This is a genomic window from Anaerolineae bacterium (assembly GCA_013178015.1).
Taxonomy (GTDB): domain Bacteria; phylum Chloroflexota; class Anaerolineae; order DRVO01; family DRVO01; genus Ch71.
In genome coordinates, this window is the sequence record JABLXR010000033.1 from 1 (window position 1) to 47,448 (window position 47,448).

Annotated in this window: 40 protein-coding genes and 1 tRNA gene; 6 read left to right on the top strand and 35 right to left on the bottom strand. The window is 65.5% G+C overall.

What is annotated here, in order from left to right; all coding sequences use genetic code 11:
• Positions 1-216: 216 nt before the first annotated feature.
• Entirely contained in the window at positions 217-1,299 is a 1,083-nt protein-coding gene (locus tag HPY83_13330) for a M24 family metallopeptidase (protein ID NPV08930.1), read from the bottom strand.
• 162 nt (positions 1,300-1,461) lie between these two features.
• Here HPY83_13330 and HPY83_13335 point away from each other — a divergent pair, with 162 nt between their 5' ends.
• Complete coding sequence (locus HPY83_13335; protein NPV08931.1) at positions 1,462-2,640, top strand: 8-amino-7-oxononanoate synthase; 1,179 nt, start codon at positions 1,462-1,464, stop codon at positions 2,638-2,640.
• A gap of 179 nt (positions 2,641-2,819) precedes the next feature.
• On the opposite strand, the gene HPY83_13340 is transcribed toward HPY83_13335, so the two are convergent.
• From HPY83_13340 to HPY83_13425, 18 genes are all read right to left on the bottom strand, one after another.
• Positions 2,820-2,906, bottom strand: a tRNA-Ser gene (locus HPY83_13340).
• Between the two features lie 5 nt (positions 2,907-2,911).
• Positions 2,912-3,385 carry a nucleoside deaminase gene (locus tag HPY83_13345; GenBank protein NPV08932.1) on the bottom strand — a complete coding sequence of 158 codons (474 nt, stop codon included), beginning with the start codon at positions 3,383-3,385 and terminating at the stop codon, positions 2,912-2,914.
• A gap of 1,250 nt (positions 3,386-4,635) precedes the next feature.
• Complete coding sequence (locus HPY83_13350; protein NPV08933.1) at positions 4,636-5,838, bottom strand: hypothetical protein; 1,203 nt, start codon at positions 5,836-5,838, stop codon at positions 4,636-4,638.
• A gap of 28 nt (positions 5,839-5,866) precedes the next feature.
• On the bottom strand, positions 5,867-6,712 hold the full coding sequence (locus tag HPY83_13355; GenBank protein NPV08934.1) for a sugar phosphate isomerase/epimerase: 846 nt from the start codon (positions 6,710-6,712) through the stop codon (positions 5,867-5,869).
• Positions 6,713-6,997: 285 nt separating this feature from the next.
• Positions 6,998-8,116 carry a Gfo/Idh/MocA family oxidoreductase gene (locus HPY83_13360; protein NPV08935.1) on the bottom strand — a complete coding sequence of 373 codons (1,119 nt, stop codon included), beginning with the start codon at positions 8,114-8,116 and terminating at the stop codon, positions 6,998-7,000.
• Between the two features lie 88 nt (positions 8,117-8,204).
• Positions 8,205-9,032 carry a sugar phosphate isomerase/epimerase gene (locus HPY83_13365; GenBank protein ID NPV08936.1) on the bottom strand — a complete coding sequence of 276 codons (828 nt, stop codon included), beginning with the start codon at positions 9,030-9,032 and terminating at the stop codon, positions 8,205-8,207.
• Between the two features lie 61 nt (positions 9,033-9,093).
• Positions 9,094-10,068 (bottom strand): amidohydrolase, encoded by a 975-nt coding sequence (locus tag HPY83_13370; GenBank protein NPV08937.1) that lies wholly within the window; start codon positions 10,066-10,068, stop codon positions 9,094-9,096.
• Positions 10,069-10,090: 22 nt separating this feature from the next.
• On the bottom strand, positions 10,091-10,882 hold the full coding sequence (locus tag HPY83_13375; GenBank protein NPV08938.1) for a sugar phosphate isomerase/epimerase: 792 nt from the start codon (positions 10,880-10,882) through the stop codon (positions 10,091-10,093).
• Complete coding sequence (locus tag HPY83_13380; GenBank protein NPV08939.1) at positions 10,875-11,873, bottom strand: Gfo/Idh/MocA family oxidoreductase; 999 nt, start codon at positions 11,871-11,873, stop codon at positions 10,875-10,877. Before HPY83_13380 ends, HPY83_13375 begins: the two co-directional genes overlap by 8 nt.
• 30 nt (positions 11,874-11,903) lie before the next feature.
• Positions 11,904-12,983 (bottom strand): hypothetical protein, encoded by a 1,080-nt coding sequence (locus tag HPY83_13385; protein ID NPV08940.1) that lies wholly within the window; start codon positions 12,981-12,983, stop codon positions 11,904-11,906.
• A gap of 30 nt (positions 12,984-13,013) precedes the next feature.
• Positions 13,014-14,114, bottom strand: a complete 1,101-nt coding sequence (locus HPY83_13390) for a hypothetical protein (protein ID NPV08941.1) — start codon at positions 14,112-14,114, stop codon at positions 13,014-13,016.
• A 115-nt stretch (positions 14,115-14,229) separates the two neighbouring features.
• Entirely contained in the window at positions 14,230-14,988 is a 759-nt protein-coding gene (locus HPY83_13395; protein NPV08942.1) for an SGNH/GDSL hydrolase family protein, read from the bottom strand.
• Positions 14,989-15,136: 148 nt separating this feature from the next.
• Positions 15,137-16,204 carry a hypothetical protein gene (locus HPY83_13400; GenBank protein NPV08943.1) on the bottom strand — a complete coding sequence of 356 codons (1,068 nt, stop codon included), beginning with the start codon at positions 16,202-16,204 and terminating at the stop codon, positions 15,137-15,139.
• Entirely contained in the window at positions 16,201-17,337 is a 1,137-nt protein-coding gene (locus HPY83_13405) for an exo-alpha-sialidase (protein NPV08944.1), read from the bottom strand. Before HPY83_13405 ends, HPY83_13400 begins: the two co-directional genes overlap by 4 nt.
• A 99-nt stretch (positions 17,338-17,436) precedes the next feature.
• Positions 17,437-17,799 (bottom strand): cupin domain-containing protein, encoded by a 363-nt coding sequence (locus tag HPY83_13410; GenBank protein ID NPV08945.1) that lies wholly within the window; start codon positions 17,797-17,799, stop codon positions 17,437-17,439.
• A 4-nt stretch (positions 17,800-17,803) separates the two neighbouring features.
• Entirely contained in the window at positions 17,804-18,631 is an 828-nt protein-coding gene (locus HPY83_13415) for a carbohydrate ABC transporter permease (protein NPV08946.1), read from the bottom strand.
• Positions 18,632-18,718: 87 nt separating this feature from the next.
• A complete protein-coding gene (locus tag HPY83_13420; GenBank protein NPV08947.1) occupies positions 18,719-19,660 on the bottom strand; it encodes a sugar ABC transporter permease in 942 nt (313 codons plus the stop codon).
• Between the two features lie 312 nt (positions 19,661-19,972).
• The gene (locus HPY83_13425) at positions 19,973-21,454 is read right to left on the bottom strand and encodes an extracellular solute-binding protein (GenBank protein NPV08948.1); all 1,482 of its coding nucleotides are present in this window, start codon (positions 21,452-21,454) and stop codon (positions 19,973-19,975) included.
• Positions 21,455-21,852: 398 nt separating this feature from the next.
• On the opposite strand from HPY83_13425, the gene HPY83_13430 reads away from it, so the two are divergent.
• Entirely contained in the window at positions 21,853-23,043 is a 1,191-nt protein-coding gene (locus HPY83_13430; GenBank protein ID NPV08949.1) for a response regulator, read from the top strand.
• On the opposite strand, the gene HPY83_13435 is transcribed toward HPY83_13430, so the two are convergent.
• On the bottom strand, positions 23,034-25,175 hold the full coding sequence (locus tag HPY83_13435; protein ID NPV08950.1) for a response regulator: 2,142 nt from the start codon (positions 25,173-25,175) through the stop codon (positions 23,034-23,036). The genes HPY83_13430 and HPY83_13435 overlap by 10 nt on opposite strands.
• Positions 25,176-25,442: 267 nt before the next feature.
• Here HPY83_13435 and melA point away from each other — a divergent pair, with 267 nt between their 5' ends.
• Positions 25,443-26,768, top strand: coding sequence for an alpha-galactosidase (gene melA / locus HPY83_13440; GenBank protein ID NPV08951.1), 1,326 nt, complete (start codon positions 25,443-25,445; stop codon positions 26,766-26,768).
• 50 nt (positions 26,769-26,818) lie between these two features.
• Here the strand turns inward: melA and HPY83_13445 are convergent, their stop codons facing one another.
• The 11 genes from HPY83_13445 to HPY83_13495 all read right to left on the bottom strand — a co-directional run bounded on the left by HPY83_13445 (position 26,819) and on the right by HPY83_13495 (position 39,353).
• Positions 26,819-28,345: an L-lactate permease gene (locus HPY83_13445; GenBank protein NPV08952.1), complete on the bottom strand. Its 1,527-nt coding sequence runs from the start codon at positions 28,343-28,345 to the stop codon at positions 26,819-26,821.
• A gap of 66 nt (positions 28,346-28,411) precedes the next feature.
• On the bottom strand, positions 28,412-29,827 hold the full coding sequence (locus HPY83_13450; protein NPV08953.1) for an alpha-glucosidase/alpha-galactosidase: 1,416 nt from the start codon (positions 29,825-29,827) through the stop codon (positions 28,412-28,414).
• A 100-nt stretch (positions 29,828-29,927) separates the two neighbouring features.
• Positions 29,928-30,740: a tryptophan synthase subunit alpha gene (locus HPY83_13455; GenBank protein ID NPV08954.1), complete on the bottom strand. Its 813-nt coding sequence runs from the start codon at positions 30,738-30,740 to the stop codon at positions 29,928-29,930.
• Positions 30,730-31,986, bottom strand: coding sequence for a tryptophan synthase subunit beta (trpB, locus tag HPY83_13460; GenBank protein ID NPV08955.1), 1,257 nt, complete (start codon positions 31,984-31,986; stop codon positions 30,730-30,732). Before trpB ends, HPY83_13455 begins: the two co-directional genes overlap by 11 nt.
• Positions 31,970-32,629: a phosphoribosylanthranilate isomerase gene (locus HPY83_13465; GenBank protein ID NPV08956.1), complete on the bottom strand. Its 660-nt coding sequence runs from the start codon at positions 32,627-32,629 to the stop codon at positions 31,970-31,972. The genes trpB and HPY83_13465 overlap by 17 nt, the downstream gene beginning before the upstream one ends.
• A gap of 2 nt (positions 32,630-32,631) precedes the next feature.
• On the bottom strand, positions 32,632-33,423 hold the full coding sequence (gene trpC, locus HPY83_13470) for an indole-3-glycerol phosphate synthase TrpC (GenBank protein ID NPV08957.1): 792 nt from the start codon (positions 33,421-33,423) through the stop codon (positions 32,632-32,634).
• Positions 33,420-34,454 carry an anthranilate phosphoribosyltransferase gene (gene trpD / locus HPY83_13475; GenBank protein NPV08958.1) on the bottom strand — a complete coding sequence of 345 codons (1,035 nt, stop codon included), beginning with the start codon at positions 34,452-34,454 and terminating at the stop codon, positions 33,420-33,422. Before trpD ends, trpC begins: the two co-directional genes overlap by 4 nt.
• Positions 34,455-35,111, bottom strand: a complete 657-nt coding sequence (locus tag HPY83_13480) for an aminodeoxychorismate/anthranilate synthase component II (GenBank protein ID NPV08959.1) — start codon at positions 35,109-35,111, stop codon at positions 34,455-34,457.
• A gap of 10 nt (positions 35,112-35,121) precedes the next feature.
• The gene (gene trpE, locus HPY83_13485) at positions 35,122-36,558 is read right to left on the bottom strand and encodes an anthranilate synthase component I (protein ID NPV08960.1); all 1,437 of its coding nucleotides are present in this window, start codon (positions 36,556-36,558) and stop codon (positions 35,122-35,124) included.
• Positions 36,559-37,210: 652 nt separating this feature from the next.
• Complete coding sequence (locus HPY83_13490) at positions 37,211-38,362, bottom strand: ABC transporter permease (protein NPV08961.1); 1,152 nt, start codon at positions 38,360-38,362, stop codon at positions 37,211-37,213.
• Positions 38,363-38,366: 4 nt separating this feature from the next.
• The gene (locus tag HPY83_13495) at positions 38,367-39,353 is read right to left on the bottom strand and encodes an ABC transporter permease (GenBank protein ID NPV08962.1); all 987 of its coding nucleotides are present in this window, start codon (positions 39,351-39,353) and stop codon (positions 38,367-38,369) included.
• Positions 39,354-39,720: 367 nt separating this feature from the next.
• Between HPY83_13495 and HPY83_13500 the strand changes: the two genes are divergently transcribed.
• The 3 genes from HPY83_13500 to zwf all read left to right on the top strand — a co-directional run bounded on the left by HPY83_13500 (position 39,721) and on the right by zwf (position 43,445).
• Positions 39,721-40,776 (top strand): tyrosine-type recombinase/integrase, encoded by a 1,056-nt coding sequence (locus tag HPY83_13500; GenBank protein NPV08963.1) that lies wholly within the window; start codon positions 39,721-39,723, stop codon positions 40,774-40,776.
• A gap of 136 nt (positions 40,777-40,912) precedes the next feature.
• On the top strand, positions 40,913-41,827 hold the full coding sequence (gene gnd / locus HPY83_13505) for a decarboxylating 6-phosphogluconate dehydrogenase (protein NPV08964.1): 915 nt from the start codon (positions 40,913-40,915) through the stop codon (positions 41,825-41,827).
• 118 nt (positions 41,828-41,945) lie between these two features.
• Positions 41,946-43,445, top strand: coding sequence for a glucose-6-phosphate dehydrogenase (zwf, locus tag HPY83_13510; GenBank protein NPV08965.1), 1,500 nt, complete (start codon positions 41,946-41,948; stop codon positions 43,443-43,445).
• 77 nt (positions 43,446-43,522) lie between these two features.
• Here the strand turns inward: zwf and bcp are convergent, their stop codons facing one another.
• The 4 genes from bcp to HPY83_13530 form a co-directional block, all read right to left on the bottom strand.
• On the bottom strand, positions 43,523-43,981 hold the full coding sequence (bcp, locus tag HPY83_13515; GenBank protein NPV08966.1) for a thioredoxin-dependent thiol peroxidase: 459 nt from the start codon (positions 43,979-43,981) through the stop codon (positions 43,523-43,525).
• 88 nt (positions 43,982-44,069) lie between these two features.
• Positions 44,070-44,894 carry a hypothetical protein gene (locus HPY83_13520; protein ID NPV08967.1) on the bottom strand — a complete coding sequence of 275 codons (825 nt, stop codon included), beginning with the start codon at positions 44,892-44,894 and terminating at the stop codon, positions 44,070-44,072.
• Complete coding sequence (locus HPY83_13525) at positions 44,845-46,353, bottom strand: 4Fe-4S binding protein (GenBank protein NPV08968.1); 1,509 nt, start codon at positions 46,351-46,353, stop codon at positions 44,845-44,847. The genes HPY83_13520 and HPY83_13525 overlap by 50 nt, the downstream gene beginning before the upstream one ends.
• Entirely contained in the window at positions 46,350-47,372 is a 1,023-nt protein-coding gene (locus HPY83_13530; GenBank protein NPV08969.1) for a hypothetical protein, read from the bottom strand. The genes HPY83_13525 and HPY83_13530 overlap by 4 nt, the downstream gene beginning before the upstream one ends.
• Between the last annotated feature and the right edge of the window lie 76 nt (positions 47,373-47,448).

Genomic DNA, 47,448 nt, shown 5'->3' on the forward strand with positions numbered 1-47,448 from the left:
ACTGGCCACAGCCACCAGCCCAGCACCGGCAGACCCACCAGTAGTCCAGCGATGAATCCTGCGATCAGGAACACCATCGCCGGATTGCCAGAGGTGGAGCTAAGGCCACCCGCCCGTGGCCTCCGGGTCGGTCGCAGGGGGCGAGGTCCGGCACCTGCCCCGACCGCGTGAGTGCTGCTCCAAGTGGCCGAACTGCTCATGTGCTGTCCTCCCAGCCTATATGGCTAGCCAAGGTTCTTTGGAGGCACGGGTCAGAACGCGCGCTCTCCCTGCTTCGATCACTACCACGTCCTCAATTCGTATTCCGCCCCAGTCGGGCAGGTATACTCCCGGCTCCACGGTGCAGACGTTTCCCTTCTCCAGAACGGCATCGGACCGTTGGGACACTCTGGGGGCCTCATGGACGGCCAGCCCGACTCCGTGCCCCAACCCATGCCCGAATTGGTCGCCGTAGCCGGAAGCCTGGATCACAGAACGGGCCAAGGCGTCGGCGTCTTTGGCTGCCATACCGGCCTTCATGCCGTTCTCGGCCGCCAGCTGCGCCTCGAGCACCAGATTGTAGAGAGACTGAAATCGGTCACTGGGGGGGCCCATCCAGAGCGTACGGGTGAGGTCGGCGCAGTAACCATCCACCCTGGCTCCGATGTCCACGACGATGGGCTCCTCTGCGGAGATGGCGCGATCGGTAGGACGAGCGTGGGCCATAGCACCGTTGGTGCCCGCCGCCACGATGGGATCGAAAGCCATCGCCTCGCCGCCATGGGTGCGCACGTAGGATTCCACGAACCAGGCAGCATCGCGCTCGCTCACCCCTGGGCGCAACCAGCCGCGCAGGGCCATGAGGGTCTCGTCGGTGAGGCGAACCGCTCGCTCGATGACGGCGATCTCCTCCGACGTCTTCACCGCCCGAAAGGCCTCGACCACGTCCGACAGAGGCCGCAGCACCACCCCCTCGGGCAGAGCGTGCACCCAGCGGTGATGCTGTGAGACGCTGACGTGGTCGGCCTCGATGCCGACGACCTGAAGCCCCTGCTGCCCCACCATCTCGGCAAGGGCCTCTTGCCACTCGCCTCGCACCTCCCGTAAGGCGAGGCCGTTCACCTCGCGGCGCGCCTGCTCCGTGTATCGGGGGTCCACTGCCAGTTCAGCACCGTCCTCCCAGATCAGGAGCAGACCTACATCTCCGGTGAACCCCACCAAGTACCGCATGTTGAGTGGGTGTGTGACCAGGAACCCGTCCACCTCAAGGGAGCCAAAGCGTTCCCGCACGCACTCCACACCGGCCGGCGCAACCGCCACCCCATCTTCCTCCCTGTAAGGCTCTGCCTCCAGTTGTGCAAGTTATATGCCATGCTGAGTCGCGGCTCAAACGGCAGGACCGGCGTTTGTGGCAGGCCCGGCAAACGGGTATCATGTGGCCCGAATCCGCAACTCGAAGACAATCCCCGAGCGGAGGTGCCCATGGACGTCCTCGCCAAGTGCTATGACTTCACCATAGCCCGAGAGGCCATGGCCGGCGGCTACTATCCCTATTTTATCCCCCTGGAGGACACCGAGGGGACGGAGGTGGTGATAGATGGCCGCCGTCTGATCATGATAGGGTCCAACAACTACCTGGGCCTGACGACGGACTCTCGTGTCCGACGGGCGGCCATGGAGGCAGTAGAGAGGTACGGCCCCTCCTGTACTGGTTCCCGCTTCCTGAACGGGACCCTCAATCTGCACGTGGATCTGGAGCGGCGGTTGGCGGAGTTCGTGGGTAAGGAGGCAGCCCTCGTCTTCTCCACGGGGTACCAGGTCAACCTGGGCACGATCTCCGCCCTGGTCGGTCGGGGCGACGTGGTCATCACGGATAGAGATGATCACGCCAGCATCATAGATGGCTGTCTTCTGTCGCGCGGGGAGATGAAGCGCTTCCTGCACAACGACCTGGACAGCCTGGAGAAGGTCCTTGCCTCCTGCGGGGACTCAGTGGGAAAGCTGGTAGTAGTCGACGGGGTCTATAGCATGGGCGGGGACATCGCCCCGCTGCCCGAGATCATCGCGCTCTGCAAGCGTTACGGAGCCCGGCTCATGGTGGACGACGCTCACAGCATCGGAGTGCTGGGAGAGGGCAGGGGTACCGCAGCGCACTTCGGCGTGACGGACGATGTTGACTTGATCATGGGCACTTTCTCCAAGTCCTTCGCTTCTCTGGGGGGCTTCATCGCCGGGGACGATCAGGTGATCCACTACATCCAGCACTTCGCCCGAAGCCTGATCTTCAGCGCCAGTGCCCCGGCATCGAACGTGGCGGCGGCGGCCATGGCTCTCACCATCATGATCGAGGAACCCCAGAGGCGCCAGAGGCTGCTCGCCCTGGCCGAGCACATGCGCAGCGAGTATGTGCGCATGGGCTACAACATCGGGAACAGCCAGACTCCGGTCATTCCCATCTACATCGGGGACGACGAGGCCACGCTGGCCATGTGGAAGGCGCTTTTCGAGGCCGGCGTCTACACCAACTGCGTCATCCCGCCGGGGGTGCCGCCGGGCAAGTCGCTCTTGCGGACGTCGTACATGGCCACGCACACGGACGAGCAGATGGAGCGGGTGCTGGAGACGTTCTACGGGGTGGGGAAGGCGGTGGGGCTGATCTAGAGGACCAGCCGGGGGTCTGCCGGTCGGTACTACCGCCAGGCCGGGCATGAGCTGGCACGAATCGCCGTTGCCAGGCTACGGGGGGATACCGGCGGCTCGCGAAGCCGATTGCCGCCAGCCCTTGAAGACGTCGGGCCGCTCCTAGGAAGATGGCGCGACGTCTTCAAGGGATAGAGAGGCGGGAAGGGTGGGATTCGAACCCACGGTGGAGTCACCCCCACAACGCTTTTCGAGAGCGCCCCGATCAACCGCTCCGGCACCTTCCCATATGTCATTCTTCCGACGTTGCCGACCTGAGCCCGGAGAAGAACTCCTTCAGCACTGCGGCTACTTCGGCCGCCAGGACTCCCCGCACCACCTCCACCCTGTGGTTCAGGAACGGGGCCCTTAGCACATCCAGCAGGCTTCCAGCGGCCCCTGCCTTTGGGTCATCCACGGCGTACACCAGCCGCCCTAGCCTCGCCTGAAGCATGGCTCCGGCGCACATCAGGCAGGGCTCCATGGTGCAGTACAGAGTGGCCCCCGAGAGCCTCCAGGTGCCCAGCCGTCCAGCTGCCTGCCGCAGAGCCAGGATCTCAGCGTGGGCGGTCGGGTCCGGCCTGCACTCCTTCTCGTTGTGGCCCCGGCCGATCACCTGACCGTCCAGCACTACCACGGCCCCGACGGGCACGTCGCCGTGAGGAGGAGCTAACAGCGCCTCCCTCAAGGCCTCGGCCATGAACTGCCTGTCAGCCTCTGATACCATCTTACTACGAGACAAACCCTCCGGCAATACGCCGGCGACGGCCAAGAATGCGGGCGAAGGGCCCCGACGCCCGGTACCCCTCCGGGCTGGACCCGGAGCTACGACCGAGCGAACCCGAGCTGCACCGGCTGAGTAACCTCCCGGGCGGCCGACGATCGGCCCTTCGTGCGGCGCCGCGGCCATCCCGCCACTGGCGGATCGCCCGACCCAATGCTCGTTCGGACGCTACACGCAGCCACAAGCGCCAGAGCACCGAGAAGCACTATACCCCCGCGCGGAGTAGGGGGCCAACGACGACGGCCACCGCGGATTGGCCTGCTCCTGCTCCGGTTGCCGCCTTGCCAAGATCCTGGCTTGCCGAAGCTGTTGCTCTACGTCTGCAAGTACAGGGCCGTAAAATAGTAATCACTTAGCTCTTTGACTATAATACTTCGCGTGACAAACAATGCCTGGGTGACCATGGGCAGAACTCATGACATGTCCCCAGCACTGGACATAAGCGCATAGATGAGTGGCCCGTACCGATGAGATGGGGCGGTAGCAGACCCTTGCCACTCTGCGATGCGGTGCTGCTCATGCGGTCGACGGCCGGCGATCGCGCCCAGGGCCGGGTCTGCGCCCAGTGGCGTCGGCCGCAGGCCGGGCGAGAGCGTCGCCTCTCCTTGGGCGCCGGGGCGGACGCCGCGACTGGCGCGCCCGCCGCCTTGACGCCCGTCCCGGTGGAACGCGCCGGGCTTAGGCCCGTGTAGGCGTTAGTGTACAGCTCCACGCTTACCGCCATGCAGCCTAACATGCCTGGCGGCTGCCGAACGCGCCTGGCGGTGGCGTGCGAGCCCGGCCGGTGGGATTGACCGCCGCTGCACCGCCCAGGCGTCGGCCTCAGCCACATCGGCAGGTATGCAAGATAATACACATTAGCTTAAATACGCCCCCGACGTTTCGCCGGCGCCTTCTACCCTCCTCTGCCCGGCCAGCGCTCGCCTCGGGCAGTTCCCATGGCGGCACGGTCCACCCCCCGAGTGCGACAGCCCGGCGCCGGCTCAGGCGGGATGATGCCGGGCTCTCCGATCGAGATCCGCACCCGGCGTGCCGGCTGCTAGCATTTCGCGTAGCGCCAGAGGCTGCACCCGAAGCGGGTGGCCCCAAGCGCTCCCCCAGCAATGCCGCGACTGGCCTCCTGACCGTGTGAGCATAACGACCCACCCTGGGCGGGATAGTGCCCGACTCCCGGACCGGGCTCCAGCTAAGCCTCAGGGCCGCCGCGTGCTTTCCCGCGATGGCGCCGCCGCGGCAAGGCCCGCACCGCCCCCCTTGCTGCCGAACACCTCGGCCTCCACCTCTCTCACCAGCTGAACGAAGTAGCGGAAGTTCTCGTACGGCACGTCCGTGGGCACACCGTGGTCCACGTTGGGGATGTAGCCGCCGCTCCTCAGAAGCTGCGGCACCTTCGCCAGCACTTCGCGTTCCACCGCTGCCTTGTCCCGGGCCAGTTCCCGCTTGTCTATCCCCCCGATGAGGCCCAGCCTCTGCCCGTACCGCTCCCGCAGGGCCACGGGGTCCATCCCCGCAGCGATCTCCAGAGGGAAGACACTGTCTATCCCCGCCTCCAGCCAGATAGGGATCAGCTCGTTGATATTGCCGTCGCTGTCCATGCTGACTACGGGCACGCCCGCGTCCCTGATGAAGGAGACGATCCTCCGGTAGCCAGGGAGCATGAACCGGCGCACCATGGCCGGAGAGATCATGGAGGCGGTCTTGTAGGCCATGTCCTCATGGAGCATCACCCAATCCACCTCCACGTCCGCCAGGGCCCGTCGCGTGGCCTCGATGACGAAGTCGGCCACGAACTCCATCATCTCGTGCATGAGCCCCGGATCGTCGTACATGCACACCGACATCGCCTCCAGGCCCATCCAGTCCCGCACCTTGGAGAACATGGAGGGTATCACCAACCGCACCGGGTAGTCCCGATCCTTGATGCTGGCGGCGTACTGGGACCAATCGGAGGGATACCGTTCGGGGTGGCCGGCGTCGTGTCTCTCGATGATACGCAGGTAGTCGTGCCGCGTCTTGACCGGGAACTCGATCCAGGTGCGGGTCTGGAAGCCCGGCTCCGGCTGCTCGCGGAAGTCCAGGCGCTTGGCCCCCAGCTCGTCTATCCAGATCTGATACCGCTCGTCCTGCTCCAGGATTCGCTCCTCGAATCGCGGCAAGGGGCCATAGTCCACCGGCAGGTCTTCGCTGCGGTCGAAGCCGAGGTAGTCGCGCACCTTCCGCCAGGATTCCCGCCACGCCTCCTTCGAGTCGCTGCTGCCCAGCTCGGCCGGCAGGCCCTCCTGGAACCAGCGGTGTAGAGTGGCCTGGCGGAGGGCGCCGGAACGGCACCAGAAGAAGACCCCCTGCGGATCGCCGAAGGTCATAGTCTGGCGGAATCGCTGTCGGGCGTTGAGCATCTGGTCGAACCTCCCCAGCTCTACAGGGTTACGTGATGTCGAATATGGCCGATATGGCGGCGCTGGTCTCGAAGATCAGCCTCTCTCCATGGTACCGGTAGGCCGGTAACACCTCGGACGTGATGTACCCGTCGTATCCTATGCCCCGCAGGGCCGCCGCTACTCTGGGCCAGTTCACGGCTCCCTGAAGGAGCCCGGCAAAGCCGTCCAGACCACCCAACTCTGGGCGGTAGTCCTTGACGTGTACCCGCTTGATGCGCGGGCCCAGGATTTCGATCCAGTGCTCCGGGTAGCCCACCAACATGGCGTTAGCTACGTCCAGATACACGCCCGCGTGCGGGCTGTTCAGCTCGTCCACGAAGCGGGCCATCTCCAAAGGGCTAAGCAGGAACTTGTTGGGGACGTTCTCCAGGGCGAGCACCGTGTCCGCCTCCTCCGCCAGAGGAAGCAGACCGCTCAGCGCCGCCTGGACCCGCTCGTAGACCACGTCGCACCGGACGATCTCCGGCTCTTTGCCGAACAGCGAGTCGTCAACGGCGCCAGGGATCACCAGTACCGCCCCGATGCCCAGCAGGCCGGCGACCTCGATCAGACGCCCGACCACGGCGACGGCCTGGGCTCGGCGAGCTGCATCCGCGGTGCTGAGGCAGTACTCCCACTGCTGGCGGGAGTAGATGGAGCTGATCTCCAGGCCCAGGTCGCGCACCATCCGGCCAAAGGCGAGCAGCTCCCGGTCTGAGCTGGTGGGGTTGAGGTCGAGACCCGGCTCCAGGTTGAGCTCCACGGCGTCGTATCCGGCCCGACGGGCCAGGCTGCAGCGTTCCCGGCTGCTCATGCTCTCGGGGAAGGCACGCAGGGTGATGGACTTCTTCATGGGGTCGTGGTTCTCCTTGCGGGCGATGCGGGGGCGATGCCCTGCCCGAGGGCGAACACGAGTCTGAGGGCGAACACGAGGTTCGCCCCTACGACAGGCACGATGGCCAACCAGGGGTGCGCTGCGTGCGCCGGTGCCGGCCCGAGGGCGAACACGAGGTTCGCCCCTACGACAGGGGCGTTGTCTCGTACGGGCAGAGTCCGTGGCTGTCCAGGGCGCAGGCAGAGTTCGCTCGTGCAACAGCGGCCGCGAGATCGCCGCTTGCGGCCCCATGGCTTCCCCCATTCAGCGGGCACCGCTCTCACCACCGATGTGCAGCCGCTCCAGGGGATGCTCGCGCGAAGCCAGAGGGAGAGCCACTCGCCTGCCATGGATGGCCGAGGCGTAAGCGGCCAGAATCATCTCCAGGGCCACCCGTCCGTCGGCGCCGCTCGACACCGGTTCCCTCCCTTCCTCGACGGCCCGGACCAGGTCCCAGGCCAGCCATCGATTGGTCTGCACCAGCCTCTGCTCCACTGGCAGGGCTTCCCAGCTTGGGACCTCCACTGCCTCCCAGCGGCTCTGGTCGCCTGGAGCCCATAGCCCCGAGCGGAGCCAGTACACCTCCCGCCGGTTGCTTCCTCGGATAGACAGGATCCCTTCCGAGCCGTACAGATCCACCCCCATACGCCGGGCCCCGCCGGGCAGGCCCCGGAAGGAGCGAAACTGCCCCCTGACGCCGCCGTCGAACCCGTAGACCGCCAGCACCTGATCCCCGGCCATGGGCCCTATGCCCTCCGGGCCGAGCCGAACGTCTTTCGGAGCGAGAGGGCGGCCGCCCACGGTCACGTCCGCCATGCACCAGGAGGGACGCCCGGCGAAGAAGCACATTAGGTCGAGGAAATGGGTGCCCAGCACCATCAGGTCTTCGCCCCCGCCCCTCACATCTTCCTTGCCCGCCGCCTGCATGGTGAGGAGGCGCCCGATGGCCCCGTCCTGCACCATCTGCCGAGCCGCCAGCACCGGTGGCGTCACCCGCGCCTGATGCGCAATGGCGATTCTGGTTCCCGCCTGGAGGCAAGCCTCTAGCATGGCATCGGCCTCGGCCGGGCTGCGGGCCAGCGGCTTCTCGCACAGCACCCCACGGACACCGGCCTCGGCACAGGCGATCGCCATGTCGGCGTGGCAGTCCAGCCAGCGTGGGGCTACCGCCACCAGATCGGGCCGCTCCGCTGCCAGCATCTGCCGGTAGTCAGCATACGCGGCCCGGGCGCCTGTGCGCTCGGCAGCACTCGCCCGCCCGGCCTCGTCCTCGTCGGCGATGGCGACGTAGTCCACATCCGGGAGCCCGACCCAGCTCATTTCCAGACTGTGACCGTAGTCGCCTCGCCCCGTGCGGCCTATAGTCGCAGCGCGGTAGCCCATCTCTCGCTCTCCCCTAGGACCGACCGTTGGTGCGTGCCACGCGACCGTTCCTATAGCGCCCTGTAAGTTACGACATACTTAGTTCTAATCACCCTATCGTCCCCGCACCGAAGTACCGCCGCAGCTGTGCCACGCTCTCCCGGGCGATGGTCTCCGGGTCCGGGCTGAAGTCGAACACCTCGACCGACAGGTAGCGCGAGTAGCCCACCTCTCGGAGGGCAGAGGCGATGGCCGCGTAGTCAGCTCCCCCCATGCCCGGTCCCCGCCCGTTGTCGTCGTTGGCGTGGAAGTGGGCCAGGTGCCGGCCGGAGCGGCGGATGAGGTCTGGAATGGGCGCCTCGTCGTGGCTGGCGCTGCGTACGTCCAGCATCATCTGCAGGTTGGGGTGGCTAACCTCCTCCACCATCTGCAGGGCTTCGGCGGCGCGGGTGAGGAAGTCGGTGAGCGTGTGGCTGAGGGGTTCCAGGCAAAAGGTGACGCCTCTCTCTGCGGCCCGATCCAGCGCCCCCGCCAGCGTATCCACCGCATAGCCCCACGCCTCCACCGGGCTCAGCCCGGGAAGGACGTTGCGGTGCTTGGCCGAGCCCAGGACAATGATGGAGCCACCCACATCGCCGCAAAAGTCGGCCAGCGACCGCAGATAGGCGCTGGTGCGGGCCCTGATGGAGGGATCGGAGTGGTTGAGGTAGATGCCCTCCGGCCCCCGGGTGACGGTGTGCAGGCCGACGACTTCCAGCCCCGTTCCCTCGGCGATGGACCGGATCCGCCGGCGCTGCCCGCTGGTTATGTCACATACGGAGTCGGCGAAGGTCCAGGGGGCTATCTCCACCCCGTCGTAGCCCACCTCGGCCACGAGCCAGCACACTCGCTCAAAGTCCCAGTCCTGGAAGGTATCGTTACAGATGGCTGTCTTCATCGGCCTCCCCAGTTCCCGTCAATGACCGCCGTCAGGCGCGTGCCCTTCGAGCCGAAACCTCTCACCTGATGCGGAAGAGCTGGCGGGCATTGCCGCCCAGGATCCGCTCCTTGTCCGCCGCCGGAACGTCCATACCCTCGATCAGTCGGAGGAACAACCCGATGTCCACCCAGGGGTGGTCGCTGCCGAAGACGAGGCGGTCGGCGCCGGCGAAGTCGTAGGCGAAGCGGATGGCCTCGGGGGCGGGCGACACGGTGTCCAAGTAGACGCGCCGGTAATAGTGGCGCGCCGGCTGGGTGATGTTCTCCCTGCCCCGGCCCATGACTTCGGTCTGGTTCTCAATCCTCCCCCACAGGTAGGGCAGGATGCCGCCACAGTGAGGCTGGACCACCTTCAGCCGCCGGTGGCGCTCCAACACTCCCCCCAGGATGAGCCGCAGAGTGGCGAAGCTCTGCTCCACCATCAGGCCCACCATGGGGATCATGGAGTAGTCCTTGATGGCCGCCCCCCACGAGGGCACGATGGGGTGGATGACCACCGGTACGTCCAGCTCCGCCGCGCGGGCGTAGAGGGCGTCGTAGGTGCGGGCGTCCACCGGGTCGTTGCCGATGCGGGAGTAGAGCATGAGCCCCCGCAGGTCCAACTCACGCACCGCCCGATCCATCTCCGCCAGCGCCGCCGGCACGTCCTGCCAGGGCAAGCAGGCCAGCCCGGCCAACCGGTCGGGGTGATCGCCCACCACGGCGGCCAGGTAGTCGTTGGCCACTCGGGCCGCCTCCAGCGCCACCGATGGGTGGAGCGCCTCGGGACCCGGCATGTTGACGCTGATTACGCTCACGTCTATGCCGCTGGCGTCCATGTCGCGCAGCTTGCGCTCGATGCTGTAGACCTCCGGATCGAGGCTGAAGCTCTGCACGTCGCCGTAGGTGACCAGGTAGCGATCGCCTTGGCGAACGGCGCGAGGCTGGCCGGGGTTACGAGCTAACACCTCGGCATACTCGCGGGGGAACACGTGGGTCTGGCAGTCTATGCGCATGACGCGTCCTCTCGATGAGTCATCACAGCCGTGCCAGCAGAGCGCCCAACTGGCGCAGGGCACTCATGGTGTTGTCCGCCCCCCGCCAGTGCTCCACCGTGAGCGGCCCTTGGTAGCCGTCGGCCAGTAGGGCTCGGATAGCCGTCTCGTAGGTCTCACCGGCCCCGGCCAGGGGAAGCTCGGGGTTAGGCTTCACGTGCACGTCACGAGTGATGCCGCGGGCGTACCCGTAGCCCTGCCTAGGCGGCTCACCGGCACGCCAGGCGACGTCGATCTCCCAGACGATGCCGGCCGCAGGGGAGTCGCCCAGCGCCTGGAGCACGTGCCGTAGCTCCTGGGCCGTCCGGGCCAGAGTGGAGCCCACCGCCTCAAGGCAGAGGACCACGCCCTCGGCCTCCGCCCGACGTACCAGTGGGGCACAGCGATCCACCACTAGATCCAGGTGCTCATCCAGCCGAGAGGGCTCGTACTCGACCACGCCCTTACGCTGGAAGGGGAAGACGCGGATGAGATCGGTGCCGAAGGTGTGAGCCAGTTCGATCATCCGAGGCAGCGAGGCGACGTTGCGCGCCACCTCCTGCGGGTCCTCCACGCTGCACTTGCCGACGGCAGAGTACACGGCGCTCACGCTCGCCCCGTGCTGGGCGAGGATCGCCTTCATGCGGTCCACATCCGCCGCCGACAGGTCCTCCAGGTTCTTGCCCCAGAGGCGCGAGCGCAAGGCCACTGACCGCGCCCCGGCCTCGACCCCCAAGCGCACCGACTCCTCGAAGTCGTCCGCCATCTCGGGGGCGATGTACGCCAGCTCAGTCACGTTCCACCTCCTTGTCCAGCCGAATCTCACGCCCTGTGGTAGAGGATTGCTCCACCGCCTTCAGCACCTGCACCGTGTGCCGGGCTTCCGTGCCGGGCACCGGGCAGGGGCCGCTCCCCTCCAGGTAGGTCAGGAACTCGGCCCACTCGCGCACCTTGTCGTCCTCAGTTTCCACCGGCCTCTCGGTCCATTGCTCGTCCAGCCCCACCCAGAGCCGCTTGCGCTCGCAGCGGAGCATGCCCCCGGTGCAGGTAAGCTCCACCATGTCCTTGGGGGCTCCGCGCCGGTAGCCGGTGACCAGAGACACCGTGTGGGCGCCGTTGGCGTGCTGCAGCAACGCCATCGAGGCGTCGTCGGCGTCCATCTGCTCCGGGGTGTGGAAGCGGAGGGCGCTAGACCCCTTGACCGCCACCACCGGGCTCCCGGCGAACCACATTAGGGTGTTGACGCTGTGGATGCCGTTGGCCTGCCACATTCCCCCTCCACGCCCACGCTCCAGGTGCCAGCCGCGACGCTTGTCGATGCCCCAGTTCTTGCTGAAGGTGGAGATGGCGAAGACCAGATCGCCCACCTCTCCCGAATCCAGGATGGCCTTGGCCGCCTGGCAGCCGTCGTAATAGCGGTAGCTGTGCCCTACCGAGAGCTTCACTCCGGCCCGCTCCACCGCCTCCAGGATCTCGTCGCACTCGCCCACGTTGGCGGCCATGGGCTTCTCCAGAAGGATGTCTTTCCCCGCCTGGGCTGCCATCACGGCGTAGGAAGCGTGGAGGTCGTGAGGCAGGGAGATGACGACGCAGTTCACGTCCCCCGCAGCCAGCAGGTCCTCGGCCCGGCTATAGGCCATCGCTCCGTATTGCTCCGCGAAGGGCCGGCGCTGCTCCTCTACCACATCCGCCACGGCCACCAGCTTGGCCCGGTCGGGGAAGCGCCCGATGGCGCGGGCGTGGGCTCGGGCGACTCCGCCACAACCGATGATGCCGACGTTCACCATGTGTATCTCTCCTCTGCCGCCGGCCCGCCCTCAAGCACAGACCAGCGGATACTGTCCCAGGTCCACCACCAGGCGGTGGAGGAAGTCCATGGTCTCCACCGAGATGTCCGGCCCCACCGAGTGGGCTCCCACCACCAGCCCCCCTTCTCGGGCGGCGCTGAGAACGTGAAGGAAGTGCCTCTCCAGCTCGTTTCGATCCCCCCGAGGCAGGACGTGGGCGTTGTCCAGTCCACCCACGAAGGCGAGCCGATCACCGTACCTCTCCCGCAACGCCACCACGTCCATGCCGGCCTTGGGCTCCACCGGGTTCAGGGTGTCTATGCCGGCATCGAGCAGCATGTCTAGGATGGCCTCCACGTTGCCGTCGCAGTGAAGCCCGACGCTGGCCACACCAGCCTCCCGGAAGGCGGCGCTCATCCTGCTGTAGCAGGGCAGGAACACCCGCTCGAACGTCCGAGGGGAGAACATCGGGCCGTGGTTGGAGCCCATGTCGTCGTAGATCCAGATGGCGGTGTCGTAGAGGTCGTAAAGACGTAGCGCCTGCAACCCCACGGCAGTGATGTGCTCGCTCACGCGCAGCGAAAGCTCCCGAGCGAAGGCCTCATCCTCAACCAAGTCGATCAGCCACTGTGTGGCGCCGCGGAAGTTGCCTGCCCGGAGGTAGGGGCCACCCACCTTGACGAAGACGTACTTTCGCTGCCTCAGCGCCTCCACCTCGGCCCGGGATGGGAAGCGGGAGTCGAGCAGAGGCGACTCAAACTCGAGCCTGTCGGCTCCTGACTTGTCGGGTAGCGCCACTTCCAGAGTCATGGGCGGGCTCAGCCAGGCATCGCCCTTATGACGCCGCTCTATGGCTCCCCAGCCGTCGCGCACGATCTGGTAGGCGCCCTCATCGGCCAGAACGGCGCGTTGGCTGGGGAAAGGGGTCTCGTCGGGGATGACCCGGCCCATGTCGATCTCGTAGTAGTCCTCGATGTCCTGGCCGGCGGCACCCCCTCCCCGCTGCCGCCAGGCCTCCTCGAACTGGGGCCAGAAGCTGTTGAAGTACCAGGGGACCCGATCGGGCTGGCGGAAGTCCAGGGCCGCTCGAACCCGCTCCACGCTATTCATCGAGGACCTCCGTTTGGGCGCGGATGCCCGCTATCCCCCGAACGAGCGGACCAGCTCGACGAAGTGGGCGTAGTGGGCGAAGGGGATGTCGGGCATCACCAGGTCGTCCAGGGCAGGGATGAAGCCGCCCTGCTCCACCAGCCAGGGCACCTTGGCGTAGAACTCCTCCTCGATAGCCTCCGGGCCCCGCTGGAAGGCCTCCCGGCTCAGGTTCCCCAGCAGAAGGATGTCAGAGCCGAACTCCCGCCGTAGGCGCACGGCGTCCATGCCGGCGGCGCACTCCAGCGGGGCGAACGTGTTGTACCCGGCCTCCAGCATGGACGGGATCAGGGCCTCCACGTTGCCACTGCTGTAGAAGCCGATGCAGTCCACCCCACTGGCACGGAGGAAGTCGTTCACCTTGCGGTGGTGCGGCATCCAGAAGCGGCGGTACATGGCCGGGGAAATGAGAGACTTGTCCTTGTAACCCAGGCCATCATCGGAGACGAAGACGTAGTCTACACGAGCCAGGCTGACCATCTCCCGTAGCAGGTCGATCAGGAAGTCGGCCCAGAAGCTGAACATCGCCTCGACGAGAGCCGGCCGGTCGTGGAGGGCGACCAGGAACTCCTCCAGCCCCATGGTGTACCCGTTCTTGGAGGCGCGCCCGGGCCCCCAGTACTGGAAGAGGCCGTAGAGGCCGCTGGTCGAGCGCGAATGGGCGATCAAGTCCTCACCCCAAGTCTTGGGGTAGCGCCTGAGGTCCCGGCCATCGTAGCGCCGGCTGAGGGCCGCCCAGTCGGCCTCGTCCTTCACCAGGCCGCCCACGTAGTAGTACACGACGGGGCTCACCGACTGCCGCTTCAGAGTGCGGACGGTGAAGCCGTAACGGTCTACAGTAGTGACCCACTCCTCGTCTTCGGCTACCTTCCGCGGTACGAAGTTCGGAATGGGATCCTCATCCAGCCGCACGCTGCCGGACAGCAGCCGGTGATCGAAACCGAAGTAGCTGTCGGGAGTAGCGCCGAGGGGGAAGCCCTGTTGGCACCAGAGCCTGACCGCCTGCTCGCTGAAGCCTTCCAGGTCCCAGAATGGCAGCCGGTCCGGCTGCTGGAAGTGCATGACGTGGTAGAATCGTTCTCTGGCGTTCATGGTCTCTGCAGCAGCTCCGATAGCGCAGTGTGTGCCACAGAGGCACAGAGACACTGAGACGAAGGAACGGTGTCCTACCCTCTGCGTCTCCGTGTCTCAGTGGCAACCGCTGGGGTCATGGGAAGAAGGGCGCCTTGGTACTGACTACCCCGTAGTCCGCCTTGAGGGCCGACTCGTCCCGCCAACGGGGGGCCGTCCTCTCGATCTCCCGCGTGTGCCGGGCCAGGCCGGAGCAGTTCTGGGCCAGCACCTCGAAGATGCAGTTGGCGATGACCCGGTGCCCCAGATCGTTCTGATGCACGCCGTCGTAGTGGACCATCCAGTCCGCCCCGCCGCTGGCGGTCAGCACGTCGGCGTACAGGCAGTCCTCCTTGGCTGCCACTGCGACCGTGGCCTGATTGAACTGGTGCAGCAGCTCCAGGCTGCCATTGCTCCAGATGGGAGCCCCACGGGCGAAGTCAATGACGTAATAGGGCCCTACCAGCACCATCAGAGGCTGGACATGGAGACGCACCTGGCGGACGATGTTGGTCATCTCCTCAGCGAAGAGCTCCACCGGCGTGCCGGCGCGGGAGTCGTTCAGCCCGTAGGCGATCACGAGCAGGTCGGGCCGGTGGGCGATGACGTGCTTGTCCAGCCGTTCCAGAGCGGCGGGACGGCCGCTCTCGACGTAGTGAGCACTACGGGCGGAGACTACGTTGCCGCCGATGGCCGAGTTGACCAGCACCACCGGCTCCGCCTGGAGGTCGTTGATGAGCGCAGCCAGGATGGAGGCCCAGCAGCGCTCGGGCCTGGTGGACCAGCCGCCGGCCGCGGTGCTCTCGCCCAGCACCACTAGCTTCCGGAACTCCTCCGGGTGCCAATCTCGCTTCAACCCAGTCCTCCTCTCCGAACAGGTGCTTCCACTCTTCCGCCTGCGATTGGACCGCACCGGAGACTAGCCACGGAGGCACAGAGGCTCAGGGAAGGGGATACCATGCATTGCCTCTGTCTCTCCATGTCTCTGCGGCCGGTCCTCTGAATCATGGCAAGCATGCGGGTATCGGGATCCGGCCGTGCCGCTCGATGGCCCGGGCGATGGCGGGGACGGTCTGGCGCCAGTCGCCGGGCACGTCCTCGAAGACGCCCAGCATGAATCGGTCCCCCGGCGCCGACTGGCGGATGATGTCCACCGCCGCCTCCTCCACTGCCTGGGGGCCCCAGTGATGCAGAGACGACGGGAAGTTCATGAGGATCACCTTGCCCGGCCACGCGCGGCGCGCCTCCGCCAGGGTGAGATCACCCTCGGGCGGGGGAGTGAAGGACTCGATGAAGTCCAGCCTCGAGCGCCCTATGGCCTCAGTCAGAGGCCCCTGTTTGGCGTCCAGGTGGGCTCCCACGTGCTTGCCCCGGCGGTGCATGACGTCGGCGCAATGGTTCCAGTGGGGTAGGACGTACTCCTCGAACCGGGGCCGGCCCATGACCTCGGCGCTGACGTTGCCATCGCAAATCACGCTGGCTGCCGGCGACTCCGCCGCCACCTCGCATCGCACCCGAAAGTCGTCCGCCAGGGCCTCATATAGGCGGAGCACCTGGAGGCGGCGGTCGGCCCACTCGTAGGCGAACCGCTCCACCCCGATGATCTCATAGATGATCTCCTGCAACGGCGACCAGCCCAAGCGCACCCGCTCCACGATGTCACCCCCGTCTCCGGCCACGGCGTCATCGTAGGCCCGGTACTTGGGGGTATAGGCGCGGGCCCGGATCATGACCTCGATGGCCTCGTAGTCTTGGGGGCCGCTGAACCAGAGCTTCTCGTGCCAGGTGGTGCCGGGAGCGGGCCGGTCCACCTTGCAGACATCTCCGGCCGGGGTGTGCACGGTGGTCTTCTCCCGCCAGACGCCATCCGCGCCCCGATAGCGGAGGACCTCCTCGGCAAGATCCTGGTAGCTCTCGTTCCACACCGACATCTTGTTGATGATGCACAGCCCCTGGTTGCGAAGCTGACGCTCCACCTCACACCGGGGGATCTTGTTGTAGAAGGCGACGAAGGGAATGCGGTCGGGCATTTCGCCCCGGAGGACGGCCAGGAACCGATCCCGCGGTGTCATCCTAGAGCCTCTCCGGTCACCCAGCTGACCGGGACGGACACGTACTTAATGCACTGCCGTCCGGCGTAGGTGTAGGAGGCATGCAGTCTGCCATCCTTCGACTGCAGCAGGCACGGGTAGGAGTTCTCCCGGTTCAGACGCTTGTTGGCCTCCCCGGCGAAGTTGTCGCCCGTGTCCAGGTGGCGCATGTAGGGCCAGGTGTCGCCGCCGTCTTCGGAGATGGCGATGGTCACCGGGTAGCGCTCCTTGGGCCAGACCGTCAGGCCGGGATCGTCGTTGGCGCTCACGCAGTTGAAGATGATGGCGATGCGGCCGTCCGCCAGTCCGATGGCATGCACGGAGGCGTTGTTGTTGGGCAAGACGGTGCGCTCTGGCCTCGTCCAGGTGCGCCCGAAGTCGTCGGACCGGCTGCGGTAGATGCGGTCGGCAGCGCGGCTGCGGAAGAAGGCTAGCAGCCGGCCAGGCTCCACCTCAATCACCGATGGGTGCACCCGACCGCGAGCCTCGGGAACCGGGTGCTCGGTCCAAGTCTCTCCCTGATCGGAGGACACCTGCATGACGGAGTAATCGGTGCCCCTGCCAGCACTGGGCAAGCTGTAGTACATGGGGAGCAGCCAGTCGCCGTTGCTGAGCACGGCCACTGTATGGCGGCAGAAGGAGCCGGGCCGGTCGAAGATGGGGGAGGCCCGTCCCCAGGTGCGGCCGCCATCAGAGGAGACGCGGCGCATGATGGCCGCCGTCTCCTGCAGCGAAAAGGAACCGCTGGCCTTTCCCGCCGCCACTTGTCGCTCCCACTCCTCTCGGCTGACCCCGCGAGTCTCCTGGGAGGTATAGCAGGCCCACACTTCGCCCGTTGGCGTGATGAACAGGAACGGGTTCTGCTCCGAACGCTGGTTGGGCTCCGACAGCCGCACCGGCGCACTCCAGCGCGACTGATCGCGCCCCAGCCGGGAGAGGTACACCTTGATGTCGCTGGCGCCCTCGTCGGAGCCGCCGAACCACACGCAGAGCAGGTCGCCGTCGTCCAACTCGGCCAGATAGGAAGCATGGTTGGAGCGGCATCCGGTGGGCACCAAGGCCTCCACCCGGTCCGAGTCCGCCGGCGGGCGGTACAAGACCCCACCCTGAACCATGCCTCTCAGGTCAAGCACCTCGCGGTCTCCCATTGTTGGCATCCCCCTTCTTGGTGTCGTCACCACTGGCTGGGATTCAGACGATCAGGCGCGAAGGTTTCAGGCATCGAGGTGCTGGTCCGCCGGATCAAAGGGCGGCACTCCCATCACGACACAGGTCAGCTCGCCCTCAGCGTGGTGGGTGGCACCGGGTCGCACCATGACCACGTCACCCATCTCTAGCGGCACCGGCTCGCCATCCACCATCAGCCGGCCGCTCCCCTCGAGAACGTAGTAGTACTCCGTGGTTGTCCGGTGAAAATGCGGGCGGGCCCCGCTCATGGTCGTCACGTGGATGCTGGCCGGGGACCCATCGGCCCCGGTGATCAGGCGGCGGCGGGAGCCGCAGATGTCCCACTCCAGCTCCACGTCGCTCGGGCTCCGCTTCAGATAGCTGCTGACCAAGCCGGTCCTGTTGCTCACTGTGTCACCCCTTAAGGCCGGTGAGGGCGATCCCCTGGATGAAGGTCTTCTGCACGAAGAAGAACACGACCACGATGGGGAGCAGGGCTAGCACGGAGCCGCACATCAACCAGTCGAACCGGGTGCCGTAGCGGCCCGTGAACCACCGAATCCCCACCGCCAGCGTAAGGCTGTTGGGCGTGCGCAGGAAGACCAGCGGGCGCACGAACTCGTTCCAGGTGCCGATGAAGGTGAAGATGGCCACGGTGGCGATGGCGGGCTTGGACAGCGGCAGCACGATGCTGGTAAGGATGTTCACCTTGTTCGCGCCGTCCATGATGGCCGCCTCGTCCAGCTCCTTGGGCAGGGTGAGGAAGTACTGACGCAGGATAAAGATGGAGAAGGCCGACCCGAACATGGCCGGCACCCAGAGGGCGTAGAGCTTGTCCAGCCAACCAAACTTCCAGAACAGGACGAACTGGGGCACCAAGTAGACGTGGAAGGGGATCATCAGCGTGGCCAGCACCATGAGGAACAGCTTGTCCCGTCCTGGGAAGCGGGTCCGGGCGAAGCCATAGGCGGCCAGGGTGCTGGATATGGTGTTGCCGGTGACGCTGAGGACCGTCACGGTGATGGAATTCCTCACCCAGTAGGCGAACGGCCCCTGTTCCCACATCTCGGCGTAATTCCCCCAGCGAGGCGGGTTGGGGATCCATATCGGAGGGAAGGTGGCGATCTCGGACATGGAGAGCAGCGAGGTTCTTACCATCCAGAAGAAGGGGAAGGCGAAAATGAGGCTGCCAGCGATCAAGAGCAGGTAGACCAACAGCCGCTCGACGAGCCGCGCTCCCATCGCCCAGCTGGAGTGCTTCCTGGTTACTGTAGCTGCCATTCTCTCTCCATCCTCCGCCACTGGCGGCCGTGATCCCGGCTCATGCGGTTACTGGAACTCGTAGTAGACCCAGTAGCGTTGGAGCCAGAACTGCAGGGCGGTGAACGTCATGATCATTCCCATGAGCACCCAGGCAATGGCGGAGGCGTAGCCCATGCGGAACCACTCCCAACCCGCCCAGTAGAGGAACAGCAATAGAAAGACAGTCGCGTCGCCGGGGCCACCCTGAGTCATGACCAGGGCGGGGGTGAAGACCTGGAACGAGCTTATGATCCCCAACACGGCCGTCAGGAAGAAGTACGGTGTCATCAGAGGGATGGTGACGTGTCGGACACGGTGCCAGCGACCGGCGCCATCAATCTCGGCCGCCTCGTAAAGCGATTCCGGCACACCCTGAAGGCCGGCCAGGTATAGGACCATCTCCGTCCCGATGGTCCAGAAGCCCATGATAATGAGAGCGGGCATAGCCCACCGAGTGCTGACGAGCCAGTTGGGTCCCTCAATGCCAAAGAGAGCCAGCCCGCGGTTGATGATCCCGCTGGGCTGGAAGAGCCAGATCCAGATGATGGCGGAAGCAACACCCGACGTCACCGAGGGCAGGTAGTAGGCAGTGCGGTAGATCGGCATTCCCCTCACCTTCTGGTTGAGGAGCACTGCCACCACGAAGGCCAGTATCATCTGCCCGGGGACGTGGAACACGGTATAGTAGACAGTGTTGATGATGCCTTTGCGCAGGAGCGGCTCCGTCTGCAGTAGATCTCGGTAGTTCTGCAGCCCGATGAAGTTCACCTCCCGGCCTAGGCTCCAGTCGGTGAAGCTAAGGGCGAAAGAGGCCAGGAAGGGAAGAAACTCGAAGGCTAGGAATCCGACCAGCCAGGGGACCACGAAGAGGAACCCGCTCACTTCCTGCCAGCGGAACCGAGCTTGCCCTTTGCGTGCCGCCAGAGGGCGGACCGCAGCGGTCGGTACCGAGGTCAGTTGCTCCTGCATTGCTTACTCCTCACCTGGCCGGCCCCGCGCCTGGCCGGCATCAGGGTGGGGGACAGGCCATTGGCCACCCAGTCTGTCCCCCGAGACGACGACCGCCGCCCGCACGCCACCAGCCATGCGCCAGGCGCTGAGAGCGGGGGCCCCGGGCGGCGCGGGGGCCTGCCCCTATCAGGCATCGCGCTGCAGGGGGCATGCCCCCGTGCCGGCCCCGGAGGAGACCCTCACTCCCGGTCCCCTGCCCGTCCCCGTGGAAGAGGGGGAGGTATGGCTCGCCCTCCTCCACGGGGGAAGAGCAGGCGGATGGGGTCAGCCCTACGCCCCCTCGAACCAGACGGAGGTCTTGCGGCTGAGCCCCTCCAGCGGGAAGCCCCAGTCAAACTGCCAGGGGACGATCTCGTCCTTGTACCGTTCGAGCACGGCTGCGGCCGCCTCGCACCCAGCGAACAGGGCTTCCTTCGCCGGGACCTCGCCCGTCCAGGCTTTGTCATACTCGGAGCGGAAGGCGCGGTTGGCCTCGCCCCAGTGATCGTGCCACATCATGGGAATGGGCTCGTAGGTGTCTCGGTTCCTGAGCACCTGGGTCTTGTTCAGCGGCGGTGGAGCCAAGAAGGCTTCGCTGTTGGCCCACTTCTTGTTCACCGGGAACGAGGGCGCGTTCCTAGCCACGAACTCCTGCATCTCGTCGCCCAGCATGAGCATGATGTACTCGACAGCGTACCGCGCTGTGCCCCGGTCGGCGGCCTTGTAGAACACACCGTTGCCGTCGTTGTTCATCTGGAAGGTCTGGATTCCGGTCACCGGGTCCTTTGGCGTGGGCATGACCGACCACTCGAAGCGGTCGCCTATCTGCCGGGCCAGGCCGCCGGTGTTGTGCACGCCGTACGGGAACATGCCTACTCTGCCCGTAGCGAACAGGTTGGTCACCCCTTCGCCCAGCAGTGCCTGGACCTCGCCGGGCTTCGGTGACACCTGCAGCCCGTAGATCAGGTCTATCCAGGCCTCGAACATCTCAGGGCCGCGAGCTTCGCACATGCCTGACCGCAGCTTGTCCTTGGTCCAGTAAGTGGCTCCAGCGGCCCACATGTGCTCGCCCACGCCGTACCAGATGCCGGGCCCTACCGCCCAGACGCCGTATTGCTGCTTGTCCGGGTTGGTCAGGGCTATCGCCGCCTCCACCATGTCGTTCCAGGTCCAGTCATCATTGGGCTCGGCTACCCCGGCTTCCTCGAACATGGTCTTGTTGTAGAGCCAGCCGCTCACGCTCTCGTTGAGCGGGAGAACCTTCAGCTCTCCGTCGGGCGTGTACATCTGGTCGGGAGCATAGTAGAACTGAGTCCTGTCCCAGCCGAACTCCTCGGCCGTGTCGTTTATGGTGAGGAGGTACTTGGCGGCGAAGTCCAGTGAACCGGCCGGGTTGCCCTGGATCACGTCCGCAGCAGTGTCGGTGAGGATCTGGGCCCGTACGATGTCTGCCATGCCTCCGGGGCCGCTGGTCCCACCGGAGCCCATGTGCCAGACTTCTACTGTGACCTCCGGATGCATAGCCTGGAACTTCTCCGTCATCAGGTCGTAGAAGTCCTTGCGAGGCCCGTCGTTCCAGTCCGTGCACACGGTAAGCTTGATGGGCCCCTCCGCCGCTTTGGGCACCTCAACCACCACTGTCTCCCTAACGATCACTGTCTCCTTGACTACCTGAGGTTCAGCAGCAGGGGCGCAAGCCGCCGCCGCTGCGCCGACACCGGCCAATGCACTGAGACGAAACAGGTCACGTCGGCTGAACCTTCGCTCCTTCATCGCCCTTCTCCTTTGGCACATCAAGATGGCCGCGAGTCCTTGGCGCCGGACGTCGTGTCCTGGCGTGCCACCTCAATCTTGGAACCACGCCTTTTGGCTGGGGGGCACTACATCCGGCCAGGGTCGGCCGAGCCCCCCGCTCTAGCTTAGGCCTCGACACCAACGGGTTGTACCGTCTACTACCACCTCCTTCCTGCTGCGCAGCGGGAGCAGTACCGGTGCTGATAGACCAGGGGCGAGGTCACCCCTCCCGGTCGGCACGAACGCCGCTAGCGCCTGGTCACCGGATGCCGCGACCTTCGGCGCTGTGGTAACATTATGCTCGATAGGGGCGTGCCATTGCTTGCCATCATCCTGCCAAGCTCTGCCGACCTGCTGCGCTCGACGGAGGTGAATGGGTGAGTTTCACGGTGGAGGATGTCAAGGAGGCTCTCGGCTGTCTGTACGATCCACTTGACCTCTCCCGCGTCGCTCTGTGTCGCCACTTCCCCGACGTAGCACGCCAGACAGACAGCCAGCGGCGCGCTCAGGCCATGCGGTCGATCCTGATGAACGCGGTGGAAGCGCTTCAGCCTCGCGCTGCTCAGCTGCCCCTGACGCCCTCCTTGCGCGGGTACGAGCTCCTATCGCTCCATTACGTCCAAAGGCTGTCGCTCACCGAAGCCGCCGATGAGTTGAACGTGAGCATAAGACAAGCATACCGGGACCTGGCTCAGGGGCTGGATAAGGTCACCCAATACCTGCTCGAGCTGGCGGAGCGGAAGCAGGAGGAGCGACCCGAGAGCGCAGATGCATTCAGGTATGAGATAGAGAGGGTGGCGGCGAAACGAACGGCAGTCGACCTCGCCGAGGTCCTGGGCGCGGCCGTGCGAACGCTGGGGCCCATGACCGCCGCGGCAGGGATCGCCGTCGACCTCACAGGCGAGGCAGACCCGGGCCAGGTAGCGAGCGAAGCGTCGCTGCTCAGGCAGCTGCTGCTCAGCGTGCTGAGCTGGGCAGTGCGGCACTGCTGCGGCCCCACGGTAACGGTGCACAGCCGCTCCGACCGGAGGTACGTCTGGGTGACGGTGCGATTCGCCACTGACGCTTCCCCGCTACCCCAGCTGGGTGGAGAACTGGAGTACCTCTGCCAATGCCTCGACATCCAGGCGGATGCTGGCCAAGAGTCGGGTCTTGCAGTCCTCACCCTGAGAGTGCCCCGAGGTGCCAGGCATTCTGTGCTGGTGATAGAGGACAACCCGGCCGTGGTGGAGCTATATCGCCGCATGCTTCAGGGGACGGGAGCCTACGAGGTCGCTGCGGCGCCCGCCCCCGCTGAAGCAGTCAGCGTGGCCCAGTCCCTCGATCCGGACGTCATCATCCTGGACGTCCTCATGCCCGGGGACGACGGATGGGCGCTGCTGCGTTCGCTGCGAGGGCATGAGACCACGTCTCACATTCCCGTAGTCGTGTGCTCGGTGTTCGACGAGCCCGAGCTGGCATCCAGCCTGGGTGCGGCCGCGTTTCTGCGGAAGCCCATATCGAGCGACGCCCTGGTGCAAGCGCTTGACTCCTGCCTCTCTGGGCAGGGCGCTGCCTCTCACACGTAGCTAGGCCTGATGCTCTCCAGCACCGACCGCATCAGGCTATGTACCTCGTCGGCGCGGAAGCCCCTGCCCAGACTCAGCAGGAGCTCGTGACCATTGGTGCCCACCGCATCCACAGCTGGGCCGGCGCCAGTCACGGCCGCTATGCGCACGTCGTTGCCGGGAACCTCGCGCCGTATGGCCTCCGCCACCGTGAAGCCATCTGCCACAGGCATCACCAAGTCTAGGAGAACCAGCCCCGGCCGATACTTCTGGACCGCTGCTAGTGCCCCTCTCTCGTCGTGCGCAGCGTGCACCCGCCTATCCGGGGCGACACTCTCCAGGGCCCGACGCATGAAGGCAACGAAGCTACGATCATCATCTACCACCAAGACGTCGCGCCCAGCAGGCAGTCCCCTAAGCGCTTCGGCCAACTGCTCCAAGGAGAGCGGCTTGGCGAAGGAGTGATCGAAGCGCTCGTCCTGACGCAGCCAGTGCTCGCAGGGCAGCGGCAGGCTCAAGAGTGGCACGCCCTTGGGGACCAGCGCCGAGACGCTCTGTCGCACAGGCCCAGGAGCGGCCGAGTTCACCACCACCGCATGAGGCCGTCGCTGGTGAAGCAGTACCTCCGCCTCGTCGGAGCTCGCGGACCACAGCACCTCATACCCCTCAAGGTGCCGACGGAGGTAGGCAGCGGCCAACGGGCTCTCGTCCAACACCAGGATACAGGGCAGGCGGTGCCCGCCTGGCAGACCAGCCTCGCTTCCTCGGGCAAGGCGTGACACGCTGCGAGGGCTGATGGGCAGAGCGAAGTGGAAGGTGCTGCCGCTCCCCAGTCTGCTCTCGCACCATATCCTTCCATCGTGCAGCTGAATGAGCCTCTTGGCAATGGCCAGACCCAACCCCTTGCCCTGCGTCCTGCCCCCTTCGGACAGGTTCACCTGGTAGAAGGCGTCGAAGATGTGGGGAATCTGCTCCTCTGCTATGCCGACCCCGGTGTCGCTCACCGAGACCACCACCTCTCGACCCACCACGCGAGCCGCCAGGTGGATCGTCCCCTCGTCGGTGAACCGAGCAGCATTGGTGAGAAGGTTGAGCACCACCTGGCTGATGCGCCCCTGATCCAGGTAGAGCTCCGGGAGGTCCGGTTCGATGGAGGTCGTCAGGGTCACCGGGCGCCCCTGAAGCATGGCCTTAACCGTTGTGACCGCCTCTTCGAGGACAGGCGCCAAGCTGGCCCGGGTGCGGGATATGGGCATGCTCAAGGCATCAATGCGCGCCAGGTCCAGGATGTCGTCCACCAGATCGGCCAGGTACCGGGCCGCCCGCCGGATCTCGGCCACGTCGCGGCAGAGCCTGGGAGAGTCGAAAGCGCCTGCGTAAAGCTCGGGCGAACGTGTCATCACGTCGGTGAACCCGAGGATGACACTCAGGGGGGTCCGCAACTCGTGGCTGACTGTGGCGGCGAACTGAGCCTTCAGTCGCTGCCCCTCGTCAGCTTCCCGCCGAGCAATCTCGAGCTCACGGTTGCTGCTCTGCAGCAGGTGGTTAGTGAGCTGCAGCGTCTTCACGGCCCGGTTCAGCTCTGCCTGGCGCTCCTGCACCTGTCGAGCTAGATCGCAGGCGGTGGCGGCCATCTGCCAGGCGGCCTCCAGGTGAGCGCGAAGCTCGCGGAAGCCAAGCGAGATGACGCCACCGGTGAGCATCAGAGAGAGCACCAGCAGCCGGGTCTCCAGATCGGGCAGCGGGCGCAGAGCCAGAACCGGCACCAGAAGGGCGAGGGACCAGGCTAGGGCCGCGTCGGGATGTACTACCGCCCCCGCAGTGACCACCGCGATAGGTAGCAGGAACCAGCCCTGCCCGAAGCTCATGAACCCGGCCAGGAGCACGATGGTGAGGGACTGAAGGACCACAAGAGCAATACCGGCCGCGATGGGCCGCTGGCATGCCTGCCGGTAGACGCGAAGGTACCCCAGCGCCAGGCCTACGTAGGTTGCCAGCAGCGGGAGACTGGGCAGGCCGACCGCCAGGAGAAGCCAGTAGGTCATGGCCCCCAGGCTCACAAGCGCCAACATCCGGACAGCGCCGGCCCGCAATCCTATCCAGCTTGCCTGAGCGAACCGTCTATCCTCTGACGTTCCTCCGGGAGTTGGCATGTGCATGCCTCCGAAGCACCCCAGTACGCTGCAGCAGTCCCATCGTACCCCCGATGGTCCATTGGTGCACCTGGGAGATTGCCGCAGTTGCCCAGGGTCAGGGCAGCGATCTCGTCAGCACCATTACCATCCGCCCTTCGCCGAGCTCGGGGAAACCGAGGATCAACGCGAGCGTCAGCGCAGTCACATACCCCAGACTAGCTTAGCATCGCCCGCCTCCTGGGAGTATACTCCGGCCGCAGCCAACCCCAATGGAGGTACACCCTCATGCCCAAGATCACCTTCATCGGCGCCGGTAGCCTTGGCTTCACCCGCGGCTTGGTGCGCGATGTCCTCACCTTCCCTCTGCTCGAGGGGTCCACCATCAGCCTAATGGACATAGACGACGAGCGCCTGGATTTCGCATACCGCGCCGTCAGCCGTATCGTCGAGGCCGGGGGCTATCCGGCCAGGATAGAGGCCACCACCGACCGCGCTGAGGCCCTCGCCGGGGCCGATGCCGTCCTTTGCACCATCCTAGCCGCGCCGGTGAGCGTCTGGCGCCACGACATCGAAATCCCAATGAAGTACGGTGTGGACATCAACGTGGGCGACACGCGAGGCCCAGCGGGCATCTTCCGGGCCCTGCGCACCATCCCAGTGATGCTGGATATCGTCAAGGACATGGAACGTATATGCCCTAAAGCTATCCTCCTCAACTACACCAACCCTATGGCCATGCTGTGTCGGGCCATGCAGAGGGAGTCGTTCATCAAGCTTTCGGGGCTATGCCACAGCGTGCAGGGCACGGCAGAGATGCTGGCCCAGTGGATCGGGGCGCCTATGGACGAGATCACCTACACCTGCGCCGGGATCAACCACCAGTCCTTCTTCCTGGAGTACCGCTGGAAGGGCGAGGATGCCTACCCTCTCATCCGCAGGGCGGTCGAGAGGCCAGAGATCTACAACCACGAGATCGTCCGCAACGAGCTCTTCCGCTTCACCGGCTACTACGTCACCGAGTCCAGCGGCCATAACTCGGAGTACAACTGGTGGTTCCGCAAGCGGCCCGACCTGATCGAGAAGTACTGCATTGACGGAACCGGCTGGAACCCGGGCGAGCACGCCTACGTGCTGAAGCGCTATCTGGAGCGGGAGGGCACCTGGCGCGACGACTTTCGCACCTGGATCGATCCCAGCCACCCGATCTCCCTTGAGCGGGGCCACGAATACGCCGCCCACATCATCAATGCCTACCTGGGCGGCGAGCCCTACCGCTTTAATGGCAATGTGCCCAACACCGGCATCATCACCAACCTGCCGCCCGAAGTCTGCGTGGAGGTGCCCGTGTACGCCGACCGCAACGGGTTCAACCCCATTCATGTAGGTGCCCTGCCGCCGCAGTGCGCTGCGCTCGTGAGCGCTAATGTGGCTTCCGAGGAGATGGCGGTGGAAGCAGCGCTCACGGGGGATCCAGTGCTGGCTTACCAGGCCATTGCTTACGACCCCCTGACCGCAGCTGTCCTATCCTTAGCCGAGATCAAGGAGATGGTTCGAGAGCTGTTCCAAGTCAACGAGCCTCACCTCCCCCAGTTCCACAGTGTGACCCTATAGGACCTTCGTATATCGCCGGGCGGGCCGGAGCACCGTGGCTCGTCCGGCGGCTAGGCCAGGGCCAGCGTCGCTGCTCCCACTAGAGCAGCTATCACCAGCGCCAGCGGGGCGGTTCGTCGCAGCACCTCGCCCTCGCATCCGGCAGCACCTACAGAGGCACAGCCCACCACCAGCTTTGCCGGAGCAACCATGCTACCAAGCGCCCCGCCGGTGGTCTGGGCAGCCAGGAGCCAAGAGGCGCCCAATCCCAGAAGCGTTGCCATACTCTCCTGGAGGGGTCCGAAGAGCACGTTGGAGCTGGTGTTGCTCCCAGTGGTGAAGGCCCCCAGCATTCCCACCATGGGCGACACTGCGGGGAAGGCCCGGCCAAGTAGAGCGCTGGCCGCTCGGGCCAGCTCCTGGACCATGCCAGTGTGGTCCATCACCATAGCCACCCCGATCATGGAGAGGATCCCGGCCGAGGCGGGCGCAGCCGCGGTGAGCGTCCGCCTGGCCGCACGCTCCAGGTCGCCGCGGGCCAGCCGCCCCACGCCTCTGAAGACGGGGACTGCCAATGCCAGAGCCACGACCATAGCCGTGCCGGGGTGCGACAACCAGTTCATGCTCTTGGTCTCCCCGGCTGGAGTGATCCAGCCTCTTCGAGTGGAGACTTCGGGCAGCGCCACCGCGAATGAAGGCCTCTGCAGCGCCTCGGCCACAGAGGGCACGAAGGCGGGCAGAGCCAGAATCCCGGCCGCCAGGAGGTAGGGGCCGAGGCCCAGTAACACTGCGAAGCCTGCTGGGGCAGCCGGGTTCCGACTGCCCTCCTGCAGGTGTGGTGCGCCCTTTCGACCGAGAAGTAGCACTCCCGCCGCCAGGCCGGCGGCTCCGCCGCCGAGGGCGGCCAGTGGCCTCAAACCGGACAGGACCAAGAGCCCCTGGACGCCCGCCATTGCCAGTCCTACTCCGGTGACCCGCGCCATCCGCCCCTGCAAGCCTACCAGGCGGGCCACCGCCCAACCGGAGACCACGCAGCTGAGTCCCAAAAGGAGAGCGGCCGAGAGCACTAAGTCTCGAGCCGATGCGCTTACGACCGACACTAGAGCCTCGAAAACCACTCCCATGTCGCCAAAGGTGACTGACCAAGCGTGTCCCACCGCGGTAGCCGCCACCGCGGTCACCGGCGACAGACCGAGAGCTACTAGCATGGGAGCGATCACGGCCAAAGGCACGCCGAACCCAGCGATGCCCTCCAGGACCCCGCTCAAGCACCAGGCGAAGAGCAGGGCGGCAGCCGGTCTGTCATCCATCAGTCCCAGAAGCCAACGCTCCAGCCCCTCAATGCCGCCCGCTGCCTGTACCACCCGGTAGAGCAGCAACGCAGCCCAGATTATGTAAAGAATGTAGAGAGATAGAGCAACTCCTCGCGCCTGCGAGACCCAGAACACCTGCCAAGTGAGGCCGAAGTGCAGCCACCCCGCCACCACACTCACCGCGAGTCCGGCAGCTCCGGCCTGGGCGCTGCTCCAGCGCCGCCAGAGCATGAGGGCCAGGACAGCCACGATGGGCGCGGAGGCCCACAGAGCTTCCCCGCTCACCGCGGCTCTCCCATGGATCCCAGCGGGCGCCGACTCCATGACCGGCGACGGCGTGGTCGGGGCAAACTAGCCCTCGAATTGTGGGATGTAGTCGCCGTGGGCGGCGATGAGCTCGTCCACCAGGGCGTAGATCTGATCCAGCGTGAGCTCGGCGGCCGTATGAGGGTCGAGCATGGCAGCGTGATAGACGTAGTCCCGGCGGCGTTCCAGGCTGGCCCGGACCGTCAGGTCCTGCACGTTGATGCTGGTGCGCATTAGGGCTGCCAGCTGGGGTGGCAGTTCCCCCACCCTCACCGGCTGCACACCGTTGCCATCTACCAGACAGGGCACCTCAACGCAGCAGCCCCGAGGGAGGTTGTCTATCAACCCGTGGTTCATGACGTTGCCATAGACTACAGTAGGCTGGTTGGTCTCAACGGCGTGGATGATTAGCGTCCCGTACTCGCCCGAGTGGGCCGGAGTCCCTCCCTTCTGCTGTTCCTCCCACTGCTGACGCATCTCGGCGGCCCGCTCTGGGTCGGAGGCCGCCACGCGCTCGATCCGGCGTCGCATCCTCTCCCTTTCGTAGCGCCTGATCTCCTCGGGGTCGGGCGACTCCAGGGCCACCCTCATTTCCTCCCAGTCGGCTATCTGGGCCTCACACCGGCGGGGATACTCGTCCAGCGGCACGCCAAACTGCTCGATGAGGTCCGGCCGATCTCGGCGGATGAAATGGGGCACGTACTCGGCGAAATGCTCGCTGGACTCGGTGACGAAGTAGCCAAGGCGCCGCATCATCTCGAAGCGCACCCGATCGTCATCCGGGGCCCGCCCCTCCTCGACCAGCCGCTTCAGCCTAGGATACAGGTCCTCCCCCCTGCTCTCGAACCGGGTATAGAAGGCCATGTGGTTTATCCCGGCGCAGAAGTAGGTCAGGTCCTCGTAAGGGATGCCCAGGAGCCGGCCCAGGTAGGCTGCGGTCCCCTGAACGCTATGACACAGCCCCACCGTCCGGATCGAGGTGGCGGCGTTCAGGGCCCAGCAGAGCATGGCCATGGGATTGGTGTAGTTGATGAGGAGGGCCCGCGGGCAGCCCTCCTCCATGTCCCTGGCGATGTCGAGCAGCACCGGAATGGTGCGCAGGGCGCGCATGATGCCGCCGATTCCCAGGGTATCGCCGATGGTCTGACGTAGCCCGTACTTCTTGGGGATCTCGAAATCCACCACCGTAGCCGGGCGGTAGCCGCCTACCTGGATCATGTTGACCACGTAGTCTGCCCCATGCAGGGCGCGGCGCCGTTCAGTAGTCGCCTCGATTCGAGGCCGGGCTCCTGCTTGCTCTGCCACCCGGTGGGCGACGATCTCCGATGTGCGCAGCCTCTCGGGGTCTATGTCCATGAGGGCAATGGTTACGTCGTGCAGTTCCGGGAAAGTGAAGGTGTCTCGCAGCAGATTGCGGGCGAATACCGTGCTACCAGCGCCGATGAATGCTACCTTGGCCATGAACCATCCCCCTTGCCACCACGGGCTCGATCGCCAGCCCCATTCCCCTGGCGCAGAACGGCATCCCGGAGAAATCGGTGCCGGACGGGGCCGCTCCGGGCTACCCGGGGTAGGTGCCCTCCAGGAGGTCACGGGCAAAGCGGCGCACCTCCTGCACCGACCCGTCCGAGCTGGCGATCCTGGCTATCAGTGCGCTTCCGACGATAGCGGCATCGGCCAGACCGCGCAAGGCCCGAACCTGAGCCGCATGCCCTATCCCAAACCCGAGTGCCAACGGACTGCCGGATTCGCGCCTCACTCTCCGCACCAGATCCGGCACGTCCTCGGGCAAGGGCTCTCGCGCTCCCGTCACTCCCTGCCTGGTGACTACGTATAGAAAGCCGGTGGCCCGACGGTCCTGCAGCCGTATCCTTGCCGGTGGGGTCGTAGGAGCCACCAGCGGCACTACCCCCAAGCCGGCCTCGCGGCAGGGGCCGTCAAGCTCCTCCGCCTCCTCCAGAGGGAGATCCGGCACGATGAGACCGTCCACCCCTGCCTGCACCGACGCACGCACGAACGGCATCGGCCCGTACTGGAGCATGGGGTTGAAGTACCCCATGAAGAGCAGTGGAATGCGCCTATCGTGCTGACGCAGAGCAGTCGCTACCTGAAGGCATACCTCTGTCGTCACCCCGTTGCCCAGAGCGACGGAGGCCGCCGCCTGTATCGTGGGTCCGTCCGCCAACGGATCGCTGAACGGGATGCCCAGCTCGATGCCGTCCACACCCAGTTCCATGAGGGCCTGGCCCATCTCGACCGTGGCGGCCACCGACGGGAAGCCCACGGTCAGGTAGAGCAAGAGGGCCAGCCGGCCTTCCTCCCGGCATGCGTGCAGCCGCTGCCGCAGTCTGGTCACGGTACCTTCACTGCCCATGACCACCCTCCAGTGCCGCGCCCGCCGTCTCCAAGTCCTTGTCGCCCCTTCCAGATAGGTTGACGAGGACCGCCATGCTCGAGGACAGCTCCTGGGCCAGAGAGATCGCCACGGCCACGGCATGGGCGGATTCTAGTGCTGGGATGATGCCCTCCAACTGACAGAGCAGGCGGAATGCGTCTAGGGCCTGCCGGTCGGTGGCGTACGTGTACTCCACCCGGCCCGTCTCGCGGAGATAGGCGTGTTCCGGCCCTACGCCCGGGTAGTCGAGACCGGCGGACACGGAGTGAGTGTCGAGTACCTGCCCATCGGGCGACTGCAGAACGTAGGACCTGGTCCCGTGTAGCACACCCACCCTTCCCCGTAGGGGGTCGGCGAAGCGGGAGGCGTGCCGCCCAGTGTCTATCCCTGCGCCACCGGCTTCCACCCCTACCATCCGCACCGGGTCATTCAGGAAGGGATGGAACAGGCCGATGGAGTTCGACCCGCCCCCTACGCAAGCCACCAGGACGTCCGGCAGACGGCCCAGAGCCTCAAGGGACTGAGTTCGAGCCTCCCGACCGATCACGGACTGAAACTCCCGCACCATGAGCGGATAGGGGTGCGGGCCCAACGCCGATCCCAGCAGGTAGTGAGTCCGCCGTACGTTGGTAACCCAGTCGCGGATGGCCTCGTTGATCGCTTCTTTCAGCGTGGCGGAGCCGACGTCCACGGGCCGCACATCGGCCCCCAGGAGTTGCATGCGCCGGACGTTGGGCGCCTGGCGCAACATGTCCGTACGGCCCATGTACACGGTGCACTCCATCCCCAGCAGTGCCGCCACGGTCGCCGTCGCCACGCCGTGCTGCCCGGCACCGGTCTCGGCCACTAGCCTGCCCTTGCCCATGCGCTCCGCCAGTAGGCCCTGCCCCAGGGCGTTGTTGATCTTGTGCGCCCCGGTGTGAGTCAGGTCCTCTCGCTTGAGGAATATGTCCCCTAACCCAGAGTGCCGGCTGAGCCGAGAGGCATGGTACAGCGGAGTCGGCCTGCCGACGTAGTCCCGCAGCAGCGAGGCGAGCCGGAGCTGGAACTGCTGATCCTCCCGGGCGCATGCGAAGGCATCGGCCACCTCGTCCAGGGCCGGGACCAGTGACTCCGGCACATAACGACCTCCATAACGACCATACCAGCCGGTTTCTCCAGAGCTCTCTCTCCGGCCGCTGCCGGGTACAGCGGCAAGCTCTCTCACTTCAGCTCTCACGGTCAGCGCTCCTTACTGCATGTACGAACAGAGCCATCTGCTCTTCGTCCTTGATCCCCGGGGCCTGCTCCACCCCGCTGGCCACGTCCACAGCGTATGGATGTACTTCTCCTATGGCCTGGGCGACGTTAGCCGCGCTCAGCCCACCGGCCAGGATGAGCCGCCCGGTGCGAGCTAGTCTCGATGCCAGTGCCCAGTCCGCCCGCAAGCCCGTGCCACCGAGGCTGGTCGGATGATAGCCATCGAGGAGATGAGCGTAGACCCCTTCCACCTGCTCCAGCCCGGGCGGCTCCTCCCCCGGCCGGCATCTCAGAGCCAGGATCGCGGGCACCGGCAGTCGAGCCATTGACGGCGCATTTGTGAAGGCCCGCCCCAGGTGCATCTGCACCAGGTCCAGCCCACACTGCTGCACGATGCCCTCCACCGTCTTTCGGTCCATGGGCCCAAACACGCCTACCAGGCGTACGGGCGGAGATCCCGAACGCCGTGCTTCATCGTGAGCCGCCTCGACGAGGCCGCGGGCTCGGGCCGGGCTGATGCAGCGGGGCGTGCCCGGGACGAAGTTGAGTCCCAGGTAGTCCACTCCCAGCCTGACCGCCAAGCGTACGTCCTCCTCTCGGCGGAACCCGCAGAACTTCACTCTGGTCATGCCTAAGCCTCCCGCAGGCAGCGAAGGGTCTGGACGACGTCGTGGCTTCGCACAAGCGACTCGCCCACCAGCACCGCGTCCGCCCCGGCGCGGGCGACGGTGCGCACGTCATCGGGGCTCTTGATCCCGCTCTCGCTCACGACCACGCCCAGGCGGGCGGCACGCGGGCCCAGCCGGATCGTCGTCGTCAAGTCCACCCCGAACGTGCGGAGGTCGCGGTTGTTGATGCCGATCACTTTCGGCCGGAGCGCTGCCACCCTATCCAGCTCGGCCTCATCGTGGATCTCGACGAGAGCGCTCATGCCCAGTCCGGTTGCCAGGCCGTACAGCGACTCTAGCTCTTCGTCGGTGAGGCAGGCGGCAATTAGGAGTACCGCATCGGCGCCTGCCGCTCGGGCCTGGTAGACCTGGTAGGGAGTCAGGATGAAGTCCTTGAGCAGGACCGGAAGTCGGCTCTCCCCCGTCAGCGCCCTCCGCACCTCGATGAGGTCAGCTATGCTTCCGGCGAAATGATCCGGCTCGGTGATCACCGAGACCGCTGCCGCGCCGCCCGAGACGTAGGCCCGGGCCAGAGCGGCCGGCTGTAGGTCGGGGCGGATGTCGCCGGCCGAGGGCGATCGCCGCTTCACCTCTGCGATGATCGAGACCCCGGGAAGTGTAGTCAGAGCTGTCGCCAAGTCCTGCGAAGGGACGCATACGGCGCAGGCCTCGGCGCGGACGCGCTCCTCGGCCTCTGTGCCGATCAGGGCCCTCAGGCTCTCCCTGCGCTGCTGGGCTATCCTCTCCAGGATCAAGGTGCCGCCTCCGTCAGAGTCCGCGATAGGGAGATCAGCGCTTCCAGCCTCTCGGCAGCGTGCCCAGTGTCTATGGACTGCGTCGCCAGGGGCAGGGCTTCGCCGATGCTGTCTGCCTGCCCGGCGACATAGAGTGCAGCAGCGGCGTTGAGAACCACGATATCGCGCTGGGGGCCACGCTCCCCAGACAAGACGCTCCGGGCGATGCCGGCATTGGTGGCGGGGTCCCCGCCCAGCAGATCCGACCGGGAGGCTCGGGGCAGGCCCAGGCCCTCAGGGTACAGGCGGTAAGTTCGCACTTCGCCGTTGTGCATCTCCGAGATGACGCTGCCACCTGCGGTGGTGAGCTCGTCGAGGCCGTCATCCCCGTGAACCACCAGGGCTCTGGATACACCCAGCCCTGCCATCACGGTGGCGATGATTTCGGTCAGTGAACGGTCAAAGACCCCCACGACCTGAAACGGTACCTGAGCCGGATTGGCAAGGGGGCCGAGAAGGTTGAACACGGTGCGGACCCCTAGTTCGCGCCGTGGTCCCATGGCGTGCGCCATGGCGGGGTGAAGCATGGGTGCAAACATGAATCCGATCCCCACCTGGTCCACACAGCGGGCCACCTGCTCCGCCGTCAGAGAGAGATTGACCCCCAATGCCTCCAGCACGTCAGCGCTGCCACACGTGCTGGAGATGCTCCGATTGCCATGTTTGGCCACCGGCACCCCGGCACCGGCCACCACGAAGGCGCTGATGGTCGAGATGTTGAACGTCCCGGCCATGTCCCCGCCGGTTCCGCAGGTGTCCACACAGCCATGCCGGACCGGCGTAACCGCGGTGGCACTAGCGCGCATGGCGCGGGCGCACCCCAGTATCTCGTCCGCCGTCTCTCCCTTGGTCCTCAGCGAGGCCAGGAAAGCACCGATCTGGGCCTGGGTAGCGCTCCCGGTGAAGATGTCGCCCATGGCTGCTTCCGCTTCGTCACTGCTGAGGCTCTCCAGGCGCATCATCCTGCCCACAGCGTGTCTTATGGCGTCCATCTACTCACTCCTATCAGGTGCCGAGCACACCGGCGTGCCGATGGGCTCAGGTGTACCCATCGCCGCTCGACCGGAGCCAACGCGCGCGTGCGGCTGACTGACGTTGAGGAAGTTGCGCAGCAGGTCTTTGCCCCCCTCGGTGAGAATGGACTCGGGGTGGAACTGAACCCCGTAAGTGGGGTGCCTGCGGTGCTCGAGGCCCATGATCTCGCCATCCTCCGACCAGGCCGTGATCTTGAGTGCCGGAGGCACCGGGGGCAGCACCGCCAGGGAGTGGTACCGGGTGGCCACAAAGGGGCTGCTGAGGCCAGCGAGGATGCCATCGCCCCGGTGTCGTACCTGGGAGGTCTTGCCGTGCATCAGCCGCTTGGCGCCAGCGACGAGGCCTCCGAAGGCGCGTCCCAAGCACTGGTGCCCCAGACAGACGCCCAGAATGGGCACTTCGCCGCTTAGCGCCAGGATCAGGTCCAGGCTGACGCCGGCGTCGTGAGGAGTGCCCGGGCCGGGGGAGATCACCACATGGGAGGGGCTGAGGGCCCGAGCCTGCTCTACGGTGATCTGGTCGTTGCGGTGGACCACGAGCTCGGCGCCCAGTTCCCCGAGGTATTGCACCAAGTTGTAGGTAAACGAGTCGTAGTTGTCTATTACCAGTATCACTTCTGCCTCCTCAGGCGGTTCCGGCCAGATCCAGGGCCGATAGGAGAGCCGCCGCCTTACTCAATGTCTCCTGGTACTCCGATGCGGGCACGGAGTCGGCGACAATGCCGGCGCCGGCTTGAACATAGGCCCTGCCGCCGGTCATGAGCAGGGTACGGAGGGTGATGCAGGTGTCCAGGTTGCCATTGGCGTCCAGGTAACCTACAGCTCCGCCGTAGGGGCCGCGGCGGGTCGGTTCGAGCTCATCAATGATCTCCATGGCCCGCACCTTGGGTGCACCGCTGAGAGTGCCCGCTGGCAGACATGCCGCCAGCAGATCGACGGCGTCGCGGTCCTCCCGCAGCCGCCCCTCTACGGTCGAGGCCAGGTGCATGACATGGGAGAAGCGCTCCACATAGAGCAGCCGGGGCACCGAGACCGTCCCGTACTGGCAGACACGACCTAGGTCATTGCGGGCGAGGTCCACCAGCATGATGTGCTCGGCCCGTTCCTTAGGATCGACGCTCAGGTCCTCCTCCAGACGCGCATCCTCCTCCGTTGTGCGACCCCGCTTGCGCGTGCCGGCGAGGGGGCGCTGCTCGGCCAGGCCGTCGCGCAGCCGCACGAACATCTCCGGCGAGGAGCCCACTAGCGCCAGGTCATCCCTGAACCGGAAGTGGAACATGTAAGGTGAAGGGTTGAGCCGCCTCAAGGCCCGGTACACCTGGAAGGGCGTAGCCCGAAGCGGCCGAGAGAGCCTCTGTGAGAGGACCACTTGGAGGATGTCACCAGCCCTGATGTACTCCTTCGCCCGCAGTACCATATCCTGATACCGCTCTGGAGTGAGGTTGGCCTCGTCCTCATCCTGCCTGGAATTCGGCCTGGGCTCAGGTGGGGCAGTGGGACGAGCCGGGCGCTGCAAGCGGTCCAGCGCAGCCACCAGCCGTTCTTCCGCACTGAGGCGTTCGTCGCCACGGACCATGATGTGGAGCACGTTGCGGGCGTGGTCGAGCGCATATAGCACCCCCGGAACCAGGAGGATAGCGGCCGGAACGGCCAGGTCATCGGGAGGCGGCTTCGGGAGCCTTTCGTGTGCCCGGACTAGGTCGTATCCGACGTACCCCACCAGGCCAGAAGCGAACGGCGGCAGCGAGGTGGCCCCAGTGTACTGGCAGAGCCGCAGCAGGGGCCTCAGCCCCCCGAGGCCTGGTTGGGGCTCGAGCCACTGCCCGGAGGACGATTGCACCTTCCATCCCTCACTGCACGCGGTTACCGTCAGCAGCGGCTCGCAGCCCACGAATGAGTACCTGCCCACCTGCTGCCCGCGTTCCACGCTCTCCAGAAGGAAGGAGCCGTCCTCGCGCTCCACCCGCAGGAACAGAGCAGCTATGGTCTCTAAGTCGAAAGGCACCTCCCGGTGCAGCATCTCACCCAGCGCCTGCCTCTGTAACGTTTCTGTGTCGAACATCACGCCACCTCCCGGAAACAAAGAGAGCCCTCGTCCCTAGGGACGAGGGCTCAAGCGCCACTCGCGGTGCCACCCCAGTTAGGCACGGTCCTGCTGCGGAAAAACGAAAGCCCGCAGTGAAGACACTGCGGGCGCAGCAGGCCAGCCTCACTCTGCGAGTACAGGGTCCTCCTACAGGGGGCCCAATACCCCGCTCCCAGATAACGGTGGAGTCTCCGTCTACCCTACTCCGAAGCCCTCGGGCTCCGTTTCAGTTCGCAGCTCCCGGGTCCATTCTGTCTCGGCGCCGACATCGGGCTCTCACCTGCCCCCGACTCTCTGAGCCCCGCTTCGAGACGTACTAGTCCCGCTCTCCGCCTTGTCGCTATACGATTGGCGCGAGTATACGCTTCCCCCTCGCTTCTGTCAAGCAGCGCAGAAGGCTGATTCCGGCAGACGAGCCCTAGGGCGTGACTCCCCCGGCGCATCCCGGAGCTGGGGCCTGCAGAGGCGGCTCGTCGCTTCGCTGAGGTGGACGGGGACAAATCCAGCTCCCCGGGCCTGGGTTCGCGCCGGTGTCGTCCCCTCCGACTCTCCCGTCTACCGCGAGGCCCTGGCCGCCTTCGACGGTGGCGGTCGACCGACAGCAAGGTCGGAGGCGCCGGCGTTCGTCTTACCGCGAGTAGGGATCGGCTGCGTCCCGCAGGCCGTCGCCCATGAAGTTGAAGGCCAGCACTGCCACCACCACGGCGATGCCGGGGTAGAGCAGCCATGGCGCCTCGTTCAGCACCCGGATGGCCTGCGCTTCCTTGAGGAGCACACCCCAGCTGATGGCAGGTGGCTGCAGCCCCAGGCCAATGAAAGAGAGGCTCGTTTCGCCCAGTATCATGCCGGGGATCGACAGGCTGAGGTCCGCGATCAGGTAGCTGGCGAAGGAGGGCACCATGTGGCGGAACACGATGCGCAGCTCCTTTGCACCCAGCAGCCGGGCCGCCATCACGAAGTCCTCCTCTCGCAGGGACATGAACTTGCTGCGTACCACCCGTGCAAGCCCGGTCCATCCCAGGAGGGAGAGTATGACCACAATGGCGAAGTAGTTCTGTACCACCGACCACGTGGGCGGCAGGGCGGCGCTCAGCCCCATCCACAGCGGCAGGGTGGGCACCGAACGCATGAACTCGATGACACGCTGCAGGGTGATGTCGAATACCCCACCGTAGTAGCCTGACAACCCTCCGAGGAGGATTCCCAGGACGAAGGATATGGCGATGCCCAACAGGCCCACGGATAGGGAGATGCGCCCGCCGTAGATGAGGCGCGAGAGCATGTCCCGTCCCTGCTTGTCGGTCCCCAGAAGGAAAACGGTCCCTCCTTCGTCTGTCCCGATCAGGTGAACATCGGTGTCGATCAGGCCCAATAGCTTGTAGGGGGCGCCACGGACGAAGAAGCGGATCGGGTACACGACCGAGGTGTCCACCTCATACTCGACGCGCAGGGTCTCCATATTGAGCGTTCCCGTCATAGCGTACGTGAACGGAGGCAGGTGGAAGTTGCCCTCACTGTCCACGAAGTGGAGCTTCTGGGGCGGCGCGTAGATGAACCGCTTGTCGCTCTGGGTGGCGTTGTAAGGAGAGAAGAACTCGGCAAAGACGACCATCGTGTACATGATGCCGAGCACCACGGCGGAGATCACCGCCAGCCTGTGCTTCCGGAAGCGCCACCAGACAAGCTTCCACTGAGAGGCAACGAAGATGGACTCCGCCGCCTCGGTTTCCACCGTCTCGATCGCTTGCCCGTCTTCGGCCCGGATCTCTAGGTCTGCCATCTTCCTACACCGACTCCTTTATCCTCGGGTCAACCACTGCCAGCAGCAGATCGGATATCAGGGTGCCCACAACCGTTAGAGCACTCAGGATGAGAACAATGCTTCCGGCCAGGAACATGTCCTGGTTCAGCAGCGCGCCGAGGAAGATCGGAGACAGCGTGGGTATGCCTAGCACGAACGACGTAAGCAGCTCACCGGCGAACAGCCCTGGCAGCACCCAGCCAATGGTGGATACCGCCGGAATCATCGCCACCCGGAAAGGATACTTATACAGGAGCCGCCTCTCGGTGAGGCCTTTGGCCCGCGCCGTCAAGACGTATGGCTTGCGGATCTCGTCCAGGAGGTTAGCGCGCATGGTGCGGATGAGCCCGGCCGTACCCGCCGTTCCCGTGATGAGGGCCGGAATCCACAGGTGCTTCAGGAGGTCCGCCACCTTGCCGAAACTCCATGGCGCCATGATGTACTCGGGGGAGAACAGGCCCACTATCACTTCTCCAGTGGAGTTGAAGTAGATCCAGAGGGCCAGCAGGGCGAGCAGGAAGTTGGGGACAGCCAGGCCCACGAACCCTAAGAAGGTAGCCAGATAGTCCGGGGGCGAGTACTGGTTGGTGGCGGAGTAGACTCCAATGGGCAGCCCTACTACCCACACGAAGATGAAGGACACCAGCGAAATGCTGAAGCTCCAGGGCAGTCGGTCTTTGATCAACGTGGCCACAGGTTTGTTCCACTGCAGAGAACGACCGAGGTCGCCCTTGAGCACGCCCCCCATCCACTTGGCATACTGCATGTAGATGGGCTGGCCCAAGCCGTACCTCGCTCGAAGAGCGTCAACCTCCGACTGGTCCACCAGCTCGCCCATGGCCGCAAGCTGTGCCACGTAGGACGTGACGAAGTCGCCCGGCGGCAGCTGAATGATGATGAACGAGATCACGGAGACGGCAAACAGAGTCACTACCATATAGGTTAGGCGGCGGACCACGTACCGAAGCATCTGCACCCCCTGATACCGATGTGCGAGACAGGAGACAGCCCAGTCCTCCCCCGTCGCTGCCCTCAGCAGCAGTCGGGCCGGCCACACCTGCCGCAGCCGACGAGTACCTGCCGACCTGCTATTCCTAGTTTACACGATTGCTGCTGTCTTCCCAAGGTGCAGCAGTAGCAGGTTGGATTCCACAACGATAGCAGGCGGGGGAGATCGAAGGTCTCCAGGGGCGGCGGGGAGCCCTCGGTCTGCGGATCAGGCGTGCTGGGGTGATGGCAGCTCGACCGGCGATGGCTGGTCGCGGTGTCACTGGCATGGCACTTGCGGCACCTGTAGCCCGCACGCCCCGCAGCGAGGGATGTCCTAGGAGACGTCAATGCCTTCAGGGCCCGGCAGAGGCAACCCCGACGATGAACTGAATGGGGCAATCCAGGCCTACCTCGATACCCTGCAACAGGAACCGAACACCCTGCGCACCTACTCCAGCGGGCTCCATGCGCTGGTCACCTTTCTCTCTCAGCACCAAGCTGTAGAAACCCCACTCCTTCGCTTGTCGTCGCTGGACACTGATGTCCTCGCCTCGTTCCAGGGCTATCTTCTGAACCGAGGTTACTCCCGCTTCACCGTGCGCACCTACATGGCAGCCGCCCTCGCTTTCCTCGACTACCTCCTGACCCATGACCTGCTACCGGCGTCTTTCTCCCTGGACAAGGCCAAAGCCCGACTCCGCCGCCCCAGGCGCGGGGACCCTTACCCCGCCCCCGTTCCGGACCCGGCCCTGCCGCTGGTGATTAGGCACTACGACCAGATGCCGCTTCCTTCGGGGGAGGGACAGCAAGCGAGGCTTGGCCGTCTCCGGGTTCTGCGCAGCCGCGCCATAGTCCACACCCTCTACTCATCAGCAGGCCGCATCGCTGAAGTTACCTCCCTTGACCGTCGTGATGTCGCTGACGGGCGGCAGTCAGAGGTTGTGGTTGTGGGCAAGGGTGGCAAGCAGAGGTTCGTCTATCTCACAAGGCTGGCGTGTAGGGCAATCCAAGACTATGTGACAGAACGAAACGACGCCTTTCAGCCCCTTTTCATCTCTCATGGCCGAGACTACGGCTCCCGGCTCAGCAAGGTTAGCATCTGGCGGACGGTCAAGCTCGCCGCCCGCGCCTACAACTTGGAGGTATCTCCCCACGATTTCCGCCACTTCCGCGCCCGACAAATGCTGGACGAAGGGGCACCGCTGGAGGCAATCCAGGAAATACTCGGGCACTCCGACATCAGCACCACTCGCAAGGTGTATGCCATCTACTCACGCCATTCGGTGCGCCAGATCTTCGCCCGGTCCACTCTGGCGCCCGAGGAAGCCTTGGAGAAGGTAGACCCGGAGCTGTTGGCGGAGCACGGCGATCTTGACCCCGGCCGAGGACCTGCTCCCCACTGAGCTTCCCTTGAGCCTGCCACGCCCGCCCATCTCGCCCCGGACTCCACCCAACTAGACCGCCCACCGCTCTGCGGCTACACTACCGACATGCACCGGCAGCCCCGGGTTAGTCAGCACCGTAGTCGGGAGTCATGGCATGGAACTGGGCATTGTTGGCCTCGGACGAATGGGCAGGAACATCGCCCTCCGCCTGGCGCGGGCGGGGCACCACATCGTAGCCTACAACCGTACCACCGAGAGGGCTCTGGAGCTGGCCGCCGCTGAGCCCAACGTGGAGGCGGCCCGGACTTACAGCGAGCTCTCCGATCGCCTGAGCCCGCCAAGGATCGCTTGGGTTATGGTCCCCGCAGGCACCCCTACCGAAGACACGATAGACGACCTGCTCCAGGTGTTCGCCCCTGGCGACATGGTCGTGGACGGCGGCAACTCCAACTACAAGGACACCATCCGCCGCGCGAGCAGATTGGCCCGCGCCGGGCTGGACCTGGTGGACGTGGGCACCAGTGGCGGCGTCTGGGGCCTGGAGAACGGCTACAGCCTCATGGTCGGCGGCCCGCAGGCTGCCGTCGTGAGGCTTAGGCCGGCATTGGAGACATTGGCACCGGCGCCCGATCGGGGCTGGGGTCACGTAGGCCCAAGCGGTGCCGGGCACTTCGTCAAGATGGTGCACAACGGCATCGAGTACGGCATGATGCAGGCTTACGCCGAGGGCTTTGAGTTGCTGCATGCCAAGAGCGACTTCGACCTCGACCTCCGCCAGATCGCCGGCATCTGGGGTCACGGTAGTGTGGTCAGATCCTGGCTGCTGAGCCTGATCGAGGAAGGCCTGGCTGAGGGCCAGGAGTTGGACGCCGTTCGCGGGTGGGTAGCGGACTCGGGCGAGGGCCGCTGGACCGTCAAGGAGGCTATTGATCTGGACGTACCCGCGCCGGTGATCACGCTGTCACTGCTCATGCGGTTCGTCAGCAGGCAGGACGAAAGCTATGCCGCCAAGCTGCTGGCGGTGATGCGCAGCCAGTTCGGAGGCCATGCCATCAGGACCCCAGAGTAGCATGCGCCCCGCCGCGCTCACCCCAGCGGGGCGCCAGGCCTCATGCGAGGCCAACGACTGCCGTTCCGGGGTCGGTCCTCGCGTTCCGTCATGAGCGCTAGCAAGGAGATGGCAGCCGATGTCTCTTTCCGAAGAGCGCGCTGAGCCGACGGCGATAGTAGTCTTCGGAGCCTCCGGAGACCTTACTCGGCGCAAGATCATCCCCGCGCTTCACAGTCTCCGCTGTGCAGGCCAAATCCCGCGCTTCTGCCGCCTGATAGGAGTGGCACGCACACCGCTATCTGACGACGAGTTTCGGGAGCAGCTGCTGCGCGGCGTGGAGGAATATGCCCGGCTCAGACCCGACATCTGCGATAGCTGGCCGGAGTTCTCCGCCAGACACTCGTACCTCTCGGGCGACTACGACGATCCGGACACCTACCGGAAGCTATCCGCGATACTTGGCCAGGCCAGAGAGGAGTGCCCCGAGTCGGGCGGATACCTGTACTATCTCGCCACTCCGCCGGTGGCATTCGGGACCATAGCCGAGCGCCTGGGCGAAGCTGGGCTCAACCGACATCCTAGCGGGTGGACCGCCATCGTGGTCGAGAAGCCCTTTGGCCATGACCTCGAGGGGGCGCGCGCGCTCAACCGGCGCCTCCACGCCGTCTTCCCTGAGGAAAGCGTCTTTCGTATCGACCACTACCTAGGCAAGGAGACGGTACAGAACATCCTGGCGTTCCGCTTCGCCAATGCCATCTTCGAGCCCCTCTGGAACCGCAACTACATCGCCAACGTTCAGATCACCGCGGCGGAGAACCTGGGCGTCGAAGGCCGAGGCCAGTACTACGACCGGGCCGGAGTGGTGAGAGACATGCTCCAGAATCACCTTCTCCAACTGCTGTCGCTCCTGGCCATGGAGCCTCCCACCCGGCTAGACGCCAAGCTGCTGCGTGACGAGAAAGCCAAGGTACTGAATGCCGTGCGACCCGTCTCCCTGGACGAGGTGGTCCTGGGACAATACCAGGGGTATAGGGAGGAGAGCGGCGTTGCCCCCGATTCCCGCACACCCACCTTCGTGGCCGCCCAGCTTTGTGTGGAGAACTGGCGCTGGCAGGGCGTTCCCTTCTACCTCCGCACGGGCAAGCGCCTGGCCAAGAAGGTCACCGAGCTCATCCTCGAGTTCCGCGATGTGCCTCACCTCTTCCTTCCCGGCCGACGGTCTGCGCCCAACCGGCTTACCCTCTGCATCCAGCCTGACGAAGGCATCCACCTGCACTTCCAGACCAAGGCTCCCGGCGCCGGGATGCAGACCTCGCCGGTTGACATGGAGTTCCACTATGAGTCAGAGTTCGGCGAAAGAGCGCTGGCGGATGCGTACGAGCGCCTGCTCCTGGATGCCATCGCTGGGGATCCCTCGCTCTTCGCCCGAAGCGACGAGATTGAGCAGTCTTGGGCTCTGGTTGAACCAATCCTGGAGGCATGGGAGACGGATCATGACAGGCAGCCGATCCAGTACGAGTGCGGCACCTGGGGCCCGGCCGAGGCGGAGGAACTGGTAGCTCGCCGAGGGTTTCGCTGGCGACAAGATTGCGGTCACCACGAAGCCCCTAGCTGCGAGGTCGTGCTGCCCGAATGAGCTGCCAGCCAGAGGTGACCGTCAGCGAGCCGCGGGCAGAAGCAGCATAGTATCGACTGTGGCCTGTGGCCCTATACCTAGGGTTGGTCCAGTGCCACAGCCATGGTGGCAGTCTCGTCCGGTCGCACACTCCATTCGGCGCGAAGAATCCGACCCTCCTCGTCCACCGCGAAGTGGCTGCGGATGATGCCCTCGGTCTCCCGTCCGAACGCCTTCTTCCGCCCCCAGGCGTCATACGCCATGGCCACCCGATGGTCTGGGTCCGACAGCAGGACGAAGGGAAGGTTGTGACGCTGCCGGAAGCGAGCCAGCTCCTCCGGCGAATCGGGGCTGATGCCGATCACCACGGTGGCCTGAACCTGAATCCGCGGGTAGAGGTCGCGTATGGAGCAGGCTTGACGCGTGCACCCCGAGGTGCCCGCCTTGGGGAAGAAGTACACCACCACCTTCTGCCCGCGGAAGTCCGACAGGCTGACCTGCTCCCCTCTATCCGACGTCAGCGTGAAATCAGGTGCCGGGTCTCCGTACTTGAGCATGCCGCTGTCCTCCTTGGTGCCTTCCAGCCACATCCCATGGTGCACCAGATCGGCTTTGCGATCAACCCTAGCTCCCCGAGCCGGCGGCTTAGCACTCTCCCACTGTGCTGACGTAAAGGCGTCCGTAAGGTCGATAAGTGAGGGGAACCAGCTTGGTGTAACTGTCTGAGACCAGGCTGTCCGGATCGAGGCAGAACTCCCAGCAATACGGCTCCAGATGGCGGCGCAGCTCCTCCCGGTCGGCATCGGTGAGCTCCTCTCTCCCTGCTCCCTTCCCAAGCCGGTGCTCAGGCACGGAGCCGCGCACGTAGATCGTCCCCCCGTGCATGCCCGTGCCCAGCCAGTTGCCTACTGGTCTCTGCCGCCCCTGGTCGGTCAGCCCCAGCACGATCAGAACGCCGCCGGCCATGTACTCCCCCAGGAAGTCCCCGGCAGCACCACCCACCACGATCGCCGGTCCGTTGCCCGGCTGCGCCTTCATGTGGATTCCCACTCGGTAGCCCACATCGCCGCGCACCCAGATGCGCCCACCCCGCAAGCTATGACCCAAGATGTCGCCCGCCGATCCATGGATGGCGATCAGGCCTGAGTTCATCGTATTGCCCACCGCGTTCTGGGCATTGCCCAGCACCCGAACGGTCGGACCATCCATGAAGGCACCCAGGTCTTCGCCTGGTGTCCCTTCCAGGGTGAGGCTGAGCTCTCCCCCGAGCCCGGTTCCGATGTAGCGGTGGCCCAATACCTCAGTCACCCGCACTGCCCGCTCCCCAGCCGCCGCCGCCTCCGCCAGCAGCCGGTTCAGAGAGACATGATCCAGTCCGCGAGCGCTGACAGTTAGCACAGTCGTTCCCCCCTGGTGAGCGTCACTCGCGCCCGGCCGCCTGCACCCCAAGGACAGCCAGTGTCTCTGCATCCAGTCCCACCGCCCTGAGGCGTTCCCGATTCCCCCGCAGGCTCTCCACGGCATTGATGCCCAGGGCGCCTAGCACCTCGCGTAGCTCCGTGGCCCAGGCCCGGATCAGGTTGCCCACGCGCTCCACCCCCTCCTCCAGGTCCTGCCGCGCCGCCAGCTTCGGGTCCTGGGTGGTGAGCCCCCAGGCGCAGCGCCCGGTGTGGCACGCCTGGCACAACGTGCACCCCAGGCTCACCAGCGCTGCTGTGCCCACCGCCACCGCGTCTGCCCCCAAAGCCAGAGCTTTGACCATGTCCCCACTGGAACGGATGCCGCCTGACGCGACCAGGGTGACCTCGTTGCGAATCCCCTCCTCTCGCAGCCGATCGTCCACGGCTGCCAGGGCCAGCTCCAGCGGTATTCCCATGTGGTTGCGCACCACCTTGGGCGCCGCCCCCGTCCCACCCCGGAACCCATCTACAGTAACGAAGTCGGCACCGGCCCGGACGGCACCGCTGGCGATGGCGGCCACGTGGTGCACCGCCGCAATCTTCACTCCCACCGGCTTGGCAAAGCCGGTAGCCTGCTTGACCGCGCCCACCAGCTGGGCCAGGTCTTCTATGGAGTAGATGTCGTGGTGCGGAGCTGGCGAGAGCGCATCGGCACCCTCGGGGATCATGCGGGTGGCGGCGATCTCCGCCGTCACCTTCTCCCCCGGCAAATGACCCCCGATCCCGGGCTTGGCGCCCTGACCCATCTTGATCTCCACTGCCGCTGCCCGCTCTAGGTACCGTGGGTGAACCCCGAACCGCCCGGATGCCACTTGCACCACAGTGCTGGGCCCGAACTCGTACAGCTCCTCGTGCAGTCCGCCCTCCCCGCAGTTCCACAGGGTGCCCGTCTCCTGCGCGGCGCGCGCTAGGATTCGGTGCACGTTCAGGTTCACGGCGCCCAGGGACATCGCCCCCAGCAGGATGGGGACCTCCAGCCGGATCTGCGGGGGCAGGGGGTGCGCCAGTCGAAGCGTACCCTCAGGCCTCGCCTCCACCTGCAGGGCGGAAGGCTTGGCGCCCAGGAAGGTGACTACCTCCATGGGCTCACGCAGGGGATCGATGGAGGGGTTGGTGACCTGGCTAGCGTCCAGAAGCAGGTGGTCCCAGATGGACTGATAGGCCAGGTCGTTGCCAGCCCCCGCCAGTAACATGCCGCCAGTCTGAGCCTGTCGCATCAGGTCGTGGCGGAGGGAGACCGACCAGTACGGGTTATGCCGGTGTGCCACCTGGTTCGGTACTACCCTGAGCGCACCCGTAGGACAGAAGGTGACGCATCGCGCGCAGGCCACGCAGCGGGAGTGACGCGCCACCGGCCTTCCTGACTCCATGGAGATCACGCCGAAGGAGCACTCCCGAGCGCAGCGCCCGCATGCACTGCACCCCTCGCCGACCTGCACCAGGAAGTCGGGCAGGAGGTAGTTCCTCAAGCGGACACCCCCTGAGAGAGAAGCCGCCCCTCCGCCGGGAAGCCGGCCTTAGGAGCCCATATGCAGTCCAGGTTCGGCGCCACGGACCTGATGGCCGACTCCTCCGAGGCGAGGTAGAACCTGAATCCCTCGCGGGCCGCCATCAGAGGGCGAAGCTTGGCCCGGTCGGTAAGCCCGATCATTCCACGGCTGTGCCCAATGATGATACTGAAGGGACCGTTGGCCATCGCGCTTCCGTACACCTGACGAAGAGCGGTGTACAACTCCCTTCGGTCCGGGTCCGACATGCGCTCGATCTGCTCCCAGAATGGAGGCGCCAGGATGGCGTAGAGTAGGCGCCACGGGAGTCGGTGTCGACGTACCAGCAAGTCCACCAGGTAGACGAGCACCTCGGTGTCCGTCCGCAGAGTGCACCGGTAGCCGAACATCTCCACGTAGCGGCGGTTGATGCCGTAAGAGGATATCTCGCCGTTGTGCACCACCGACCACTCGAGCAGGCTGAACGGGTGGGCGCCGCCCCACCAGGCTACGGTGTTGGTGGGAAATCGACCATGCCCGATCCACTGATAGGCCCGGTACTCCTCCAGGCGGAAGAAGTTGGCGATGTCCTCCGGGTAGCCTACCCCCTTGAACACCCCCAGGTTCTTCCCGCACGACACCACCCACGAGCCCGGCAGCTCCATGTTCACCCGCATCACCAGGCGGACCACGTAATCTTCTTCCGAGAGCCCTCCCAGGTTCGCCGGAGGCACCTGGACGAAGTACCGCCACATGTCCGGAGCCACCCCGATCCCGGGAGTAGGTCGGGTGTAGATGCGCTCGCTGCGCACGAGGAAGGTGGCCGCAGACAGGAGCTGCTCCACTGCGCTGCGGTGGTCGTCGCGGTCGTAGATAACGTGAATGGCATAGGAATCGGCCATCTCGGGGTAGATGCCATAGGCGGCGAAGCCTCCTCCCAGCCCATTGCTGCGGTCGTGCATGGCCGCCATCAGGTCGCCGATCACCTGGCCCGGCACCATCCCCCCTGATTCGTCCAGCACGCCGCCAGTGGCACAACCAGCCGGCACGTATGGGTACTGGCTCTTGCTCGCAGAC

Bases quoted from the DNA above. Each gene is read 5' to 3' on its own strand.
- HPY83_13335 (NPV08931.1), top strand. From the start codon at position 1,462: ATGGACGTCCTCGCCAAGTGCTATGACTTCACCATAGCCCGAGAGGCC.
- HPY83_13345 (NPV08932.1), bottom strand. From the start codon at position 3,385: ATGGTATCAGAGGCTGACAGGCAGTTCATGGCCGAGGCCTTGAGGGAG.
- HPY83_13350 (NPV08933.1), bottom strand. From the start codon at position 5,838: ATGCTCAACGCCCGACAGCGATTCCGCCAGACTATGACCTTCGGCGAT.
- HPY83_13355 (NPV08934.1), bottom strand. From the start codon at position 6,712: ATGAAGAAGTCCATCACCCTGCGTGCCTTCCCCGAGAGCATGAGCAGC.
- HPY83_13360 (NPV08935.1), bottom strand. From the start codon at position 8,116: ATGGGCTACCGCGCTGCGACTATAGGCCGCACGGGGCGAGGCGACTAC.
- HPY83_13365 (NPV08936.1), bottom strand. From the start codon at position 9,032: ATGAAGACAGCCATCTGTAACGATACCTTCCAGGACTGGGACTTTGAG.
- HPY83_13370 (NPV08937.1), bottom strand. From the start codon at position 10,068: ATGCGCATAGACTGCCAGACCCACGTGTTCCCCCGCGAGTATGCCGAG.
- HPY83_13380 (NPV08939.1), bottom strand. From the start codon at position 11,873: ATGGTGAACGTCGGCATCATCGGTTGTGGCGGAGTCGCCCGAGCCCAC.
- HPY83_13385 (NPV08940.1), bottom strand. From the start codon at position 12,983: ATGAATAGCGTGGAGCGGGTTCGAGCGGCCCTGGACTTCCGCCAGCCC.
- HPY83_13390 (NPV08941.1), bottom strand. From the start codon at position 14,114: ATGAACGCCAGAGAACGATTCTACCACGTCATGCACTTCCAGCAGCCG.
- HPY83_13400 (NPV08943.1), bottom strand. From the start codon at position 16,204: ATGACACCGCGGGATCGGTTCCTGGCCGTCCTCCGGGGCGAAATGCCC.
- HPY83_13405 (NPV08944.1), bottom strand. From the start codon at position 17,337: ATGGTTCAGGGTGGGGTCTTGTACCGCCCGCCGGCGGACTCGGACCGG.
- HPY83_13415 (NPV08946.1), bottom strand. From the start codon at position 18,631: ATGGGAGCGCGGCTCGTCGAGCGGCTGTTGGTCTACCTGCTCTTGATC.
- HPY83_13420 (NPV08947.1), bottom strand. From the start codon at position 19,660: ATGCAGGAGCAACTGACCTCGGTACCGACCGCTGCGGTCCGCCCTCTG.
- HPY83_13425 (NPV08948.1), bottom strand. From the start codon at position 21,454: ATGAAGGAGCGAAGGTTCAGCCGACGTGACCTGTTTCGTCTCAGTGCA.
- HPY83_13435 (NPV08950.1), bottom strand. From the start codon at position 25,175: ATGCCAACTCCCGGAGGAACGTCAGAGGATAGACGGTTCGCTCAGGCA.
- melA (NPV08951.1), top strand. From the start codon at position 25,443: ATGCCCAAGATCACCTTCATCGGCGCCGGTAGCCTTGGCTTCACCCGC.
- HPY83_13450 (NPV08953.1), bottom strand. From the start codon at position 29,827: ATGGCCAAGGTAGCATTCATCGGCGCTGGTAGCACGGTATTCGCCCGC.
- HPY83_13455 (NPV08954.1), bottom strand. From the start codon at position 30,740: ATGGGCAGTGAAGGTACCGTGACCAGACTGCGGCAGCGGCTGCACGCA.
- HPY83_13465 (NPV08956.1), bottom strand. From the start codon at position 32,629: ATGACCAGAGTGAAGTTCTGCGGGTTCCGCCGAGAGGAGGACGTACGC.
- trpD (NPV08958.1), bottom strand. From the start codon at position 34,454: ATGGACGCCATAAGACACGCTGTGGGCAGGATGATGCGCCTGGAGAGC.
- trpE (NPV08960.1), bottom strand. From the start codon at position 36,558: ATGTTCGACACAGAAACGTTACAGAGGCAGGCGCTGGGTGAGATGCTG.
- HPY83_13490 (NPV08961.1), bottom strand. From the start codon at position 38,362: ATGGCAGACCTAGAGATCCGGGCCGAAGACGGGCAAGCGATCGAGACG.
- HPY83_13495 (NPV08962.1), bottom strand. From the start codon at position 39,353: ATGCTTCGGTACGTGGTCCGCCGCCTAACCTATATGGTAGTGACTCTG.
- HPY83_13500 (NPV08963.1), top strand. From the start codon at position 39,721: ATGCCTTCAGGGCCCGGCAGAGGCAACCCCGACGATGAACTGAATGGG.
- gnd (NPV08964.1), top strand. From the start codon at position 40,913: ATGGAACTGGGCATTGTTGGCCTCGGACGAATGGGCAGGAACATCGCC.
- zwf (NPV08965.1), top strand. From the start codon at position 41,946: ATGTCTCTTTCCGAAGAGCGCGCTGAGCCGACGGCGATAGTAGTCTTC.
- bcp (NPV08966.1), bottom strand. From the start codon at position 43,981: ATGCTCAAGTACGGAGACCCGGCACCTGATTTCACGCTGACGTCGGAT.
- HPY83_13520 (NPV08967.1), bottom strand. From the start codon at position 44,894: ATGCAGAGACACTGGCTGTCCTTGGGGTGCAGGCGGCCGGGCGCGAGT.
- HPY83_13530 (NPV08969.1), bottom strand. From the start codon at position 47,372: ATGGTGCCGGGCCAGGTGATCGGCGACCTGATGGCGGCCATGCACGAC.